Raw genomic sequence first — 57,671 nt, 5'->3', positions numbered from 1 at the left:
CTGGTCAAAACCAATTCTCCGGATCATAATGTTGTCCTCCCATTCACTGTTTTGAAACCGCCGCTTATCCGAAGCGGCCGGAGATGTAATCCTCGGTGCGGGAATCGGAAGGGGTCGAGAACAGAACCTCGGTCTGCTCCGCCTCTACAACCTCACCGGTCAGGAAAAACACGGTGCGGTCGGATATCCGGGCGGCTTGGTGCATGTTGTGCGTAACCATAACAATCGTATACTTATGCTTTAACTCCTGAACCAATTCTTCAATCTTCAGTGTAGAGATCGGGTCCAAGGCCGAAGTAGCCTCATCCATCAATAAAATGTCCGGCTGGACCGCCAATGCGCGCGCAATGCACAGCCGCTGCTGCTGTCCGCCGGAGAGGCTGAGCGCGGAGCGCTTTAGAAAATCCTTCACCTCGTCCCACAGGGCGGCCTGCTTCAGGCTCTGCTCTACGATGGAGTCGAGCTCGGATTTATCACGGACACCATGAAGGCGTGGACCGTATGCGACATTATCGTATATGGATTTCGGAAAAGGATTCGGCTGCTGAAACACCATGCCGACCTGCTTGCGAAGCTCCTCTACATACATGGCCTCTTGATAAATATCCGTGCCATTAATCTTGACGCTGCCTTCAATTCGAGTTCCGAGAACCATATCGTTCATCCGGTTCAGCGTCCGGAGCAGGGTTGACTTACCGCAGCCGGATGGACCGATAAAGGCCGTGACCGCCTTTTCCGGAATATCTAGATTGACTTGCTTTAGTGCGTGAAATGTATCGTAATACAGGTCTAATTGCTTGATTTCAATAATGGATTCCATGTAATGATCATGTCTCCTTATGTTGTATTCAGAAGAATAAAGATGTATGCATAATCCCTCAGACGTCCATTATATAAATCAATTGTCATTACAAAGTAAGAGCTTTGTAAACGCAATGTAAAAAACCAAGCTATATGCACCCTAATGCTTAACTCTGGGTTGATCGCTGGATCGAAGCTAGCTCCCGTTGAATCTGCTGCAGCACCCGCGACGTATCCTCCGTTAACGTAAATACCTGACTGCCCGCTGCAGAAACCTCACCGGCGGCCTGCTCCATCTGATGGAACGATTGGCTGCCTTCTGATATGTATGCTTCACAAGAACGAATTTCATTCAAAGCTGCGGCCGCAGCTCCTGCTGTATCGGCTACCATTTGGGAAATCTGATTCAGCATCCGGTTGATGCTGCCGGAAAGCTCATGCGTCTGCTTGGCCAGAGATTGAACCTCTGAAGCGACGACCTGAAAGCCCCGCCCATGCTCTCCAGCCCGGGCTGCCTCAATGGAGGCGTTGAGCGCCAGAAGGCTGCTTTGACCGGCTAAATCAGCGATCTGATCCGTTATCCGCGATACACCAGCCGTATTGTCCTGCAGGCGGGACATCAGCTCCGCTCTTTTCTCCATATCTGTCAGCAGATGATGGTAAGAGCTGTGAACAGACTGGAGCTTCTGCTTGCCGATGACAGACCACTCCGAGATCTGACGGCATTTCTGAAGCGTCACATCCGCAGCCGCCCTTACACCGGAGAGCGAGCTGCCAATATCCTGTGTATGGCGATGGCTGTCTTGTATCATTTCTTCCCGGCGGGTCTCCGTTTCATCCTGAAGCTCTGCGGAGAGCCGCAGCAAGTCACGTACAGTCAAGACGCCCAGCAATTGATTGTTCTGAGTGACGACAACACAATCATAGAAATCTGCTTCAGAGCGCATTAGTGCTTGCTGGAGAATCTCAGCTACAGGCTGAGACTGCTCAACAATCATAGGAACCTTGGCCGCAATCGCAATGACTGGCCGCTGATCATAAATTTCTCTCGCAAACCGTCCACTCATCAATCTGTAGAAGCTGTCCCGCATCACGATTCCTGTCGGCATCTGGTCCGCATCGCATACAATCATACAAGGCGCCTCCGGATTCTGCTTGAATAAACGGATCACCTGAAGACAGCTCTGATTGTAGCTGATAGAAGGCACGGCCCTCCAAGAGCCAAGGCTTGTCTCCTGGGCTTCTTGCTGATTCCCCTGCATCATTCCTGAGTTGTTACTTGTCATTGCAGACGCTCCGGCTTGTACCGGAACAGCAGCTTGAGCCTGAGGCTTTGTCATAAGAAGCGTCATGCGGGATCCACTCCTTTGGTATTGGTGCTATAGACGCAGTTTAGGTCCCGAATGTTAACGCTGTTGCGGTTTTGGATCAACAGATTGTAAAAAGGCCTGAATGACGCTACTTTGGCCTGACCACCAGCTTATATCCAACGCCTCGAATAGAGTCGATAAATACCGAATCCGGGTCCAGCTCCAGTTTTTTGCGAAGAGAGCTGACATGCACATCAACCGTGCGCTGACCTCCGATATAATCAAAGCCCCATACGACATTCATCAGATCATCCCGTGTTAATACGACTCCGGGCTTGCGGGCCAGATACAGCAGCACCTCAAATTCCTTGGGGCGCAGATTAATCTGGTGGCCTCCCAGCCGGACTTCGTATTTCTCCGGATAAATTTCCAGCTGCCCCAGCTTGATGACGTTTCCGTCCTCGTCCGTGTCTCCCGCCTCTTCTGCCGGCTGTCCCGACACCCGGCGAAGCACGGCCGACACTCTTGCGAGCAGCTCCGAAACGCCAAACGGCTTCGTGATATAATCATCGGCCCCCATTTTCAAGCCCTGGACGACTTCTTCTTCCGCATTCTTCGCAGTAAGTATAATGATCGGAGTCGTGATTCCCTGCTGTCTCAGCTTCTCCAGAATCGAGAAGCCATTCATACCCGGCAGCATCACGTCCAGCAGAATCAGATCGAAGGTTTCACGGCTGGCACGCTCATACCCTTCCGTCCCATGCTCCTCTACCGTGACCAGGAAGCCTTCCTGGGTCAAGTTGTACGATAATAATCGTGACAGTGTCGGTTCATCCTCGATGACAAGCAGTCTTTGAGCCATCTTAATCCCGCCCTTAATTGAAATGAATTCATTTTATATACGCCAATAATTGATCAATTTTCATAGCATCCTGTTTATTGTATCAACGGAATGTTATCCCCATGTTAAAATTCAATGTTATCCTTCCTGAAGCATCGGCAGCTCGATAACAAAAGAGCTTCCCAGCCCCGGCTCACTGTCGACTTTAATCGTGCCGGAATGCAGCTCGACCAGATGCTTCACAATCGACAGGCCAAGCCCTGTACCGCCTGACCCCCGGGATCGGGCTTTATCCACACGGTAAAAGCGTTCGAAAATGCGCGGCAGATCCTTCTTCGGAATGCCGATGCCTGAATCCTTGACCGTCAGAATGACCCTTTCCCCATGCTCCTCTGAAAGAACTTCATCCACCGAAAGCTGGACCCTGCCGCCTTCCTGTGTATAGTTCACCGCGTTGGAGAGCAGATTCGTAAAAATCTGGCGCAGCTTGTCCTCATCCCCTTCGATGAACAGCTCGTCCGGCACATCCATTTTCATCTGAATCTGTTTATCACGGGCATGCGGCAGCATAAATTCAAACAGTGATTCGAAGAAGGTAGATAGATGAATCGGCGAATATTCCATCACGCTTCGCTTGGATTCAATCTTGGACAGCTCCAGAATGTCCCGGATCAGGCGGTTTAACCGCTCGGATTCGTCGTAAATAATGCGAATGAAGGAACGGGAGGTTTTCTCGTCCTCCACCCCGCCGAGGAGTGTTTCAGCAAAGCCCTTTACGGCGGCAAGCGGGGTTTTGAGCTCATGGGATACATTCGCAACAAATTCGCTCCGCATCCGCTCCAGCCTCCGTATTTCAGTCACATCCTGCAAATGAAACAGCATGCCGCGATAGGTGCCGTCCTCATGCGTCATGACAACGCCGTCAAAGCGAATGACCGATTCGATGGGAAAATACAGGCTGCGCTCTTCCTGGAACCGCTCCCGCCGCTCCAGACCTTCTTCAATCACCTTGTTCAGCTCATAGTGCTGCCTAAGGTCCGTATAGCTCCGGCCGCGAATCTGGCCCGCCTTGATGCCGAGCATCCCCTCTGCCGCAGGATTAATAAGCACCACCGTTCCGTCCCCGCTCAGCATCAGAATACCGCCGGTCATATTGCTCAAGACGCTTCGCAGCAGCCCTTCATTGTCCCGGATAGTCTGCAGCTGTGTCTGCAGGCTGTCTGCCATTCCATTAATGGCGGATGCCAGCTGGCCAATCTCGTCCTTACGCTCCAGATGCACCCGTGCATCGTAATCCAGCCGGGATATGTTGCGTGCGACGGAGGTGATCTTCTCCAGTGGAGAGGTCAGCCCGGCGGCAATCCGGTAGCTGACAAGGGCCGCCACTACGAACAGAATGAGCAGCCCCGCTCCCATCACCATCCAGCCCTTACGCACACCTTCATCCACCGTCTCCAGACTCATTGATAGTCGAATATAGCCGTCAAATCCGCCCTGCGTAACCGGACGCGCGACATAAATCATATCCTGCCCCAGTGTCGAGCTATACCTTATGGAGCGACCGGTGCCTCTCTGCTCTGCCTGACGAATCTCTTCACGTTCCCCATGATTATCCATCAGCTCCGGACTCTTCTCGGAATCACCAATGACACTGCCATTCCTGGCTATGAACGTTACCCGCGCATCCGCCAGCTGCTGCAGCTGCATAGACTTCGCTGTATAATATTCGGCTTCTTTACCTGAAGAATTGTCCGGAAAATTCAAGGTTCCCTGAATCAGGTTAATTTCCCGGATCATATTGTCCTCCAGCAAATTAATATGATATTGCTTGAATACCGATGCCACAGCAAAGCCGGCACCCAGCATGGAAATGCCAATCAGCGTCATAATAATCAATGTCAATCGGTTACGAAAAGGTTTCATGATTCCCTTCCTTTACGGATGAAGTCTTGATTCTTTGAATGACTGCATGAACTACGGTCGCTACAGGCTGCTGAAATAGAATGGATAGTACAACAGGCACGGACACGGCCGGCGGAAAATAAGCGGTAGCCAGCACCATGCCAAGCGATATATTTCGCATACCGGAAGCATAGGTCAGCGAGATCCCGAGCTCTCTCGTTCTGCCCGGTGCAAGATAGGATCCGAAGTAGCCCAGCATGTAGCACAGGACAATCAAGAGCAATACGGCTGGAATGACGCTTAACAGGTCCTGCCGAATGCTTTGGGCCTGCGGCGCAATGACTGCGGCGTTAATCATGACGACACAGACGAAGAACAGCTTGGAGAGCGGCTGTGCCACCGGGGCCGACCACGCCTTCGCCTTGCCCTTGGACAGCTCATAGATGAGTACGCCCAACGCTGTAGGCAGCACGACCATTCTGAACAAATCCGTCACCAGCTGCCCCGTATCCCACTGCAGGCCGGTAGAGCCGGCAAGCAATTCCATTAGAAACGGAACCACAATCGGGCTGAGCATCGTATCAAGCACGACAACAGACAGAATAAACGGTACGTTGCCTCCCGAGGTTCCTACCCACAGCACTGCTGAAATACCAAGCGGGATCACGGAGAACAGCATCAGTCCCGTTGTATAATCTGACTGAGGTCCGAAGATGGAAGCACCTATTGCATAGGCCACAAGGGGTGCAGCAGCATGAGCCAGCAGCAATGTCAATACGATGGGAAATGGCTGTCTCATTACTGCCTTCAAATGCCCGATCCCGCAGCCAAGGGCCATGACGAGCGTGATATATCCGAATAGATAAGGTATGGTATACGCATAGGGGGACAGCTGTTCACTCAGGAACCAGCCGGCCACCAATGCCCCGGGAATCAATATAAATGTATATTTCTCAAACCATGCTGCAAAAGCTAACCCAAACTGTTTCACTTTTCTCCTCCAAACCTCGTCGCAAGCTGCTTGTATGTTGGTACCATCATAAACCTCTGTTTCCAAGTCCGCAACCGTGCTATGAAAGCAAAAGCCTTCGGCACAGAGCCGAAGGCCATATCATAATTCGTTATGAACTGCTGCTTTAAGCAAATACAGGCTCCTTGAACATTTCCAGCTTGGCTTTAGAGTCTCTGCTGACATCCGCATGCAGACTGTTTCCGTGAGAATCCATCGTAACAATTGCCGCAAAGCCGTCAACCTGCAAATGCCACATAGCCTCCGGAATACCGAATTCCATGAAATCAACACCATTCACCCGCTGGATGCATTCCGCATAATACTGCGCTGCACCGCCGATGGCGTTCAGATAGACCGCGCCATGCTCCTGAAGCGCCTGCAAGGTGTTCGCGCCCATTCCGCCTTTGCCGATCACAGCGCGAATGCCGAATTTTTTTAGAATATGCCCCTGGTACGGCTCTTCCCGGCTGCTGGTTGTCGGTCCTGCCGCCTTGACATGCCAGCCCTCATCGTCCTTCAGCATAACGGGACCACAGTGATAAATAACCGCTCCGTTCAGGTCAAGCGGCGCATCATGATCCATCAAGTGCTTATGAAGCGCGTCACGTCCGGTGTGCATTTCACCGCGGATGATGACGACATCACCCACACGCAGGCTGCGAACCTGCTCCTCGCTGATCGGCGTCTGGAGCACAACCTCCCGGCCTTTTTCCGGCGCTTCCGCCGGCGCTGCAGGAGCTGCCTCAGTGTCTGCGTTCATCGCCACATGGCTGCCGGACTCATACAGCCAGCTGCGAATGTCACCGGTGACCGGATCAATCAGCGCGCCCTGGCGGCGGAACGCCCAGCAGTTGTAAGCAACCGAAACGAAAAAGCTCGCCGGCAAACGGTTCATCGCCCCGATCTTGCAGCCGAGAAGTGTTACCTCACCGCCGAAGCCCATCGTGCCGATGCCCAGCTGATTCGCCGTTTCCATCACATACTCCTCCAGCTTCTGCAGGTCCGGATGAGGATTGATATCCTCTGCATGACGGAACAGCTGCTGCTTCGCCAGCTCGTAGCCCGTCGTGCGGTCGCCGCCGATGCCAACGCCGATAAACCCAGCGCTGCAGCCTTGTCCCTGTGCCTGATATACCGCATGCAGTATGCATTTACGGATTCCGTCCAGATCCCGTCCTGCTTTGCCAAGTCCCTCCAGCTCTGCGGGCAGGCTGTACTGAATGTTCTTGTTCTCGCAGCCGCCGCCCTTCAGAATGAGGCGAAGGTCAATATCGTCCTCCTCCCATTGCTCAAAATGGATGACCGGGGTTCCCGGGCCCAGATTATCCCCGCTGTTGCTGCCTGTCAGCGAATCCACAGAGTTCGGACGCAGCTTTCCATCCCGGGTTGCGCGGATGACGGCCTGATAGATGCTCTTCTTCATCTCAATCTGATTGGCGCCTACTGGCGTATGTACAACGAAGGTCGGCATGCCGGTATCCTGGCAGATCGGCGATACCTCCTGCTCCGCCATTTCGATATTCTGTGCAATGGTGGACAGCGCCAGCCCTGCACGCGTCGCTGCATCCTCTGCAGCCCGGCCGCGGTTGACTGCCCGCCTCACATCTGCCGGTAAATTCGTAGAGGTTTCAACGATTAAACGGTAAACACTTTCTTCAAACTGCTTCATTCTCCCATTCTCCTCTTCATCACAATGTGGCAGCAATCCTTGAAGCCGCCATTTCTATTAGAGCACCTGCACATAGCTTCTATTATAGCAAAAAGAGGGTTGTAAGGGTTTACTTAATTTTGAGGTCATCTGGTGCTTTTACCAAGCAAAAAGCGCTTTGGACGCAGCAGGCTGCTTCCAAAGCGCTAAGATTTATCCCATGCTTTCTTACCCGTTGATGACTTCGCCGCCGTTGATATGGATCATTTGACCGCTGACATAAGAAGAGTCCGAGCAGGCCAGATATACATACGCCGGTGCCAGCTCTTCCGGCTGACCAGGACGCTTCATCGGCTGAGTCGCTCCAAATTGTGCCACCTGATCCTCCGGGAAGGTCGATGGAATGAGCGGTGTCCAGATTGGACCCGGCGCTACCCCGTTGACCCGGATGCCTTGCTCTGCCAGGTTCATCGAAAGTGAGCGGGTAAAGGCTACGATCGCACCCTTGGTGGAGGAATAATCCAATAGCTGCGGGCTGCCCCGGTAAGCCGTAATGGATGCGGTATTAATAATCGCACTGCCCTTGCCCAAGTGCGGCATCGCCGCCTGAGTCATGTAGAACATACCGAATATGTTCGTACGGAACGTTTTTTCCAGCTGCTCTCTGGAAATGTCCTCGATCTTCTTCTGCGGGTGCTGCTCGGCAGCATTGTTGACCAGAACATCCAGCCCGCCCAGCTCGCTTACCGTCTGACCTACAGCATCACGGCAAAATGCATCATCGCCTACATCTCCGGCGATCAGCAGACATTTGCGGCCTTCCTGCTCAACCTGACGCTTCGTTTCTTCCGCGTCACTGTGCTCACTCAAATAGACGATGGCCACATCTGCGCCTTCTTTAGCATAAGCTACGGCCACCGCACGGCCAATCCCGCTGTCACCGCCCGTAATCAAAGCGACCTTGCCCTTCAGCTTGTCCGCGGCTTTATAATCACTTGCTTCATATTCCGGAAGAGGATTCATTTCGGATTCTTTACCCGGGCGATGATCCTGATGCTGAGGGGGTAAAGTTTGTTTTTGCTGCTGATCCTGTGACATTGTACATTCTCCTCTCAGGTAATGGTTTGCATTTTATGGTCACCATGCTGTGTTCCCTTGTAGGATGTCTAGGGGCGGGGCATCTTACTCTCCTCGTCTCCCGGTCATACATTACCACGCTCCCGGTGAAATCAAACCGCTGGCCGGAATTTTCTAAGGATACTTCAACACAAAAAAACTGTTCCTGTCACCAAATCGGCGGTGACAGGAACAGTCTCCATGTACATTACTTGTAAATCGGGTAAACCATGAAATAAATCATAACAAGTAGCAGAAGAGCAAGAATCAGGCTGAACGTGCGGAGCTTGGCAATGTCCGCGGTCACATCCCGCTTCTCACGGATTCCAGCCAGCGCGCCCTTCAGCGGCTTGCTCATGATGCCTGCGATTGCAAACATGGCCAGCAGAATGATGGTGACGATAATCATCCAGATGACGGCATATTCACCTTGAGACATCATATACCCGCCCGTAATCAGCTGGATGACCAGACCATACTGAGCCAGCCGGTTAGCGACGCGGATTGTGTTTACGGCACCCTCCTGGGCTCCGGCGGACAGCTTCTGCGTGCTTCCCACGATGAACGGAAGGATCAGATAGAAGCCGAGGGCTGCAGTTCCAATGATGTGCAGCAGATTAAAGATATCGAACATACTTTTGACCTCCAAATGTAGAATGTGTTGAAACGTGTACTGGGGTAAGATATGTACCGAACCTATTATACTTAACATTGCCATGAAAGAAAAGCAATCCCGCTCTCTATATAGAAAGCGGGATTGCTTTGTTCGTTCCGGAGCTCCTGAAATCCTGTCAGTTTGGCTTCAGAATCGAGGTTACACTGCGGACAGAGTCCGCGGACTGATCCAGTGCCGCCTTCTCTTCCGGCGTCAGCTCCAGCTCGAAAATCCGCTCAATGCCGTTACCGCCAAGAATGACAGGAACACCCATAAAGAGATTCTCATAGCCGTATTCTCCCTCCAGCAGCGCAATAACCGGCAGAATCCGCTTCTTGTCTTTGAGAATAGCTTCCGCCATCTGCACCAGTGAAGCGGCCGGCGCATAATAGGCACTGCCGTTTCCAAGCAGATTCACGATCTCGCCGCCGCCCACCCGGGTGCGCTGAACAATCGCTTCAATCCGCTCCGGAGAAATCAGCGTATCAATCGGAATGCCGCCGACGCTGGAGTAACGAACCAGAGGCACCATATCGTCCCCGTGTCCGCCGAGCACGAAGCCCCGCACATCCTCTACCGATACGTTTAGCTCCTGGGCAATAAAGGTACAGTAACGCGCTGTATCCAGAACACCGGACTGACCAATGACGCGATTCTTGGGAAAACCGAGCGCGTTATAAGCCACATAGGTCATGGCATCCACGGGATTACTCAGGATAATCACCGTAGAATCCGGAGCGTACTGCTTCACATTCTCACACACCGCGCTCACAATGCCGGCATTGATGTTCACCAGATCGTCCCGGCTCATCCCCGGCTTGCGGGCTACGCCCGCTGTAATGATGACAATGTCGGAGCCCGCAGCATCCTCATAGCTGGAAGTCCCTGTCATCCGGCTGTCAAAGCCCTGTACAGGGCTGGCTTCCAGAATATCCAGAGCCTTGCCCTTAGTAGGGTTCTCCAATTGTGGAATATCGAGCAGAACAACATCACCAAGTTCTTTTTGTCCCAGCATTAAAGCTGTTGTAGCACCGGTAAAGCCGGCGCCAATCACCGTGATTTTCTTACGCGTCATTGCCACAAGCGGGTCCCCCTTGCAAGGATAAGATGGTAGACATCAATTACATGTGATTGATGATTTCGTCCGCAAACTGGGAGCATTTCACTTCGGTAGCGCCATCCATCAGGCGAGCGAAGTCATAGGTTACAGTTTTGTTGTTGATGGCACTTTCCATGCCTTTGTAGATCAGGTCTGCTGCTTCATTCCAGCCCAGGTGCTCCAGAAGCATTACGCCGGACAGGATGACAGAACCCGGATTTACAACGTCTTTGTCAGCATATTTAGGTGCAGTACCGTGTGTTGCTTCGAAAATAGCATGTCCTGTTACATAGTTAATGTTCGCACCCGGAGCAATACCAATACCACCTACCTGAGCTGCAAGAGCATCAGACAGATAGTCACCGTTCAGGTTCAGGGTTGCAATGACGTCAAAGTCGGTCGGACGAGTCAGAACCTGCTGCAGCGCGATGTCAGCGATGGCATCCTTCACGATGATCTTGCCAGCTTCTTCAGCCGCTTTCTGGGCAGCGTTCGCTGCGTCAGTGCCGTCCTTCTCCTTGATGACGTCGTATTGAGCCCAAGTGAACACCTTGTCGCCAAACTCCGCCTCAGCGACCTCGTAGCCCCAGTTCTTGAACGCGCCTTCGGTGAACTTCATGATGTTGCCCTTGTGAACCAGAGTTACGCTCTTACGGCCATGCTGGATCGCATATTCAACCGCTGCACGAACGAGACGCTTGGAGCCCTCGGAGGATACCGGCTTGATTCCGATTCCGGACGTTTCAGGGAAACGGATCTTGTTAACACCCATTTCTTCCTGGAAGAATTTAATGACCTTCTTCACTTCCTCGGAGCCTTCCTTGTACTCGATCCCTGCATAAATATCTTCCGTGTTCTCGCGGAAGATTACCATGTCTACCAGCTCAGGACGCTTGACCGGAGAAGGCACGCCATCGAAGTAACGAACAGGACGCAGGCAAGTGTACAGGTCAAGCTCTTGGCGCAGTGCAACGTTCAGGGAACGAATGCCGCCGCCGATTGGCGTCGTCAAAGGTCCCTTGATCGCTACGATATATTCGCGGATTGCTTCGAGCGTATCGTTCGGAAGCCATTCGCCGTATGTATTAAATGCTTTCTCACCGGCGAATACTTCATACCACGCAATGCTTTTGGAGCCGTTATAGGCTTTCTCTACAGCTGCATCCAGAACGCGCTTGGAAGCTTTCCAGATGTCACGGCCCGTGCCGTCGCCTTCGATGAAAGGAATAACAGGCTGATTGGGCACCTGAAGCTTGCCGTTATCAATCGTGATTTTTTCGCCTTCTGTTGGCATTGCAAATTTCTCGAGTTTCATAAGATTGGTTTCCTCCTTGAGTTAAATTACAGATTGATTGCTTGAGCCAAGAACGCCGCAAAGGGCACAAAGAATGCCGCATTGCACCGGCAGCCCGGCCAAAGCGTTTCCTCTGCCCTTATTGTACAGCATTCAGCTGAAATTAGCGAAGAGAGAGCGGAACATACTTCTGATCCGTCAGGCCGGTGTATTCTGCCCGCGGACGAATGATCCGGTTGCCGTCATACTGCTCCAGAATATGTGCTGTCCAGCCGGATACGCGGCTGATGGCGAAGATCGGTGTAAACAGCTCATGCTCAATGCCCAGCTGGGTGTATACCGATGCCGAGTAGAAATCAACGTTTGGCTTCAGGCCCTTTTGTCCAGTAACAGTGTCTTCCACCAATACCGAAATATCATACAAGGATGTATCGCCCTTCATATCGCCAAGCTCCTTGGACATCTTCTGAAGATGCTTCGCGCGCGGATCGCCATTCTTGTATACACGGTGGCCAAAGCCCATAATCTTATCTTTATTCTGAAGCTTCTGCTGAATGTAACCCTCAGCCTGATCGATCGTACCGATCTCATTGAGCATCTTCATTACAGCTTCATTAGCTCCGCCGTGCAATGGTCCCTTCAGGGCACCAATCGCCGAAGTTACGCCGGAATAAATGTCCGAAAGCGTCGCTACGGTGACGCGGGAAGCGAAGGTCGAAGCGTTAAGCTCATGGTCTGCGTGCAGCACGAGCGCTTGGTCAAGCGCCTTGATGGAGGTTTCCTCCGGCTGCTCTCCTCTGAGCATATACAGGAAATTCTCCGCAACAGAAACTCCGGCTTTCGGAGCAACCGGCTCCTTACCCTGGCGGACTCTAGCAATCGCTGCGACAATCGTCGGCAGCTGCGCCTGCAGCTTAACCGCTTTCTTCTCGTTCGCTTCCTGGCTCATGTCCTCTGCATCTGCATCATATAATGCCAGCGAGGATACTGCGGAGCGAAGAGCTGCCATCGTATTCGTATCTTTGGGATAAAGCTTGATCTGCTCAATCAGGGCATCCGGAATCGCCGCATAATCGCTGAGATCCTTCTGCAGCTTCTGCAGCTCCTGCTCGTTAGGAAGCTTCCCAAACCAGAGTAAATAAGCTACTTCCTCAAAACTCGCATGCTCTGCAAGATCATCAATATTGTATCCACGGTACGTTAATACACCGTCGACAATGGAGCTGATCGAAGAAGTTGTAGCTACAATGCCTTCCAATCCTTTGGTAGCTGTCATGCGTCATCTCTCCTTTTTAATCGGGCTGTCCCGATACTGGATTGCTGTGAAAACTCTTTCATGATCCTGGATGAAGACACCAACCATACGGTTGTGTGACGTAAAATATTGCAAACTCTCTTTTATCATACCGGATAACGTCCAATAAGTGAACACACCGCGCCATATCATAGCATCAAAATGTTTTATCACGACCATAACAATTTTTTGGGGGTCTTGGCTCTCTTCACATTAAATACAGAAGAAGGACCTTGATCTCTCAAGGTCCTGAGGAGGCTTACCCAAAGCGTCCGGATATGTAATCCTGCGTCAGCTTGTGATGCGGATTTGTGAAAATCTTGTCGGTCTTGCCCTGCTCGATGAGCTTGCCCAGGTAGAAATAGGCGGTGTAATCCGACACCCGTGCTGCCTGCTGCATATTATGGGTCACAATTACGATTCGGAGCTCTTGCTTGAGGGAAGCAATAAGCTCCTCAATCTTCCCGGTAGAAACCGGATCCAGCGCAGAGGCCGGCTCATCCAGAAGAACAATTTGCGGCTGAACGGAGAGTGCTCTTGCAATACAGAGACGCTGCTGCTGTCCTCCGGAGAGAGACAGGGCAGACTCCTGCAGCCGATCCTTTACCTCGTCCCACAGCGCCGCCTTTCTCAGACTGGCTTCAACAATCTCATCCAGCTGCTTTTTCTTCCTGATGCCTCTGTACTTTGGACCAAAGGCAATATTGTTATAAACCGACTTATAGAACGGATTCGGCTTCTGCCACACCATTCCAATCTGCTGCCGCAGCTTGATCACATCTGTGTCCGGATGATTCAAGTCACTTCCATTCATCCAGATATGCCCCGTTGTCCGTGCCTGGGCTATGGCATCGTTCATCCGGTTCAGGGAGCGCAGAAAGGTCGATTTCCCGCAGCCGGAGGGTCCAATCAGTGCGGTGACGCTCTTCTCGGGAAACTGCAGGCTGATTTCTTTCACCGCTTGAAACGACCCATAGAACACACTTAAGCCTTCGGTTCCAAATGCTAGTGACATGTCCACTCACCCTTTCTAGTCCATGCGCTTCGCTGCTGTGAATTTACGGTAAGCGGCCCTGCCCAGCCACCGCGCCGCCAGATTAAAGCCCAGGATCAGAATGACAAGCACCGCCGATGCACCTGCAGCAATTTCCTTCGCGTCAGGCGCGAGCCCTTCGCTATTGACCTTCCAGATATGGACAGCCAGCGTCTCGGCTGGCCGCAGCGGATTGATCGGCGATCTGGCGCTCAGCGGATTCCAGTCCGTGAAGTCCAGCGGCGGACTGCTCATGCCTGCCGTGAACATGAGGGCAGCGGCTTCACCGAAGATGCGCCCGGAGGCGAGAATGGTGCCTGTAATCAAGCTTGGCAGCGCCACGGGAAGCAGAATAGACGTAATGATTTTCCATTTGGATAAACCGAGGGCATATCCCGCCTCCTTCTGTTCCTTGGGTACGGCGCGGAACGCCTGCTCCGTGGTCCGTACCATCAACGGCAGGTTGAATACCGCAAGCGCCATCGAGCCTGCCAGCAGGGAGAAGCCCAGACCTAACGTATTGACAAGCACCAGCAGACCGAATAACCCGATGACGATCGACGGGAAGGAGGACAGCACCTCCACAACGAGACGAATGAGATGAGTCAGCCTTCCCCCTTTCGCGTATTCAGCCATATAAATACCCCCACCCCATCCCAGCGGCACTGTAATAATCAGCGTCAGGATCAGGAGAAAGACCGAATTAAACAGCTGCGGCCCGATTCCCCCGCCGCCCCGTATCATCTGTGGTGTGCTCGTCAGGAAATGCCAGTTGATATGGCCAAGCCCTCGAACAAGGATATATCCCAGCAGGCCGACCAGCAGGGCTACAATCAGCATCGCGAAGAAGCAGATTACGACGGTCGCAATCCTGTCCGCTCTTTTGGCTCTTTTAATCATATCCGGTTTCTCCTTTCCAGCAGTCTCACCAGAATGACAAACACAAACGTCATCGCGAGAAGAACCAGCGCCATACTCCATAAGGCGTTATTGTGCACCGACCCCATAGCTGTGTTCCCCATGCTCAAGGTAATGGTACTGGTGAGGGTGGCCGCCGATTCAGTCAGAGAGCTCGGAATATGCGGAGCATTACCAATGACCATCTGGACAGCCAGCGCCTCTCCGAATGCACGGGCCATCCCCAGCACAATGCCTGTCAGCAGGGCCGGGAGAACTGTAGGGATCACCACGCGGTAAATGGTTTGCCACCGGGTTGCCCCCAGCGCCAAGGAGGACTCGCGAAGCCCGCCCCGCAGGGATGCCAGCGCATCCGCCATAATGCTCGTAATCGTCGGCAGAATCATGACCGAGAGCACCAGACAGCCTGCAAGAATGCCAAAGCCTTGTCCGCCGATATAGTCCCGAATGAGAGGGACGATTACTGTCAGACCGATGAACCCGTACACGACGGAAGGAATACCCGAGAGAAGCTCCACCGCCGGCTGTAGGATTCTTTTGCCGCGTCCAGGCAGTATTTCTGTCATAAACAAAGCCGCACACAGGCTGAGCGGTCCGGCAATGAGTGCAGCCAGCAGTGTCACAGCAAAGGAACCTGTAATAAAGGGCAGCGCACCGAAGGACTCATCCGGGCTCCATCTGGTGCCGGTAAAAAATTCTCTCAGGCTGACACCATTCTCCAAGAATGTAGCCAAGCCTTTTGAAGATACAAAAAACACGATCGAAACGATAACGACAAGCAGCAAAACAACACAGATGGAGGTATAGATACGTCCGATCCAGTCCTCCCAGTAGTGCTTTTCTCTGCGTTTTCTGTTCTTGACGCCTTGATTCAAGGCTGCATCCTTACCCATCTGTCCCATGGCTGACCTTCTTTCTAGCTGGAAAATAGAGACGGGGGATTCGCCTCTATTCCATGATCATTCTCTTTTCTATCGCAACTCTAATTCTTGGACACGTTGCCTGCGGCATCCCGGGTTACCTGCATACCGGAAACCGGAATGTAGCCCAGCTCCACGACATCCCCTTCCTGAACCTCAGGAGACACCATATAGTCCAGAAATGCTTGGACAGCCTCGCTCGGCTCTCCCTTGGTATACATGTGCTGATACGCCCATACCGGATAGCTGCCGTTCTGCACATTTTCCACAGTCGCTTGAACACCGTCATAGTTCACCGGCTTGATGCTGTCATCTCCAAGGTAAGACAGTGCAAGGTAACCAATCGCGCCCGGTGTTTCAGCAACAAGCTTCTTGACCGTACCGCTTGAATCTTCTTGAATTGAGCCTTGCAGATCAGGCAGCTTGGATTGTCCCAAGGCGAAGGTCTCGAACGTAGCACGGGTACCGGAGCTTGCCGGACGGTTTACAATGACAATTTCCTGATCCTCGCCGCCAAGCTCCTTCCAGTTCTTCACCGCACCCGTAAAAATATCAACCATCTGCTCCTTTGACAGATCGTCTATCGTGACAGCCGGGTTCACGACGGCCGTGATCGCCACGACGGCCACCTGATGGTCAACAAGCTTTGCCGCTTGAGCAGCCTCCAGCTTCTCTTCACCGAAGACGTCGGAGTTTCCGATGTCTGCTTGACCCTCAGACACTTGAGTAAGCCCTGTTCCGCTGCCTCCGCCTTGAACCTGAACCGTAAGCTCTTGATATGGAGCCTGCGTCATAAATGTCTGCCCTGCTTGATCCACCAGCGGCTGCATAGCGGTAGAGCCAACAGCGAGAATAGAGCCGCTCAGCTTACGCTCTCCCGCTTCACTTCCCGCACCTCCCGGATCATTGGCAGCCTCATCGCTGCCTCCGCATGCGGCGAGACTGAGCAGAAGAGACCCTAGCATCAGGGTCCATGGCAGTTTCTTTTTCATGTGAATGTATCCTTCCTGTTGTGGAGTCATGATCTGACTATAGTGTTAACCATCCACATTTCTTCATACCAATCTGCAGCTTTCTTTTCAAAAACCTGAAAAACACAAAAAAGCCGGTCCTGGTGGACCGGCTGTCACAAGTAAAGCTAACGCTTAAAGATTGTAATTTTACCGTTCTTGATATTTCGTTTCATCCACTTGATCAGCAAGAATCGATATAATGGCCTTGTCAGCGGGAAGAGCATGGTAAAGCCAATGAGATCCGTCACAAAGCCCGGGATGATCAAAAGAATGCCGCCGATAAAAATGCACAGTCCCACCGCCATCGATTCTCCCGGCATCATGCCAGCATTCGCCTTCAGCTTGGCATCTTCCATCGCCTTTCGTCCCTCAAAACGCATCATGGCTACCCCGATGGCCGAGGTCAGCAGTGTCAGCAGGAAGGTATTCATGCCTCCAACCTGATCCGCAACGTATGAAAAGCCGAATATTTCAATAGCAGGCATAAAAATAATCGCTGCCAGTATCCATTTCCACATAGCCAAGCTCCTTTCCCTCAATCCAGAGAGTTCCTTAATGCAGCATACAGCTCCGGCAGAGATTTATCCAATCGGGCTGGCTTCCACTCCCGGTTCACCCAGACGTGCCGGGTCGAGCCGGTTACGAGCAATTCCCCGGGAAGCTCCTCTCCGTCTTTCCATTGTACCTCTTTTGAAGGTGCCGGGTCCAATTTACGCATTCTTCGGACCTCATAGCGGTATTGAATACGAAGTGGAGAGAAGGCGGTTATAGAAGTAAATACTACGATTTCATCATCATACCTCGCCGGCTGCTTGTACTGAATGTCCAGATCCACCACCGGCAGAAGCAGTCCGGCCGCTTCGATTTCGGAATAAGAATAGCCCATCGCCCGGATCATCTCGGTACGGCCAATCTCCATCCATTGCAAGTAATTAGCGTGGTAGACCACCCCCATCTGATCCGTTTCCTGATACCGCACCCGCAGGGCTGCCGTGAACCAGCGTATGGGCCCTTCCTCATTCACCTTTGCCATTCAAAAAGCCTCCCTCTATGAAGGAAGAAGCAATGGTCGATTAGCTCGCCCATTGCTTCTTCGTCATGGATATATCGTTATAGCCTGGATCGTCTTATTGCTGTGCCGGAATCTGACTCACCTTCACCAGGTTCGTGGAGCCGGATTTACCCAGCGGAATACCCGCTGTGATCACAACGAGATCATCTTCTTTGACCAGACCGGATTTGACGCCGCCTTGCAGCGCGTAATCAAACATTTCGTCTGTCGAGGTCGCAGTTTCGCCCTTCACCGGGAATACGCCCCATGTCAATGCCAGGCGTCTCAGTGTCCGCTCCTCTGGAGTAACCGCAATGATCGGGGACTTCGGACGGTACTTGGATACCATACGAGCTGTGGTTCCCGATTGAGTCGAAGAAATAATCGCTTTCGCGTTCAGATCCAGTGCAGAGATTGCGACGGATTGGCTGATCGCTTCCGTTACTGTTGTTTCCTGCGCGATGCGCTGCTTCAGGAACAGATCCCGGTGGTTCAGTGCAGATTCTGCCTTTTCCGCAATGCGGGACATGGTCAGCACAGATTCAACCGGATACTTGCCGGCAGCCGTTTCGCCGGAGAGCATGATAGCATCTGTTCCGTCAAAAATAGCATTCGCCACGTCACTCGCTTCAGCGCGGGTCGGACGCGGGTTACGCTGCATGGAATCGAGCATTTGTGTCGCTGTAATGACCGGCTTGCCGGCAATATTACACTTCTCGATCATACGCTTCTGTACAAGAGGAACCTCTTCAGCAGGGATTTCGACGCCGAGGTCACCACGCGCAACCATCAAGCCGTCGGACACCTCAAGAATTTCATCCAGGTTGTCCACACCCTGCTGGTTCTCAATCTTGGAAATAATCTGAATATGCTCAGCGTTATGACGCTTCAGCAGTTCACGGATTTCGAGAACATCACTAGCTTTACGAACGAAGGATGCAGCAATAAAATCGATGCCCTGCTCGATTCCGAATACGATGTCACTGGCGTCCTTCTCGGTAATGCCCGGCAGGGAAATTGAAACGCCCGGTACATTCACGCCCTTCTTGCTCTTGATCGTTCCGCCGTTGACGATGCGGCATCTGATTTCAGTGCCCTGCACCTCAACCACTGTCAAGCCGATCAATCCATCATCGATCAAAATGGTTGACCCCGGCTGTACGTCCTCCGGAAGGTTCTTGTAGGTTACTGTCAAACGGTTCTTGTCGCCGAGAATTTCATCGGTAGTCAAGGTAACATACTCGTCCTGAACCAATTCAATCGGCTCTACTTCCAGCTTGCCGGTACGGATCTCAGGGCCTTTCGTGTCGAGCAGGATCGCTACGGTCTTGTTCAGCTCCTCGCAGGCTTGGCGGATGTTCTTGATTCTGCCGCCATGCTCGTCGAAATCACCATGAGAGAAGTTCAGGCGGGCTACATTCATTCCAGCCATAATCAGCTTCTTGGTGTTTTCGAGCGATTCGCTGGAAGGACCGATCGTACATACAATTTTTGTTTTGCGCATTTAGGTTTCCTCCGTTTTTCAAGGGTTCTCTATATTCTCTATATCTCTTCCAACAATTAAATTTACTACAGTTTATGACGTTTGTATAGAAATTTTGTCACATCCTGTCACGCTGTCGGATTCGCCTCTGGCTCCGGACTTGGTGAAGGTGCAAAATCAAAGCTTCCGATCTTTCTGAACTTCTGGTAACGGTCCTCCACAAGCTCGCACGCATCCATTTCGGAAAGCTCCTTCAGATGCCGCAGCAGCGCTGCCTTAATGTAATCTGCGCTTTCCTCATAGCCCTTATGGGCTCCGCCCATAGGCTCTGGAACGATCTCTTCAATAACCTCCATCTCCAGAAGGTCCTGTGCGGTAATCTTCATCGCTTCTGCCGCTTGGTCCGCCTTAGAGGCATCCTTCCACAGAATGGAAGCAGCTCCGTTCGGGGAAATGACCGAGTAGATGGCATTCTCCAGCATCAGGATCCGGTTGCCCACAGCCATCGCAAGAGCACCGCCGCTTCCTCCCTCGCCGATGACTACACATACTACTGGAACCCCTAGTGAAGACATTTCCCGCAGATTGCGGGCAATCGCCTCAGACTGGCCTCTTTCTTCCGCAGTATTCCCCGGGTATGCACCCTTCGTATCAATAAAGGTAATGATCGGACGCTTGAATTTCTCCGCCTGCTGCATAAGACGCAGCGCCTTGCGGAAGCCTTCCGGGTGGGCGCTTCCGAAGAAGCGGGCGATGTTATCCTTCGTATCCTTACCGCGCTGCTGGCCAATAACCGTCACCGGAACGCCATTCAGCTTCGCCAGACCTCCGACGACAGCAAGATCATCTCCATATAGCCTGTCCCCATGCAGCTCGATAAAATCCGTAAAAATAAGCTGGATTAAATCCAGCGATGTCGGACGCTGCTGGTGCCTGGCCAGATGCATTTTCTGGGAAGGGGAAATGGAGGAGTAAATCTCCTCCTCCAGCTGTTTATATCGTTCTTCAAGACGGGCAATTTCATCCGTGAAATCGATGCCCTTCTCCTGTCCAAACTGTCTCAATTCCTCAATCTTCTTGCGCATCTCCGCAAGAGGCTTTTCGAAAGGTAATTCGCCTGACATTAAAATTCCCCTTTCACAGCATGCATTTCGAGCAGCTTGCCCAGCATGGAGCGCAAATCCTTGCGGTGGACGACCATGTCAAGCTGTCCATGATTCAGGTTGAATTCCGCGGTCTGGAAATCCTCCGGAAGCTTCTGGCGGATGGTCTGCTCAATGACGATTCTTCCGGCGAAGCCGAATACGGCTCCCGGCTCAGCGATGTTAATATCGCCAAGTGTTGCAAAGCTGGCGGATACTCCGCCCGTCGTCGGATCTGTAATAACTGAAATATACAAGCCGCCCTGTTCGCCGAAGCGGGAGAGTGCTGCACTCGTCTTCGCCATCTGCATCAAGCTGAGAATGCTCTCCTGCATCCGTGCGCCGCCGGAGGTCGAGAAAATAATAAGCGGCAGCCCATGCTTTCCGGCATGCTCGATCGCCCGGGTAATCTTCTCGCCTACAACGGAGCCCATACTGCCGGTGAAAAAGTCAAAGCTCATCACAGCAACCACAACGGGCTGTCCGCAAATAAAGCCCTTGCCTGTAACAACGGCATCATGAAGACCCGATTTCATCTTCTGCTGCTCCAGCTTGCCGGCGTATCCCGGAAACTGCAGCGGATCTACCGAAATCATATCCGCATCAAATTCCTCAAAGCTTGTCTCATCGAGCGTGATCCCAATACGTTCCAAGGCATTCAGCCTCATATGGTGCCCGCACTCCGGACATACCTTAAGGTTCTTCTCAAGCTCCTTGCTGTACTGAATCACGCCGCATTTGACGCATTTGTTCATAAGCCCTTCCGGGATTTCGCGCTTCGGGCGTTCTCCCTCTTCTCTTTGCCCGGACTTCACCGCTTGATCAGAGGGAATGGTGGCGTATCTTCTCTTCTTCTGAAACAGATCTTTAAACACAACTACACCTCTCCAGCCGTATATTTGAATGGCCGCAAACTAAGCGATATTCATCATTTGTATCTGGCAAGCTTCGCTATGTAACCCTTGTGCTAGGGGTGCAATATCGAATTCAACACTTCCTGTACCTCGTCCAGCTCCCCCGAAGGTACCCGTATCTCGTATTGTTGCTTTGAAAGATTCACAGGACGGCTTTGAACCAAAAACCCTTCTTCTGTCAGCCTGGTTGTAATCATTTCTGCCACCTTGGAGGTGGGAGCGATATATATTACCGTCCACATGCCTTTCAGATCCCCCTAATTTCATGCTATAGGCATATCCTGAGCCGATATAATGGATAATGATAACACACTTCTATTTTTACCTCAACAAAAGAGAAGAGGGGCTGAGCAGGCATGATTCCGGCAATGGTCCTAAAAAATCACTGATTTTGTCGTTCGCGGTCAGTCGGTGGAGGAGGTGTAGGAAGCCGCTCCAGGATTATTGTGCGCAATTCTCGAGGATGCCGCTGCGGCGATGCCGGCAACTAGATCATCCAGAAACACATGAACGGATTTCCTGTCTTCATTTAAAGTGTGAATGACCCCGATCTTTTCCTTATCTAAATATCCGAAGCTGGTCAGCCCAATCATACCGTAAATGCTCGTCACGCCCAGCGCCAGAGTCTCATCTACTCCGTACAATGGCTCATCTTGATCCATAATCGATTGCAGCGGCTCGGGCAGCAGCCGTGACTCAGCCAGCTTGTCTAATGCAATGCCTGTAAAGAGAGTATACTGCACCTCCCGTTTGCCCAGCACAGCCCTCACGCTGTTCTCACACGCTGCTAATGTCAGATCCGGATGATATTTCTGCTGCAGCTGAAACACAATGTCTGCAATTGCAGACACGCTGACGCCCCGTTCTAGAAGCATGCTTTCTGCCAGTTCCATTGACATACAAAATCCCTCCCGCACAATACCGTTAGCACGCTGGTGCTCGCTTGCGACGTCACCGGCGCGCCGGGCAGCAGCCACGAAATGTATCCATTCCGTGGTGTCCTTAAGTGTATGCAGGAGGGATATGAAATGTTCATTATAAATGAACCGCTATTTGATTTTTACGCTGCCTTTACCCAGCATTTCCTCGATCGAGGCTACCAATACGTCCCTGGGATCAATCCGGTAGGCCTCGCTGAGGGCCAGCGCCTTCTGATTGCTTTCATAAAATAGCACTGTCGCCGCTGGCCCCCGGTGCTGCTGCAGCAGCTTCTTGAGCCTCGACAGAATTTGAGGGTCCTCGCAGTCCGGAGATATTTTGATAAATACCCGCTGACCTGCGCTCTGCTCCTTGAAGCCGTTCCCGGGTGATTGCTTCATTTCTTCCCCAGGCGGCATCCCCTGCTGCTTCCGAGTGGATTCCGGCGGCCTGACAGCCGGTCTCACAGCGGACCGCTCCTTGCGCCCGATTCGGGATCGCCTTACAAGCTGCTGCAGCCGGTCCCGTTCAAGCGGCGCTGCCTCCTCGGCAAGCAGCTTGAAGCCCTCGTCCTGCTGCTGGACCTTGGCTCGCAGGGCCAGCAGCGCACCTTTCTCAATGAAGGGGCTGCTCTTTCTCCAGACCTCCGGAAAGAGCACCACCTCGCAGCGGTCAATCTGGTCCTCAAATTCTACAAAGGCCATCGCCTTGCCCTGCTTGGTGGTAATCGTCTTGACCGCGACCACCATACCCGCCACCGTAACCTGGGACTCATCGGCAGCCTCGTCCAAGTCCATCAGCCGCTCGGTTCCGGCCTCTTGCAGCAGCTCGTCATAATCATCCAGAGGATGGCCGGAGAGATACATGCCGAGCAGCTCCCGCTCCAGCTCCAGCTGCTGGCTGGCGGAATACGGCGGAATATCCGGATATTCAATATCCCAATTCGCCGTTTCAATCACATCAAAGTCGAAGAGCTGAATTTGCAGATCCTCTCGCTCCTTCCGCCATTTCAGCGCGGCCTCCACGGTTTCATCCACCATGGCGGTCTGCTGCGAGCGGTGCCCTGGCAGAGAGTCAAAGGCACCAGCCTGAATAAGTGACTCGATCACCCGCTTATTGCAGACCCGCAGGTCAATCCGGCGGCAGAAATCCAGCAGGCTTTCAAAGGGCTTGTCTTCACGAAGACGGACCATGCTGTCCACAGCCTGGGTCCCGACATTCTTGATTGCGGCAAGCCCGAAGCGAATAAACCCGGGAGACCCGCCATTCTCTGCATCATCAGCCTCCGCTACCGGGGTGAACAGGCTCCCGCTTTCATTCACGTCAGGGGGAAGCACCTTGATGCCCATCCGCTGGCATTCCAGCACATATTCCGCCACCTTCCGGTGGCTGCCCATGACCGCGGTGAGCATGGATGCCATAAAATGAACAGGATAGTGGGCCTTTAGATACGCCGTCTGGAAGGCAAGGACACCATATGCCGCGGCATGCGCCCGCGGGAAACCGTAATCCGCAAAGCGAACGATCATATCGTACACCCGATTCGCTTCATCCCCGGAATAGCCCTGGTTCAAGCTGCCGGTCACGAAATGATCCCGTTCCAGATCCAGCACCTCACGCTTCTTCTTGGAGACCGCTCGTCTCAGTAGATCTGCTTCTCCCAGCGAGAACCCTGCCATCCGGGACGCGATCTGCATAATCTGCTCTTGATAGACAATAATGCCGTAGGTGTCGCCTAATATTTCGGCCAGGTCCGGATGCGGGTACTCCGGCTCGATGACGCCGTGCTTGGCCTGAATGTACTTCGGAATAAAATCCATCGGCCCCGGACGGTACAGCGCCAGCACGGAAATAATATCTTCAAATCCACTTGGCTTCAGATCCTTCAGCACTCTTCGCATCCCTGCCGACTCCAGCTGGAATACTCCCGTCGTATCGCCTCGGCCCAGCATGGCATAGGTAGCGGGATCGTCATCAGCAATTCTGCTCCAGTCCGGCGGCGTCAGCCCCGTTTCCTGAATCCATCTCATACTTCGCTCGATAATGGACAGGGTTCGAAGCCCCAGAAAGTCCATCTTCAGCAAGCCGATGCTTTCCAGATTCTCCATCGAATATTGCGTCAAAGCCGTCTTCTCGCTGCCTTCCTGAAGCGGGACCGTCTCGGTCAGCGGTTCCTTGGAAATGACCACGCCTGCGGCATGCGTCGACGCGTGCCGGGGCATGCCCTCCACCTTCATCGCCATATCCAGCAGCTGCTTCACCTTCGGCTTGCTGTCGTACTGCTCCTTCAGGCCGGGACTGTCCTCGACAGCCCGGGCAATGCGGATGCCAAGCTGATTCGGAATCAGCTTGGCCGTGCGGTCTACATCTCCAAAGGGCACGTTCAATGCGCGGCCGACATCACGCACGGCGGCCTTAGCTGCAAGCGTACCGAAGGTAATAATCTGAGCCACGTGCTGACGTCCGTATTTATCAACCACATAGTCAATGACTTCATCGCGCCGCTCGTCACTAAAGTCAATGTCGATATCCGGCATACTCACCCGCTCCGGATTCAGAAAGCGCTCGAAGAGCAAATGATATTTCATCGGGTCCACATTCGTAATCTGCAAGGTGTACGCTACCAGGCTTCCTGCAGAAGAGCCCCTGCCCGGTCCAACAGCAATGCCCTGCCGATGGGCATATGCAATGAAATCCCACACAATCAAGAAATAATGGCTAAAGCCCATGTTCTCAATGACGCCCAGCTCATAATGAAGCCGACGATGAAGCTCCTCCCGCATGGCCTCATCCTGCCACCGTTCACTGCCGCGATAACGCAGCTCAAGCCCTTCAAGGCACAGCTGGCCTAGATAAGCGGCAGCGTCCATGCCTTCCGGGAGCGGCCGGTACTCCGGGAGAATGGACTGCCCGAAGGTCAACTCCAGAGAGCACTGCTCCGCAATGGCGACGGTATTAGCCGCCGCTTCCATGGCATGGGGAAACAGACGACCCATCTCCTCAGCACTCTTCAAGTACAGCTGCCGGGTCGGAATTCTCAGCCGGCTGTCATCCTCCACGTTCGTGCCTGTGCCGATGCAGATCAATACATCCTGGACCTCGGCATCCTCCGGCGCCAAATAGTGAACATCATTCGTTAACACGAGCGGAATGTCCAGCTCCTGCGATAACTGAATCAGCTGAGGATTGACACGCTTCTGCTCCGGCAGGCCATGGTCCTGCAGCTCCAGATAATAGTCAGGTCCAAAGATCTCCTTGTACCTTAAAGCCGCCTCCCGCGCGGCATCGGTACGGCCATGCAGCAGCTGCTGCGGCACTTCGCCGCCCAGGCACGCACTCAGGCATATAATGCCTTCATGAAATTCCGCCAGAGCCTCCATATCAATCCGGGGCTTATAATGAAAGCCCTCTAAATGGCCGATGGAGCACAGCTTCATCAGATTGCGATAGCCGGTCTCGTTCTTCGCCAGCAGTATTAAATGGTAGATCGGCTGATCCTTGCGGCTTCCCCGGTCCTTCCGGGAGCCTTCCGTAATATAAGCCTCACAGCCGATAATCGGCTTGATTCCGTGCTGCTTGCATAATTTATAAAATGGCACAGCGCCATACATCACGCCATGATCGGTAAGGGCGAGTGATTTCATGCCCAGCTCAGCTGCCTGCTGAACGAGCTCTGTCAGCTTTGCAGCCCCGTCGAGCAGACTGTATTCACTGTGCACGTGTAGATGCACGAAAGAGCTCATGGCACGCCTCCTTAGGAATAACCTTCTATGCCTTGCCGCTCCCTCTGCAAGGTGCGGAAATCAAGGATGTCAGTATGAATTTTCTCTTCTATTTTATCATAATGTGCCTTCAGACGCCCATACAATGGAACAGGAGACTTATGGACAGGCGGTCACGGTCCTGCCCGCAGAAAGGGGCTGCAAATGAGATGAATGTATTTCTATCCAAGGCCATACTGGATTTCTTCATTGCGTTCGGGATTGTGCTTGGGGGTGCCATGGTGGGCGGGATCGGTGCCGTGTTCTCCATGCAGCCGCCGACGCAGACGATGCTGGACGTCGCCGACCGGATTAAAATCTGGGCTCTCGCTGCAGCGGTTGGCGGTACGATTGATCCCATGCGCGTCATTGAAAGCAATATGCTGGGAGGCAATCTTTCTCCCGCCATCAAGCAGGTGCTGTATCTCGTCTTTGCCTTTCTTGGCGCCCATATGGGCAGCGAGCTGGTGAAATGGGTCTGCCAGGACCGGAGCTGAAGGATACATTATGAGAGTGCCGCAGTTTCGTCGATACCGCCACCTTTATCATGGAGCCTCCCTGCTGGTCCTGGGCATGGTCATCGGAAGCATTGTGTATAACTCGCTGTATCATGCCAGCTACAACAAGCTATGGATGAACAATCGTGACATGCAGATTCAGATTTCCCAGTATGAGGAGGATATTCAGAACCTGAAGAAATACAACAAGCAGCCCACCGTCATCCGGGAAATCAAGCTGCGCGCGGAGCAGAAGAACAATGAGCTGGACAGCCTTGTGATCAAGGAAATTTTGCAGCTGCTCGGCAAAGATCTCGCTGCTCTCCGGGGGAGAAGCGTCTTTGATATTGATACAGACAGCAAGCTGGCCCGTTCACTGCTGGAGGATAAATTATACAAGATTAGAGATAAGAGCTTTACGGTCAAGATTCGGACCATGCTCGTGATGGAGGGTGTGCTGCAAATCTGGGTGGAGATTGACATGAAGATTCAAACGGGAGGGGATTCATGATACAATACGAAAGGCTATTGACGGAGTAATCTAAAGGTTCATAAATATTTTATGATGTAGAAGGAGTGCCCCTCTAATGATGGATATGCTCAAATATGCACTTATTTTTGTACTTGCTGCAGCCTGTGTGCTGGCTGCCCTGAACAGTGTCCGCGCCCGCCGCAAGCGAGATCCCCTGGAACGGGGCAGACATCAGGCGCTGACCAACGTGTGGATGGGCGTGATGCTTATCGTGCTGTCTGTGCTGGCCATGCTCATGTTCAGCGGCTCCACGGTGGCTGTCATTGTCGAAGCCATATTTATGGTGCTTGGCGCGTTTAATATATTCGCTGGGCTGCGCAGCCGCTCCTATTACAGCCGCCAGCAGAAGGCGAACAGCTAAGCCTGCTTATTCCGCTGTCACCGCTATCCCTGGTCAATCGACTGCAGCGTCATGACCGACTTTGCAACCAGGCTGGAATCATGCACAATCTCGACTTCCAGCCTGCAGGTCCGGCGGCTCAGCTCCAGCAGGCTTGGATGAATTACAATGGGATCCTCAATCTGCACCGGACGGATGAAGAAGGTGGAAAGCTGATCCAATACATAATCCCCGCCCGTCCAATCCTTGGCCGCGCGAAATGCAGCCTGACTCATGACCGTGGTCAGAATGCCTTGAGAAATGGTCCCGAGGTCAGTCGCCATCTGCGGTGTAATTAATCCGTGAAAGAACAGCTTCCCCTGCTCGTCCCGATCCTCCGCCATTCCGTTCCAGATTAACTGATCAAAGGTTTCTCCCATCTGGGGCTGATTCCGCGCATTGCGTAGCGCCTCCAGCACCTCTTTGCGGGTCACAGTCGCTACCAGCTTCCGGTTCCGGTCCACAATCGGCAGGAAGTCAATGCCTTCCCACATCATAATCTGGGCCGCGGACGCCAGTGAAGTCTTCAGCGTAGCGGTAATAGGATTGCGCGTAATCGCCTTGTCGATCGCCTGATGATCCGCCAGCACCGCCGTATCCTTCGCTCCTACGATCCCGATGACACGGTTCCACTCATCGGTTACCGGGAAGCGCTCCTCGCCGCTGCGCAGGACCATCTCCCGGAATTCCAGCGCAGTGACTGAGTTTTTGAGCGGCGGGATCTTGGGACGTTCACCTGCAATATCCTCCACCAGCATAATTTTCTTCTTGATCAGCCTGTCAAAAATCGCCCGGTTAATCATCGACGCCACGGTAAATGTGTCATGACGCGAGGACATCACCGGCAGCCCCAGCCGATCCGCCAGCTGCTTAACTTCCCGGCTAGTCCCGAACCCGCCGGTAATCAGCACGCCTGCTCCCTGCTCCAGCGCCAGAATATGAGCATCCTCCCGGTTCCCTACGATCATAAGGCTGCCAGCATCAATATAACGGATCATCGCCTCCACCTTCATCGCACCGATTACATATTTATAGAGGCTTTTATCGAGGCCCTCTGACCCGCCAAGCACATGGCCCTCCACGATGTTAACGACATCAGAAAAGGTGAGCTGCTCTGATATATTTCTCGGCTTACGCTCGATGCGCACGGTACCGATTCTTTCCTTGGTCATGACAATGCCTAAGGATTCTGCCTCTTTTACTGCCCGGTATGCCGTCCCTTCGCTGACCGCCAGCTCCTTCGCCAGCCTTCGGACCGATATTTTCTCTCCAATCTTCAAGCCTTCAATATATTGCACCAGCTGTTCATGCTTGGTTACCGTCTCGTCCTTGATGTCCAACTGTTACACCCCCTGGGTTACATCTGTACTACTCTGTTACTATTATATCATGCCAGCCCAGCTTATCCATGTTAGCTCGTGAAACCTCATGTCGTCTGTAATTCCAGCACACAGCATAACAAAGACGCCGTCAGCAGCACATCTCTGACAGCGCCTTGCCTGGCATTTCACCTCTATACCCTCATGAGTATCGTTGTATTATTCGCCGGCAGACATGCTGCGGGCTTCCCGCTCCTCCGGCCATTTCAGCTGCCATTGCTTCAGCTTCTCGCGGCGGATTTCATCCAGTGCCTTCTGCTTCGCCTCGTCCACGCCGATGAGAATGTGCAGATGCGAGCCAATGACGAGCAGCGCAAAGCCGGCCCATACGGCTCCGAATAGCGCCGCCCACGAGAAGCCTCCAGCGAACGAGATGCTTGGCAAGGCGTACAGCAGCATCGCCAGGGCGATGACCAGGTAAATCAGATGCTTGACTTTGCTTTTTTTCCGATTCATGATATCCAGCTCCTCTATGATTCAATCTCTATAGTTCTACTCTATGAGAGACGGAGCGAAATTATGAGACAAGTTAGGGAATCCCGGCAAAAAAAGAGCATTACCCTGCCCAAGGGCAGTGCCCTGGCAAAGTAATGCTTCTCTATAGGCAGACTCACCTCTCAAGTGAGCAAAAAATACAGCTCCATTATGGCTGCGCCGGTCCGTACAGATCCTGCAGGCTATCTGAAATAATCTTGTTTACATCCTCAATGATGACGCTCAGACGGCGCTCGGCATCGAACAAACGACGGATGCTGAGGTTCATGCTAAGCACCTCGAACAGCTTCTCCACCTGCTCCATTTCTTCCTGGGACGGCATATCCCCAGTCATGATGCGCTGCTGAATTTCCATCTGCCGCTCGCGGAAGCTGTTCAGCATCTGCTTGCTTTCGGCGTCGCCTTCAATCAGCTTCATCGCCGACGTAATTTCCTGCACTTCCTCGCTTTCTCTCATCGCTTTTGCCAGATCGTTCGCCTTATCATAAATATTGCTCATCGTTGGTGCCTCCTTGGTAGTAAACGGCGCTGCCGTATGAAATGAAAACCATAATTACTTCAGCCACAAAATGGTAATCGAAGACTGAACCAGGCCAATGAGGGCCCCAAGCGCCACTCCCAGCCAGGTAATCGCCCGAAATTCCTTGCCCGACACGCTTAAAATAACCTGCTCCAGACGCTCTACCGGAAATCTTTCCACCTGCTCCTGCACCAGCTCCGGCAGCCGGATCGACTTTACCAGTGCCGGAACCGCCGAGCTCGCCATACCGAGCCCCTTGTCCACCCACTGCGGCAGAGCCTCCTGCAAGGCAGCGAGACGGGGCCGAACGATCTCCGCGATGGTGACCTGCTCGCCCCGCGCCATCCATTCTTCCCACGGCAGGACCTGCTCCAGCTTCTGAAGCAGCAGCTCCAGCGCAGGCTCTCCCGCCAGGGACTGCACTAGCGCGCCCAGCGGCATCTCTCCATACTGCTCCAGCTTGGCTGCAATGATGTCTGCCACCGTGCGGTGGACACGACCCCCTTCCAGCTGGCCGATCAGAGTCGGCGTGAGCTTCTGGACGAGCTTGTCCTCATCTACGAACAGAGCCGCCATCGTGCCCAAAAATCCCCCTGCCTTGTCCACCATGGAGTGGGTCATTTTCCGGAGCATCCGCTGTCCCTCTGCCGACAGCAGCGTATCGCCAAGCTCCTTCAGCACCATTTCGGCCGCCTGCTCGCTCCATTGGCGGCGCTTGTCCTCCGACCAGCCCGGAACAAGCTCCTTCACCGGCTTCTCCTCCAGGCCATAAGCCGCCCACATAGATACAGCAGACCGATTTACCGCAGAGCGGGCCGACTGCAGGGCCTTGCCCTTCAAAGCCTCCCACTCCTCTTCACTCCAGATCCCCAGCAGCACATCCTTAACGGAGTCTTCACTTTCTGCCAGGCTGTTCAGCTTCGCGGACAATGTATCCACCGCCTTCTGGCGGAAGGCCGGCTTCTGCAGCATCTCCTGCAGCCCTTCGCTGGTAACAAGATATTGCGAGACGACCTCACCCAGCGATTTCGCAATATCCTGCTTGCGCTTTGGAATCAGTCCGGGCGTAAAGGGAAGGCGGCGCCCGAATATTTTGACCTCATTTCGGGGGTGAAACAGCATCTTGATCGCAAAATGATTCGTAATTCCGCCGACAAATGCGGCAACACACATATTGATTAGAATAAACAGCCCGCTCTGCATGGCTTCAAAAGCCCTCCTTTTTCCAGACCTGTACAATCACCAAGGGATATATGTCTCCATATGATAAATCACATGCAAATGTTCAGACAGAGCCTGTCGTCTGCGCATCAGACATCAAGTTGTTGTCGGAAGGAGATCCATGATGTCCAAAACCAAGCTGCCGGTACAGCTCATTACCACCAGCACCCTGCCGGAGAACCATATCCGGCTTGGCGAGAGGCTGATCAAGTCACTTCGAATTCCCACAGATCAGTCCCTCACGCTTGAGTTCGGCTCCTTCAGACAGGAGATCCGTATTGTACCCGGCAAAAAACTATACGCCATTCGCATCAGCCCCTCCTTGTCCCAAGCCGCCGGCCTGCTGCCTGGAACGGTAGTGAGCGCAGCGTATCGCGCCGCCGATCATGTGTTAAAGCTTGGACCTGTCCTTGGCGTGATGATCGGCCGCTATGACCCCAAGGACCGGGAGAAGCCGTTCGGGTCCATTTCATCCTTTTGCATGGAAATGATACATGCCAGCCGCAAGCTGGGCGCATTCGTTTACTTTTTCACACCGGACATGATCGGCACCGGCTCCCAGTCGCTTCAAGGCATCTGGTATGACCGGGGCTGGAAAAAGGGTCCCGTTCCGCTGCCTGACGTCATCAACAACCGGCTCGCTACGCGGAAACTGGAGAATAGTCCTAGCGTACAGCATTTCATGAAAGAAGTAAAATCACGCTATCGCACGCCGGTATTCAATGAAAAATTCCTGGATAAGTCCGAGGTGTTTGAGGCGCTGGCCGCCGATGAACGCTTGAAAAGGTATTTGCCTGAGTCCTATTTGCTGAAGAGCTATCCCACGCTGAAAAAAATGTGCAGCTCCTATCCGGTCGTGTTCCTGAAGCCGGTTCGCGGCAGCTTGGGCAAGGGCATCATCCGCATCACGCTGGAGCCAGACGGCAGCTGCCACACGCTGACCACCTCCCTTGAAGGCACCATACGCCGTCAATACAGCTCTTTGAAGAAGCTGTACAGCGGGTTGTCAGGGAAGCTCGCGAAAGAGCGGTATCAGATCCAGCAGGGATTAAATCTGATTCGTAATCAGAAGAAAAACGTCGATTTCCGGGCCCTCGTTCACAAAAATATGAAGGGCAAATGGAGCGTAACCTCCATCGTCGGGCGGATTGCAGGCGGAAATCATTTCGTGTCCAATCTGGCCCGCGGCGGAACACTGTCCACGGTCAAGGAGGCTTTGGCCGGCAGCAGCCTGTCAGCAGCCTTCAAGAATCAGCTGCCTGCCAAGATGGAGCAAGCCGCGCTGGAGATCGCCAAGGGCGTCGAGACGTATATTCCCTATCATTTCGGGGAGCTTGGCATTGATCTCGCTGTCGATACGTCCGGCCGGATCTGGCTGCTGGAGGTGAACTCCAAGCCGTCCAAGAGCGATGATGCGCCGCTGAACAATGAAGACAAGGTGCGGCCTTCCGCTATGAGACTTCTGCAGTACTCCCAGTATTTAAGCGGCTTTCAATAAGGAGGTGGCGGGATTGACAACAAGCATCGGAACGCTCGGTATTATGGTTAGCCGAAAGAAGGGCTCTCCCCCCTTCTCGGATCGGGAATTTCTGAAGCAGCTTTGCCTGTCTGCCCGCCGCTTAGAGCTTCAAGCGTACGTCTTCTGCGCAGACAGCTATGAATTGTCAGACTCTCTAAAGCGCGATCGCTTCAAATCCATCAAGGGGTATGCTGTGCAGGACCAGGAATGGATAGAGGGCTTTTTTCCAGTGCCGGAGCTGATCTTTGACCGCTGTCTGTCCGGCAATGCCCGGGAAGCACAGCACGCAGCGGCCGTTGTACAGGAGGCGGAGCAGACCCAGCGTATACTGTGGTCGCGCAGGCTGCCTGGCAAATGGAGGGTATACGAACGGCTGAAGCAGTGCCCTCACCTCTCCGCGGCTCTCCCGCTGACGCTGAGATACACGGGACCCGCCTCGCTCCGGAATGCCTTGCACCGCTTTCAGGGAGACGTATTTATGAAGCCCAGCGCCGGATCTCACGGCAGCCATACGCTCTATATCCATCAAGAAGGCGCACACGCCGTACTAAAGGGGCGCACCCGAGATAATGTGCCGTTCAGACACCGTACTCATGCTGCCTCGCTGCCTGGCTGGATCTTCCAATTTACCGGGCACCGGAGCTTTGTGATGCAGCCGTTTCTGCAGCTGACCAGTGCCGATGGAAGACCGTTCGATATTCGCGTGCTTGTACAAAAGAACGGCCAGGGCCGCTGGTGCCTGACCGGCTCTGCACTGCGGGAAGGCAGCTGTGAAGGCCTCACCTCCAATCTCCACGGAGGAGGCAGAGCAGCACAGGTGCTGCCTGGCCTGATATCTCGATTCGGCTCGGCGGCTTCAGCCGGGATCATGGACACCATCCATCACCTTAGCGAGCTGATCCCTCCCGATCTGGAAGAGGGATTTGGACGCCTGGGCGAGCTCGGGATCGATTTCGGCGTAGACGCTAAGGGCACAGTCTGGCTGCTGGAGGTTAACTCCAAGCCGGGACGGCGCGTGTTTACCCAGACAGGTGATACCGGGGCAGCGGAGCAGTCTGTCATGAACCCTCTCCGGTATGCCCGTTATTTACTGCTTCGACAACTTAGGAGGGTTAATCCATGAGTTTGACTTTCAGTAACGTTCATTTCTCACAGCAGCCCGAGAAAGCAGTATTCATGTCCGGCTCGCTCCTGAGAAGCATGGGACTTACAGGAAAAAAACAGATACAGCTTCATGTCGGCACGGACTATATCTCCGTTCCGCTGAAATCCATTGAACGATCCGGGAAGCATCTGTATTTAAGCTCCGGTCTGCGGAGCCAGGTCCGCGTGCCCCGCTCCGGGGGAGCCTATGTTCACACACCGCGGGAAGGCCAGCTTCATCTGGGTCCGGTGGTAGGCGTGCTCTCTGACGGCTCTTCGGCGCCCGGCAGCCCTTTTGGCTCCAGAACCGGCTATATCAAGCAGCTGCTGCGCGAAGGCGGCAAGAAAATGTATGTGTATGCCTTCTCTCCCAAGGACATTAACTGGCAGAAGGAAACCGTGTATGCCTATGTGCTCAGCGCCGGAGGTCAATTCGTGCGCAAGACGGTGCCGCTGCCAGACGTAGTGTACAACCGGCTGCCCAGCCGGAAAACGGACTTTTCCAATGCGACCAATCAGCTTCGGGAGCGCTTCTTGAAGAGAAATATCGTCTTTTTTAACTGGGCGTTCTTCAATAAATCCGATATTTACAACCTGCTGGAGAACGATCCCCAGGCCGGGAGATATGTGCCCGAAACGTACAACAGCCCGGGCACCGAACGGATCCGGGATATGATGGACCGTCACCGCTTTGTGTACTACAAGCCTTCGGCCGGAAGTCTGGGCAACGGTATTTACCGGCTTACGCATCAGCCGAAGAAGGGGTATTTTGCACGGTACAGCAGCTCTGGAGGAAACACCCTGCTGAAATTCCCGAGCTTCTCCAGCCTGATGAAGATGCTCCAAAGCAAGCATGGTCCGGCGCTCAAGCACTATGTCATTCAGCAGGGCATCCGGCTGATCGAGATTGACGACTGTCCGATCGACTTTCGCTTTCACATGCACAAGAATGCCAAGAACCGCTGGAGCGTCGTCGGCATCGGGGCGAAAAAGGCCGGCCGCGGCAGCGTAACTACCCACATCAAGAACGGAGGCTCCCTCATGACGCCGGAGCAGGCTCTCTCCCGTGTATTCGGCTCCCGTTCCCGGGACGTGCTGGAGCGCGCCAAGCAGGCCGCCATCGCGCTCGCCGAGGCGATCGAGAATCATCATGCCCATGTGCTCGGGGAGATCGGCTTTGATATCGGCATCGACGAGGATGAGAAGATCTGGATGTTCGAGGCGAACTCCAAGCCGGGCCGCTCGATCTTTGCGCATCCGCTGCTGAAATCGGAGGGTAAGGCATCGGTGGAGCATATTTTTGAGCACAGTCTGTATCTCAGCGGCTTCCTGCGGGGGAATGACTCATGATCAGCCGCAGTCCGGAAGCCGCCAAGCCTGTCGTTGCCATTCTGACCATGTCCGATCCTTACCGGATGTTTCGAGGCAACCGTCATAATTTTCAGGACATTATCAGGACCGGAAGAGACATGGGATTTGAGGTTTATGTGCTGACCGTCAAGGATCTGGATCTTGATTCGCCGGTCCTTCGGGGCTTTATCCCTGCCGGGGACCAGACCTGGGAACAGAAGCTGTTCCCTTTCCCCCGGGTGATCTACAACCGGATTCCGGCGCGGGAGGATGAGGCGAAGCCGAAGGTGACCCGCAAGATCAAGGCCTGTCTCCGTCACCCCCGGCTGGAGCTGTATAACCCTTATTTTTTCAACAAAAGAGAGCTGTTTGACTGGCTCAATCAATCCCGCCAGACTCGCCAATGGGCACCTGCCACCAAGAAGCTGAAGGGGTTCTCCTCTCTCTGCGACATGATCAAGAGCCATCCCTACCTGTACTTAAAGCCGGAAGAGGGGAAGGCGGGACACGGCATCATGAGATTGAAGCATCAGAGCAGCAAGGCGCTGCCGTATCGTCTGCAAATCCAGAACAACCGGGGCAGCACCACGTATAAAGCCGCTACACTGGAACGACTCTGGCAAAGAGTCTATAAGGAGACAACCGGAGAGCCGTACCTGATCCAGCAGGGCATCGAGCTAGCTGCACTTCACGGCCGGCCCTTTGACCTGCGGCTCCTGGTCCAGAAGGCGGAGCACGGCTCCTTCAGCGTCACCGGCATCGGCGCCAGAATGGCCGGCGCAGATAGCATCACAACCCACGTGCCGCGCGGCGGCTCGATTGAGGATCCCGAGAAGCTGCTGACTGCGGTGTTCGGACCGGAGCGAAGCCAGGACATTCTGGGGCGAGTGCGCAATGCCGCTGTGCAGATCGCGAAGCAGATCGAGAAGGGCTCGGAGTATCAGCTTGGCGAAATGTCGATGGATCTCGGGATTGATACCTCCGGAAGCTTATGGTTTTTTGAAGCGAACGCCAGGCCGATGAAATTCGATGAGCCGAACATTCGGAAGCGGTCGCTGGAACGTATTTTTAAATATTGTCATTATCTGATAGGACATCGTTCCTGATTTTTTGCACCTGGAAGGAGCCTTCATCTGTGGAATTAATCTCTCTTGCACCGCACCGGAAGGCGGATTGGCCTTCTATCCGTCGTCACTGCTGTCAGTTTATGCTCCGCTATGCAGGCCAAAGAACCTGGACCAAGGAAATCCGGGTTCTGGAGCAATTGAAATATGAGGAACTGCAAGAGCCCGGGACCTCTCTGCTGGGGGTCACAGTGAGAGGGGAGGAAGGCCTCACCGTGGTCGGTGTGCTGTTCACCGCCCGCTGCGGGGAGCAGGCGGTTCTCCTGGCCGTCCATCCGTTATATCGCAGGCGCAGGCTGGGCACTGCCCTCCTCCAAGCCCAGCAGAAGCTCCATGGCAGGATCACTTGCCAAGTGCCGCTCCTGCATGCTGCCGCCCTGAGGCTGTGCTTTCAGGCCGGCATGACCGCCATCGGGATGACCCGGGATGCCGAGACGTCGCGTTCCTGCCTCTTGTTCCGCTGGCCCGAGGCACCTCTGGCTCCGGGGAAAGAACCACAATCCACGCAAGTAGGTGATTGGCTGTGTCTAAGCCCGTCTTAGGTATTCTTACCTTATATTTAAATGAGCGAAAGAAGCTGGAAGAAGCTGCAGTCTATGAGAAGATGATTATCGCAGGCCGGGAGCTGGGGCTGGATGTGTTCGTCTTTACGCCTGCGGATGTGCAGGGAGGTGTGGTAAACGCGCTGGTATATCACCCTTCACATGGCCGATGGATCCGGCAGCGCCGCCCTTTTCCAGCAATGATCTATGACCGGTCCCGGATTCAAAAAAGTGCGCGGTTTCAGCAGCTGCTCCGCTTCCGCTCCAAATACGGGCATCTGCTGTACCTCAATCGTCCGCTGCGGAACAAATGGACGGTACACCAGGACCTTTATACGCTGAAGCGATTCCGGCCGCATCTGCCAGACACTCGTCTGGTCCAGGGGCACGGGGATGTAAAGCGGATGCTGCAGCGCCACCCTGCCGTCTACCTCAAGCCGATTAACGGCACAGGAGGACGAGGGATTTTGCGCATAGCCCGCTCCAGCACAGCCAGCACAGCCTATGATGTCCGGGGACGTAATACGAAACGGGCCATTATCTCTCCGCGCAAGGTGCCTGCTGCCACACTGGGCACGTTTCTCTCCGGATGGGGCGTTTCCGGTCATTATTTGGTGCAGGAGGCTATTGCACTGGAGCTGCCTAACGGCAGAGTCCATGATTACCGCATGCTTGTGCAGAAGAACGGCTACGGGGAGTGGCAGGTCACCGGCTGTGTTGGCCGGGTCGGCGCCTTAAACAGCATTACCTCCAATCTGCATGGCGGCGGACGTGCAATGCCCATGAACGAGCTGCTGGACGAATGGATTGCAGACCCTTCCAAGCGGAACCATATTCATGCGGAGGCCAGCCGCCTCGGCATAGATGTGTCACGCTTTCTGGAGGAGCGCTACGGAGCGCTGTGTGAGCTGGCTCTGGACCTTGCAATCGACCGCGAAGGCCGAATCCTCCTGCTGGAGGTCAATCCGAAGCCGGCCAGAGAGGTGTTCTCCCAGATCGGTGATAAGGAGGCCTACCGAACGGCTCTCACCCGGCCGCTGGAATATGCGCTCTGGCTGCACGATCGGCGAAAAGCCAAGTCAGCAGGCCTGATCTAGCTGAGAAACCAGCAAGGCCGCCCGGCAGGATCTTCTCTGATCCTGCCGGACGGCCTTGCTTATTGCAGCTTAGGATGGATCTTCTGCCTGGTCATACAGCCTGATCAGATCCGGGAAAGCTGTAATCATCGCATCGGAGCCTTTCAGCTCCTGCTCTCCACCGAAGCCGGCATATTGACAGCCGATTACCGTTTGTCCATTCTCCTTGCCTGCTTCTACGTCCGACGAGCGGTCTCCCACCATCCAGGCACGCTCAATGCCGTGATTGCTCAGCAGCAGCGCAACCAGATCCACCTTGCTGGACGTTTCATGCTCCCCGGCGCTGTACAGGCCCTCGAATAACGGAGCCAGCTGGCGTGCTTTGACAATGCCCTTGACGTAGTCCTCCAAGCCATTGCTTGCCACGAACAGCCGGACTCCGCGCTGCTTGAGCTCTGCTAACGTCTCCGTGACCCCCGGATACAGGGCCGCCTCTTCGTTCTCCAGGCCTTCCAGCTCCAGCTGAAGCAGCAGCTCGTCCGCCCGGCGGTGAGCCTCCGGTGTTCCATTCGGGATCACCCGTTTCCAAATATCCTCCAGCAGCATGCCCAGGCTGCCCAGCATAAGCTGCTCATCCGGCGTCTCTCCCTGGTGATGCCCTTCTGCTCTCAGTGTATCAAACAGCTTGTGATACGCCGGCCGCAGCAAGGTCTCCGTCTGAAATAACGTGCCATCCATATCAAAAATCATAGCTTCCGGCTTAACAAGCCTCTCCGTAGTACTCACATTCATCCATCCCTTCGTCATCACCGCTCTACCAGCAGCTGCTCCCTGAATTCCTCTGCTTCCCATCATAAAGGAAGGATGGAAAGGTAGCAAACAGAAAAGGCTTGCTATTGAAGTCCTTTAATCTTCTTTAAATTGGAATGAAACCAATGATATACATTATTTATTTAATTTTGTTTACGTTAACATTTTAGTTGATTCTTTCTTCCAGTTAACACTATAATTATAAGATTGTAAAATTAATCCAATACAAGGAGGTCCCTCTGTTGTTTACTTCTATTCGTTTCGACGAAGACTCTATTTATAAGTCCTCTCCTTCTAGCGTTGCTTTAGTCTGGAACCAGCTTCGGCCAAAGCAATGGAGTAAAAACCTGCTCCTATTTGCGGCCTTAATCTTTTCAATTAATAAAGTAGATTTTATGCAGATCGCCTACTCTATTATAGGATTTTTAATTTTCAGTGTAATTTCCAGTACAGTGTATATCATTAATGATTTCGTAGATCGCAATGCCGATCGCGCTCATCCAGTCAAGCGACATCGTCCTATGGCTTCTGGCAGACTGAATCCGGTGGTCGCTTTGTCGGTAGGGACGGTCCTGTTTTTATTGTCCTTGCTCATTTCATTTCTGCTGAACCCCTTATTTATGGTCATTGCGATAACATACTTTGTTATTAATGTTTCGTACTCGCTCTATTTGAAGCATATTGTCATTTTAGATTTGATGCTTATCGCATCCGGATTTGTGCTGAGAGCCATAGCTGGAGGTGTCATTATCTCAGTATCGTTAACCCCTTGGTTTCTTCTCTGCACGCTCTTGCTATCTCTCTTTCTGGCTATTGGCAAAAGAAGACATGAGCTCGTTTTACTTCAAGAAGGGGTCGGTGCTCACCGAAAGGTACTAGAAAGCTATTCGGTATCCCTGCTGGATCAATTTTCTAACATTGTTACGGCTGCAACTGTCCTTAGTTACTCCTTATTTACGTTTACCTCTAGCCATACCGTTTACTTGATGCTAACGATTCCTTTTGTCATCTACGGCATGTTTCGATATTTGTATCTGATTCAAATAAGGAATCTGGGAGGATCTCCTGAGCACATCCTTTTAGAGGACAAGCCGATTTTAATTACCGTCGTTATGTATTCACTGTGTGTCGTCATCATTCTATTGCTGAAAGATTCAGGGTACATACAATGACTAAGACTAAGTTTGCCTTCTGGGATGTGGATCATACTTTTTTACGTGGTGACTCAATGCTGCTTTTTTTACAGTATGGACTCTGGAAGAGGCCTTGGACTTTTTATCGCATGTTGCCTATATTCTGGAAAGCCCTTCAGTTCAAATTAGGGTTTATTACCGCGGAGGAGGCCAAGCCGTCCTTTTTCTATGCCATGTCCGCGTTGTCTGAGGAAGACTTAGAGCACTTCTTTGACACAAAACTGTATCCGCGGATTTGTCAGGACGCCTATCAGGAAATTCGCCGTTTGAAATCAGAAGATTACATCGTTGTGCTTGTCTCTGCTTCACCGCATGTCTATCTGAAATACTTTAAGAAGCTCCCTGAAATTGATGAGGTCCTTGCTACAAAGCTAACGCTTACGGAGAACTCCTATATACCATGCATCGAAGGCAGAAACTGTTACGGTGAGGAGAAGGTCGCCCAGATTCATCGCTTTCTTGAACGCCGCGGACAAACCATTGATTATGAGCATTCATGCGCCTATTCCGATTCTATATCCGATATGCCTATGTTCACACTAGTGCATCACCGATATTTGGTGCGGGGACAGCACCCTGAATTGGAGCCTGTGAAGTGGAAGAAGGAAAGTCGATTACATCCTCATATAGGCAAAATATGGATGGTGATTTCAGCGTTAATGACAGCCACAGGCCAGTTATTCTGGACGTGGGGAGCAGAGAGTGTTTTTTACTTAGGATTAGGCTTCCTTTGTTATGGAGGGGGAGCGATTTTTATGATTCGAGGCCTATCGTTAGAAAAGCTTTCCGTAGCTTATCCAATGATGTGTCTTAGTTACGTATTTGCCATCGGCTACGGATACTGGATTTTACATGAACCTATAACGTTGAACAAGCTGATCGCGTTAATATTAATCGTTAGCGGGGTGTTTCTACTCTCACATGAGCGTTAATCTGAACATAACTATGCTCCTCATGCTATGTCTTATGACTTTGCTGGGTTCCTCTGGTGCGGCTTTGTTTAAGGTCTTCTCCATCCATAAAAAAAGTAGGTTTTTACTGTTCGGCATCCTGGTTTACGGATTTGGAGCATGGATCAATATTTATTTGCTGCAGATTTTACCTTATACGATTGTTGTGCCCGCCAACGCCCTGACTTTTTTATGGACACTGATTATTGCTAAATATGTGTTTGGAGAACGCATTGCAGTTGTGAACGTAGCAGGCGTTATCTGCATTGGTGCCGGGATCTGGTTCTTGGTACAGTGACACAAGATCTAACACTACCATTTTCTAAAGAATGAGGTTGATTTATAGCATGATGTCTTATTGGTTTCAGGACAAAACGGACAACAAAACGGCTTTTGCTCTTTTCCTTCTCTTTGCAGCTGCATACATCACCATAAATGTTCCTTACTTGCTGTTTATGGATCGTTATGCGGAGTTAGTATCTGCTTCCAATCCATTCTATGGTGCAAAATTCGGACTGAACCTGTTTAACTTTGATCCTGCCATGTATTACGGGTATGATAACATTTCTGTCATCCATCCTTACATCAATATCATTGCGGGTCCACTTAGTGAACTGGCAAACAGCGGCTTAGGAAATCGTTTTTTTCTGATCCTTCAATCTATATTAAATGCAGCAAGCACAGCTCTTTTATTCTACATCCTGCGTCGCAGTGGCGGCAGCCGGCGGATTTCATTTCTCATTGCATGTCTGTTCGGGATCAGCTCCTATTCCTTGTTTTCCTCATTCATTCCGGATTCGTATGCGTATGCTCAGTTTGGACTTCTAATTTCTGTATTTTTCCTGCAATACTACCAAGAACGCAAGCTTTATCCGATATGGCCATTAGCCGCACTGGGAGCTTTAAACTTCGGGATCACAGCTACTAATGTAATTCCTTATGCTGGCGCAGTCATCCTGGAGCAAATCGAACGCAAATCTCGAACCGTTATCAAAACTCTGTCTTTTATTCTTGGTGCTTTTATGATTATTTGCCTGGCTCTCGCACTGGTTCAGCTTCTGATGCCAAGAGGTGTTACGTGGGTCTCCTCGTTCTGGGGCGGCTTAGTCAACGGCGGATTCAATTATATTGCCTTTTTCTCTGTTACCGAACATTGGAAAGCAATCTATCTGCTAGGCGTGAACCCTCTCCTGACCCCGGAGATCGCATTAATTAATGCCAAATCTGCTGCGATTGCTACTGACTTATCACAGCCCTATCCAATATACGTATCTATCTTCGGATTCAGCTTTCTAATCTTGACTTTGTTCGGGTGGATTCGAGGCTTCCGAGAAAAGAGAGCCTGGGCCATCGTACCTGGTCTGTTTATAGGTTTTTCCATATTTCTTCATCTTGTTGTAGGATACGGATTAGCCAACTTTGAATATGACTTATACCTGTATGCAGGTCATTACTGGTTCGCATGTTTCCTGCTGCTGTCCATGGGCATTCAATCCGTCCGCCAGCCCTGGATTCGCAAGGGTATCGTAGGTTTCTTAGTGATCATGCTGCTGGTAAGCACTCTGCATAACCTCATCCATCACCGTGAAACTTTAAGAAATATTGAAGAAATTTATGTTCATGAAATGAAGTAGCACGAGAAGGGTAATAATCCTCAACCGCCAATGTCAGACTCTAACGGAAGGAGGATTCTATGTTTTTTAGCTCATGGAATGATCTGCTGCGAATTGTAATCATCGGGGTGCTGTCTTATCTCTCGCTGATCCTCATGGTTCGGATATCCGGCAAGCGTACGCTTTCCAAAATGAACGCCTTTGATTTTACTGTATCTGTCGCTGTCGGCTCCAGCTTCTCGACGGTCATCCTGAATAAGGACATTACGCTCGCAGAAGGGCTTACCGCTTTTCTCGTGTTGATCGGGATGCAGTATCTGCTCGCCTGGTGCGCTTCAAGAAGCCGCAGGTTTCGCAGGGTGCTGCAATCCTCCCCGGAGCTGGTGTATTACCAGGGACAGTATGTCAACCGAATCATGATAAAAAACCGTATCGACGAGCACGACATCTATCAGTCTGTACGCTCGGAGGGCGTAACCAACATGAATGAGGTGTATGCGGTCGTGCTGGAGCCGAACGGAAAGCTCTCGGTGCTCCAAAACGCCGAAGCCGAGGATAATTCTATCCTGGAGGAGGCCAAGCCGGGCCATTCCTTCTCTGAATAAAGTGCTTGATACAGCCATAAGCCCAGCTCCGGTGCAGTCATGCCGGAGCTGGGCGGGGCTGTGGATATATGGACTCAAAAAATTTTGCGCGTTGCCCGGTCCTCCTTGATGATCTCCACGGCTTCCCGAAAGCGGATGGCGTGAATTACCTCTCGTTCTCTCAAAAATTTCAGTCCATCCTGAAGATCCACATCGTCGGTCATGTCAATGAGCCATTGGTAAGTGGCGCGAGCCTTCTCCTCGGCTGCAATATCCTCATACAAATCCGCGATGGGATCTCCTTTTGCATTGATATAGCTTGCCGTCCAGGGTACACCTGCTGCATTTTCATAATAGAGCGCCTTGTCGTGGCCCGCATAATGTGCCCCGAGTCCGGCAGCCTTCATCTGCTCCACCGTGGCGTCCTTGGTCAGCTTATATACCATAGTGGCGATCATCTCAAGATGAGCAAACTCCTCCGTACCAATATCATTGAGCACACCTATGACGCGATCAGGAATCGTATACCGCTGATTCAAATAGCGCAGGGCTGCCGCCAGTTCCCCATCTGCCCCTCCATACTGTTCAATCAGAAATTTGGCCATCATGGGGTCACACTTGCTGACTCTGACCGGATACTGAAGCTTCTTCTCATAAATCCACATGGAATGAATACCTCCTTGTCATGAGGGAACTGGTTCACACACAGCGGTACCGCCTAAACCTGCCAGGGCCAGGGCGCTTGTGGCCATTGAAACGGATATCTGGAAAAAGAGTGCCCGTAATGGGTGAGCGGACCGTACAGCTCCTCAAACCTTCGAGCCAAAATCATGCGCTCCTGCGCCATTTTGTTGTACTGCTCAATGCTTTTTAAATCTCCAGGGTGGGTATCCAGATACAGATTGAGCTCCAGCAGCACGAAATCGACTGCCTGAAGCTGCTCCAGCATCTCGTAATAACAGGCGTCACCCGGCTGCGTCTGGGGCCCTGCTTGTGTCTGGGCTTGCTTTAGGGGAACATCCCCGCGCGAGCTTGCGTCCGTCATGACCTATTCTCCTTTCCGCTGGCGGGATTCGTAGGGACTGTATAACGCGGGCCATAGTGTGCCATGCTTCAGCGCTTCGGCCGGACTAAACTGAGGCAGATCTGCGGGCTGAAACACCACGTACTGATTAACCGGTACGACATAAGTGCGGCACGGCAGCGGAGGGCAAGGATCAAACGGGCTGCGGTAGGTGATATATTGCCGCTCTTCTCGATTCTTGTGCACGGCTCATTCCTCCTTGAGCTAATGTTAAGGGGAGTCATCATTGATACTTAACATATGAGGAAGGCCCGTAAACTAAAACTAAATAAAATAACCCCGCCGCAGCATGGCACATCCATGCAGCAGCGAGGCACTGGGTACAAATGATCGATGTATTGCCGGCTAAGCCAGACTAGAGCGTTACCGCTTTACGGGATTTAAAGTCTACACCCTTGTAATACATATCCGCCACCAGCAGGTTTGGACCGCAGCAGCTGACTGCATCACAATGGCAGTTAACACTCTGGTTCAGCGGATGCCCGGTGCTCCAGGCTATGAATATATCGTCCAGTCGATCCTGCTTCATATTTCCGAAGGCCGGGATGTCTGAAAAATCCGTCACATACACATCGCCGGTAAACAGGTTCACATTGACCCGGTTGCGCCCGTCAGGATCGTTACGCACCGTGACATTGTCCTCGGCCGCCAGGCGGCGGATCAGCTTCCAGTCACTCTCGTCCTGACTGCAAGAGAAGAACGGCAGCGTACCAAAGAGCATCCAGATGTTGTGATCTCTTGCATCCAGCAGCCGGTGAATGGCTGATTTCATATCGTCGAGCGACAATACGGGCAGTGAAGCTGCGAAATTGGAGGCGTACATCGGATGCACCTCATGGCGGACACATCCCATCTCCGCAATCTGACGGTGGATCTGATCCAGCTTCTGATGCGTCCGGTAATTGATCATGGACTCTGCCGAGATCATCATCCCGGCCTTACTAAGCTCCTGTGCATTGGAAATCATCGTTTCATACATCCGGTAGGCCGCTTCCCGCGGTACCGGACGGGCACTGTTCGCAAATCCCACCTCATAGAAATCATCACCATTCAAATAATTGAAGGAGATATGCATAACATCAAGGTATGGGAGCATTTTCTCATATCGGCTAATGTCGAGAGTCAGGTTCGAGTTGATCTGAGTACGAATGCCGCGCTCGTGCGCATAACGAAGCAAGGGGAGGAGAACATCATCCACCGTTTTTCCGGAAAAAGCAGGCTCACCGCCCGTCAGGCTGATCGTCTCCAAATGCTCCACCTCGTCCAGGCGCTTCAGCATTATATCCAAGGGAAGCATCGGGGCTTCCTTCATCACGAGCATATCACCTACCGCACAATGCTCGCAGCGCATATTACATAAATGGGTTACGGTCATCTCCACACTGGTGAGGACGTGCCGTCCGTGTTTCCGCAAAGAAACAATCGGGTCCCAGGGATCAAAATCCGGGGATAGCGGTGTCCGTACGGACGGCCCTTCTATCAAACGGTTATTCATGATTTTCCACCTTTATATCTTTTATTTCTAATCAGACGCTCCATTATAACACAAGCTTCCCTCAATCATAGGTTCTGGCGGGATTTCCGCGAAGCCTTGGGGAGCAGCCACCGGGGTGCCCACCAGTTCGCCCGGCCCATGAGCTTCATAAAAGCTGGGACGAGCAGCATCCGGATAATGCTTGCGTCTAGCAGAATGCACACGGTCAAGCCAAGACCGATCGCCTTCATCATCTCATTATCCGTAAACACAAAAGCACCTGCCACTGCTGCCAGAATGAGCGCCGCACTCGTAATCAGGCCTCCGGTTGAGGATAGTCCTTCCATCGTGCTCCTCTCATTGTCTCCTGTTGCCTCGTATCTTTCCTTGATTCTGGACAGCAGAATGACTTCGTAATCCATCGAAATGCCGAACACGACACAGAAAATGAGGATCGGCAGCAGGATAAACACCGAGCCCGTGGAGCTGATCCCGAGCAGGCTCGCCCCCGTGCCTTCCTGAACAACCTGGACCACGATGCCAAGACCGGCGCCCAGGCTGAGCACGTTCATCAGGACCGCCTTCAGCGGCAGCAGCAGGGATCGAAAGGCAATCATCAGCACGGCATACGTGGCAGCAAACACAAAGAGCAGGACATAGGGAATTCCATCTTGAATGGCCTGCATAATATCCAGCTTATACGGAGGAATCCCGGTAATATACACGGTTAATGCCTCCGGCGTCAAGCTCCGGAGCCTTTCGATCAGCTCCACCGTCTGCTCCTGTATATCTCCATACCGGGGCACGATCGCTACGGCAGCCCATTGCCCGGACGCTACCCGGTAGCCCTGAAGCTCTTGATTGAAGTCTTCACTCTGCAAAAAAACAGCAATCTCTTCCGCATCGCCCCGGGGTGCAAGGCTGAGATAGCTTTCCACCCGCTGCACATCAGGCAGGGCCCGAATTTCATCACTATAGGATTTCAAGGCTTCAATGCTCTCTATCTCCTGATACGATGCCGGAAGCTTCACGGCTGCAACGATCGGATACAGCTCCCGCTCATCATAAGCCTGCTTCAGCAGGTCATCGCCGGTCCTGGATTCGTAGCTGGGCGGCAGCACTTCAGCCGAAGGTATCCCTGCCTGCATGCGCGACAGCGGCAGCATGGCGAGCAGGAGCAGCAATGTCGCAAGGACGGCAACCGTACCGGGCCTGGACATGACAAAGTCAGACAGACGGTGCCATACCGTCTGCTGCGGAGCAGGCGAAATAGCCGGGCGACGGCGAAGCCGGGTGCCCGTCATGCCGAGCAGGGAAGGCAGCAGCGTATTGGCCGCCGCCACCGAGATGATGACGACTGCAATTCCGCCCAGGCTGAACGAAGTGAAGATTGGCAGGTCGATGAAGGCCATAGCCACAAAGCCGATGCACACCGCCGCCCCGGAATAGATCACCGCTCTCCCTGATGAATGGCAAGCCGCGGCTACGGCTGCTTCGGGATCACCCCGATCCAGCTCCTCCCGGAACCGGCTTACGAGAAACAGCGCGTAATCCATGCCAACCGCTAGGCCCAGCATCGTGACGGCATTGGGCAGGAAGTTGCTGAGGCTGTGATTCCATAATGCTGCACCGTACAACAGGCCCATCGTCACAGCGACACTACAGACTCCGACAATGACCGGAAGCGCCGCTGCAGCGAACGAGCCGAAAGCGAGCCTCAGAATAAGCAGCGCCAGCGGAATACCGATTAGCTCGGCTGTCACGATGTCCTTTTTGACAGCTTCATTCATATCAGCCAGCACAGCGGTATTGCCCGAAATATACAGCTCATATCCAGGTATCGCCGGCAGAGCCTCGCGGATTTCATCAAAGTACCGCAGCACATCCTCAGGCTTGTCCCTCAGCTGGACCGTGACAGACTGGATATGCTCCTGTCCCGGCTTGCGCGCAGCCAGCTGAAAAGAGGCAGCTTGTACATATGGCTTGGAGAGCATGGGGTCCAGCGCTGACATCATGGCGTTTTTTGCCGCAGCGGTCGTTAAATTATCTCCCGGTTTGCCGGCAATGACGATGTCTAAGGTGGTTGAAGAGATGCCCAGCTGTTTCTCCAGGATCTCCGCACTTTGCAGAGCCGGGCTGTTATGCGGGGTAAAGCCGTTCTGCTGCAGCAGGGAAGGCAGCCGAAACGCAAAGGGAAGCATCAAAAGAAACAATATGAACCAGGCAGCGGCAACGGCCCGGCGAAAGCGGTACATCCCCCGCCCCCACCTGTGCATTCGTGACTGCGGGCCATTCCGTTCCACTACAGTTCCTCCTCATCTTGTTGGAATATTAAGCGTACACTGCCTCTCCAATGCCGCAGATCATTACAGACAGACACTGTGACAGATCCATCTCATAGGGGGTGCGCAGCGGCTCTCCCTTGGGATTGTTCAGCACTCTCACGACCGGACGATGCGGAATCCGCGCATGAATCCTGGATACAACGCCGCTCTCTCCGGTAGACAGCATAACGCTGATGCCTGGCGGATAGATTGCGACCCGGTCGCGGAAAATCGCGAGAAAGCTCTGCTCATACAACGTCCCACTTCCGGTGTACATCAGCTCTACGGCCTCATGCGGGAGCTTGGCCGGCTGATACACCCGCTGGGTGGTCATGGCATCATAGGAATCGGTAATGGCAATCCATTTTGCAAATTCGTGAATATCCTGGCCCTGAATACCTCGCGGATATCCCGATCCATCCAGGCGTTCATGATGCTGAAAAGCGCAGTGTGCGGATAGCAGCGGAATGTTAGGCTCATTTTTCAAAATGTCGTAACCGATCTCGGTATGCTTTCGCATCTCGGCAAATTCAGCATCGGTCAGTCGGCCCGGCTTCTGGACTATGGATGCTGCCACTCTTGTTTTCCCGATATCATGGAGCAGCGCGCCCAGGCTCAGCATGTACAGCTGATTCCGGCTATATCCATAGGATAAGCCCAGCACCATCGTGTACAGACAGACGTTCAGGGAATGCTGGTACAGATTGTAATCCGATGCATTGATATCTGTCAGCAGCACCATGGACACCTCCATGGAGGACACCTCGTCCAGGACAGAATCAACGACACCTGAAAAGGTTTTCCCCAGATGCAGGAAGCTTCCTTTCAAAGAGCTTTGGTTCTCCAAATTCTTGAAGCTGGCCTGGATCGAGCGGACCGCCGAAAGGCGTGATTCCTCGCTAATCAGCTGGGGAATGACAATGTCCTCTGTTGCAGCGTCTTCAATATAGACATAGCTAAGCTTCAGATCCGTCAGCCGGTTAATCAGGCTGCTGGTCAGCTTCACGCCATCCGAGAGCAGAATCAAGCCGTCTGCGTTATATATTTTTTTGCCAAGCACCATGCCCGGCTGCAGCAAATGTACAGGTACCAGACGCAACAGGCCACTTCCTCTGCTATGTATGTTGAATGTCAATGTAATGCGGCCTCTCACTGCATGATAAACGTCCAGAACAGTGCGGCCAGAATGAACCGATAGATGGCGAAATGAGTAAGTCTGACTCGTTGAATATATTTCATAAATGCCAGGATGACCAAATAGGCCACGACAAAAGATACGATGAAGCCAGCCGCAAATACGCCCATCACATCTGCCGTAAAATAGCGGTAGGAATCCAGCAGCTCATAGCCGGCTGCCGCGCACATGATCGGGATGGCGATCAGAAAGGAGAAATCCGCTGACGCCTTGTAGCTGACTCCGCTAAGCATCCCTCCTGAAATGGTGGCTCCGGATCTTGAGAAGCCGGGCCACAGCACGGAAATCACCTGATACAGACCGATCAGAAAGGCCTGCTTCAGCGTAATTCCGTCCAGCTCCTGGGCCGTGATCACCGCCTTGCTGCGGTTAAACCGCTCCGCGAGGATCATGAATATGCCCCCGGCTACCAAGGAGAACAGTACAATATCTGCGCTGAACAGGCTCTTGATATGATCCTTGGCCACATAAGCGACCAGCAGTGCCGGGGCGATTCCGAGCAGCACATGCATAAGCGTCAGCCGTGAGGCCTTTGTATCCTGCTTGCCCAACGGCTTGCTGTCGATAAATCCGAGCAGGCTCAGTATTCGCTGCCAATATACGATTGCCATGGCCAGGATCGCTCCCAGCTGAATCACGACCTCGAACGTTTTCATGAGCGGGGTTTGGTCATCGTAGCCCATCATTTTCGCGGTTAAAATCATATGTCCTGTAGACGACACCGGGATGAACTCCGTGAGTCCTTCCACAATGCCCAGAATGATTGCTGCCAGTATATCCATGATTATCCCTCCTGCTTAGTGGCGTTGTCCATACATATGTATGCTTGGCCCAAGCAGGTTAGTCGAATGTCATGTGATCCAGCGGGAATAGAAGCTTTCTTCCAGGGCACCGGGACGGGATAGCTCCAGACGCAGCAGGTCTCTTAGAAATTCGGGCAACAGGTATTCAACCTGCTCACCGTGGGATAGCGATTCATAGCCCACCTTGAAGGTAAACATATCAAGCGTGCCTACCCGGTACTCCTTCTCCCGCTCCAGCGGCTCTCCTTGTACAGAAGCCTCCATAATACGCGATCCGGCCGGATGCCTCATATCACAGGTGACCACCATGCCTGACAGTGCAAGCACGCCGAGTACATTGCCTCGGAAGCCGTAGCCCTTAATTCCCCGCTCCTGAAACTCTGGCAGCAGACTCTGCTCCAGCGCCTCCAGAATATGCTGTCCCTTCAACGTGACCACGCATGGGTTGATCGGCGAAGGACAAAGGGCATGAAGCATCCCGGTCGTAATTTCTCCCTCTGGCAGAGGGCCCAGCAGCTGCCCGGCATTTACAATAGCCAGCTCCGTGTGGGTGTAATGAGCTACAGCCTGAGCCAGGAGATTGGCAAAGGGAGACTCCGCCCCATAATCCAATGGAAGAGCTTGATCGGTAACTGCCGCAGCCTCGCTCAATTTCACGGCGGCGGAGTCCCGATGCTGCAGGATGGCGCCCTCGACCTCCGCATGCAGCTCCCGGTCCGGAACGGCAATGACTTCTCCATGGTCAAATTGAAGGCAACTGTCCGGACCTCGGCTGAATACAACCTTGCCGACATAATCTCCGAACTTTCCTGCGCCGCAAACGACGGTATCCGCAATGACAAGCGGCTGCTCCAGCAAATGATGGGTATGTCCTCCCAGGATGAGATCAATGCCAGAAATCTTCTCGGCCAGCAAGGAATCGGCTGTAATGCCTAAATGCGACATGACGATCACCACATCCACCTGGCTGCGCAGCAGCTGTACCTGATGCTTCAACGCTTCCTCCGGATCCTCCGCAATCCAGCCCAGCAGCTTGTAGAAGCTGTCATAAGCCGCTGTTGCCGCTGTAATCCCGATGGAGATTCCGGCACGTTCCAATATAACCTGCTCCCTCATCCACGCTGGCGGCCGGCCGGTGACAGCCTCCTTAATGTTGCAGCATACGACCGGACAATGCAGTCCTGCATAGGCCGCCTCCAGCGCTTCGAGGGGGACCGTCAGGCCTTCGTTGTTCCCGATCGTAATGGCATCATAGCCGGTCAGATTCAGAACATCTACATTGGCCTGGCCCATCGTGCCTTCCGTCTCTATGGCAGCCCGGTCCATATGATCACCGATATCAAGCACCAGTACCGCTGACTGGGATCCGGCAGCTTTTCTTTCCCGGGAAATAACGGCCGCGTTCCCGCTCATTCTCTCAAAATGGCTGTGAATATCATTCGTATGCAATATGATCAATTTCTCAGCTGACATCTCACCCAATCCGCGGCCCTCCCTTGTCTGTTTCGTTACACTTTCCGGTCTTTTAAGCATAACATTTTAGGCGGGATTATGGTATATTGAAGCCCATAACAATTCGAGGTGAAATTCTATGGATACCATTCAAATATTGCTATTTGCCGGGCTGGCCGAATCCATTGGCCAATCCTCGGTCCACTTCCCGCAAGACCAGCTGCCTCTCGCCACCAAGGCACTGAAAGAACAGCTTATGAAAAGCTATCCGGAAGCGGCTTCCTTGATCTCCGTTTCGCTGGCCGCGGTAAACCAGGAGTATGCAGGCGATGAGCACCTGATTCTGCCGGGCGATGAGGTTGCACTTATTCCTCCGGTTTCCGGAGGTGACGGGCTGGGCGGCGATTCTGGGGCTCAAGCTACACAAGCAGTGTCTGCAGATGGACTTTGCATGATCAGCGGCCAGACTCTTCAGCCTGATGAGACCTTGGCTAAAGTACAGCACCGGAATCATGGTGCCTCCCTGTCTTTTGTCGGGACCACCCGCGAAATGACCGGAGAGATGAAGACCGTGACGCTGGAGTATGAAGCCTATGTGCCGATGGCACTTGCCGAAATGCAGAAGATTGTCCAACAGATTCAAGAACAGTGGCCGGGAGCCCGCTGCGCCATCTCCCACCGAATTGGCACGGTTGATATCGGGGAGATCAGTGTGGTCATCGCCGTTTCAGCCCCCCACCGGGATTCTTGCTATGATGCCAGCCGCTATGCCATTGAAGAGCTGAAACGGACCGTTCCCATCTGGAAAAAAGAGATCTGGGAAGACGGCTCGGAGTGGAAAGGCGTTCAAACCGGTCCATGGGCTCCAACATTCGACAAAAACTAGCGTTTCGGCATTGATAATCCAATATTTTCTTGCTAAGATATAACTTAGGTCTTACATATCCATATCTTAACAGTAAGAAGGTGCGGCGCTTTGAGAATACATGTTACCGACCTGCAGCCCGGTGATACAATAACAAAGGATGCGTTCAATCCACATGGCGTTCATGTTATGCAAAAGGGTACGGTCCTTCAGCTTGAGGAAATTTCCAAACTGCTGCAGCATAGTATTGATTACATTGAAATTCAAGCTCGGGAGCTTCATTTGCACGCCAGCACTCCGGAAGAGATGCCGGATAGCCTATACCGGATCAAGCCTCAATTCGATCAAGCAATCGAAGCCATTTCTTCTATTTTTATGAATGCCTTGAAGCACGGTAAATTCGATGAAGATGTCGTCGATGATGCATTTCAGCCGGTGGTTGATTCCTTGATGAAGCAGAAGGACGTGGTATCTCTGCTGCTGATGCTGAATCAAGAGGATGATTATACGACCCGGCATTCGATGCAGGTGGGCGTGCTCTCCTACTATTTATCAACCTGGATGGGCTATTCCAAAGATGAAGCGTACGAGATTGGCAAAGCCGGTTACCTGCACGATGTCGGGAAGTGCCGCATTCCTAAAGAGATTCTGAACAAGCCTGGAAAGCTCACTGCTGAGGAATTCGATGAGGTCAAACGTCATACTACATACGGCTACGAAATTATCCGTGAATCCATGGATGATGAGCTGACAGCCCTGGTTGCCCTGCAGCATCATGAACGAGATGATGGCCGGGGCTATCCGCAGGCGCTCCAGTCTCATCAAATCCATCCGTATTCTCACATTGCGGCTGTAGCTGACGTATACAGCGCCATGTCCAGTACCCGTGTGTATCAATCCAAGCGGCAGCTGCTGCACGTGCTGCAGGAGCTGTATCGGATGAGCTTTGGACAGCTGAACGGCAAGCCGGTTCACGCATTCATCAAGCATATGCTGCCGAATTTCATCGGCAAGAAGGTCACCTTGGCATCAGGCCAATCGGGCACGATTATCATGACCAATCCGTCTGATTATTTCCGACCACTGGTCCAAACCTCGGCTGGATTTATCGATCTGTCCAAAAGCTCCGAGGATGCCATTAAAGATATTAAACTATGACTCGTATAGGGGAGAAGCCTCCCCTATACGCACGAACCCCCTTTGATCCTGGATCAAAGGGGGTTCCTTATATGTTAGAGGTAGCTTTATTATAACGCCGAAATCTTAAAGAACCCTTAAAGACAGATTAGGAGAGGCTAAAATCAATGGGATGTATGAATATAGGGATGTCTGTGTGGTATGAGAAAAAAACGACTACCCACATAATTCCAAACGCTTGGGATTATCTAAATAACAACCCTACTAAAGTTAAAGTCAGTAGGGTTGTTATTAAATTGATATGTCCAGTAATGAGATTTTTGCTGTTTTGTACCGGCGGCTGAGGCTATTCGTCCTCTTCCTCACACAGTACAAATATTTTTGGCAGCATGATGAAGCGGTTTGGTTACATGTAATGTTCAAAGTGCGGACAGGTTAATCCGTATAAGATCAAAAAATGACCCTACCAGCACTTAGCTGGTAAGGTCATATTTTACAACTAGGATTGGATTATAATATCATCCAAGTACAATTCTGCTCCATCATTAGTTCCAAAATACCTAAGATAGTATCCATTTTTGTAACGATCACGAATATAGTCAATTATACTATCATTCTCAAATTGAATATGGCCGGTTAGGTACAGCATGATTAGGTATTCTTCAAATCGTTTATTTCCTAAAAACATCTCCTCTTCGTCCATCCCCCAGAAAATTTCCAACTCTAAAGCCAGTAAGTTTGATATTCCTTGAAGAGTGGATCCAGTTATATACGTTTTATCTGTTGAGTTAATGATTAGATTGATATCACCACCAGATAATTCCAAGTCTCTATTAAGTTGTATAAGTTCCTTGATAGCATTATCATCCCTGAATGTATACGCAGTAATAGCACTATCATAACAAGCATAAGGGTCCATTCGCAAGGCAGAAAAGTTACTAACATCAACTTGTGTTGCGTTGTATCTGGTCGTCAATCGTTTATGAATATTAGAGAGAGTGAATCGGTGTGGAATGTTGAGTGTCAAATATTCTTGATAGATTTTTTCAATGTCGAATAGCAAAAAAATACCTTCTTTCATTTCATTCGAATATAAGAGTTGGTTTCGATCCTATTACACATAATAATACAATATGACGGATTGTAATATGAAGTGAGACACCTAGAAAAACAAAAGGCCCATGTTGGTTTTCTGTAAAATGGAAGTCACCACAACACCATTTACAGGAGGACCCAACATGAGCTACTCCCATCTTAGCATAATTGAACGAGGGCAACTAGAGGCATTACAGCGGTTGGGGTGGTCAGCCCGAGCCATTGTCCGTCAACTCGGCCGACACCATTCAACCATCTCCCGAGAGATCAAGCGGAGTCCCCAGGAGCAGAAGTATACCTCCACAATATCGCACCAGGCTTCCGAACAACGAAGATTGGCAAGTAAGCCGCAAGGGAAATTCTCGACGTCATTAGCGGAAGAGCTTCAGGTAGATTTGAATCAAACCTGGTCACCTGAGCAGATTGCGGAGAAACGTCGAATCGATGGGAAGGCGTTTGTGTGCTTCAAAACGATCTATCGATGGATTTATGCGGGCAGGCTTGCAGCCGGGAACGTGCAGGTGCTCCGCCACAAAGGAAAGCGTCGTAAACCAGTAGAAACGCGCGGGCGCTTCATGGTTGGTACTCCGATCATCCAGCGACCTAAGGAGATACCTAAACGCAGCGGCTTTGGCCATTGGAGCTGGATACCGTCGTCTCCAGCCGAGGGGGAAGCAAAGCTTGTGTAGCAACATTCATTGAGCGTAAAACACGGCTGTACGTAGCTTTAAATATACCCTATCGGACAGCGCATTCCATGGAGGTGGCAATGTGGTGTCGTAGCCAGCCAATACCCGCAGGCCGATTTTAGAAGCGCTACAGTAGATCGCGGCAAGGAGTTTGCGTGCTACAGGGCTTTAGAGCAGCACATGCAGCTGAAGGTCTATTTCGCTGACCCCTATTCCTCTTGGCAACGAGGCTCCAACGAAAATGCTAACGGCCTTCTTCGTGAATTCTTTCCGAAAGGCTGCGACTTCGCTAAGGTGACAGACGAGGAACTGGCGCAGGCTGTCCACCTCATTAATCGCCGCCCTCGTAAATGCCTCGGCTGGAAGTCAGCTCACGAAGCTTTCATGGACGAGGTGTCGCACTTAGCTTGACAATCCGTCATCGGAGAAGCATTAGCACTTACTCGGGCTGATATTGATTTGGAGAAGAACCAGTTGTTTGTCGATAAGACGTTTGATGTGACAGCAAGGATTACTACTACTCCCAAAACAGCAGGAAATGTTGGTTTTGTGCCCTTCCCACCATTTCGAACTTGATTATTTTAGCGTCATGAAATTCACCTCTCATATGTAGGTGGCAGGTGTACGACAAAAAGTCTCCCATTTATTGGGCGACTATTGATGAATCATTTTTATTTTAATTTTCATTTCTAAAATTAATTTTGTCGTGGTATTCCCACAACCAAAACTCAGATCCCTGACATAGAATTAATCTTTCGAACCAAGTTTTAAAATCACAATGAATTGGAATAGCTTCGCTGATTTCTTTCATCGCATCAAGAAAAAAAATATAAGGGAAGATATTGTTTCTACACCTCTCAGAATCAATACATATCGCACCTGCTATATAATCAGTCCAAGCTATAGGGTACCAGTGAGAAGGGATTTGTTCCATTTCATCATGGATATTTATAATTCTCTGTAGATTAAGTAAATCAATCCCTCCGCCATAATGAGGATGTGTAAACATTAAACATCCATCTGATACGCGCAGAAAACTTTGATAGTCATCAGGAAAATACCAACCATGTTCTGCTTGAATGCCCAAAAGATAACTTTCGTTTGTACCCTGATTCCAAACACAAACAGCCCATGGTTCGTTATCACCTGGAATTAAAAGCTTTAGGGTACCCTTTTTAGAATTTGCTTGCTCTTTTTTTAATGATGCGATTAGTTTTTCAATGTTTGCATCCTCCAATCCCTTTACACCCCAATCAATAATTAATCCACCAAAAACACCGTTTGAATCAAAAAGAAGTAATTCTGCGTTATGCAAACTACAAGGCTGCCGAAAATAATATAGTGTTTCACCAGCATGACGGCAGATGACTCAGAACGAATGTGGTTCATTTGCTTAAAGATGGTGCAAATATAAAATACGTGTCCGAGCGACTTGGGCACGCAAGCGTGAAAGTCACGGCGGACACGTATTTACATGTTACAGATAAAATTGAAGATCATGAACCTACATTTAGGAGTATGGAACCCTTAGTGAATAAGGCTTAACCGATAGAACCTTCCATCTCGAACTTGATCAGTCGATTCATCTCCACCGCATACTCCATCGGCAGCTCTTTCGTGAACGGCTCGATGAAGCCCATAACGATCATCTGTGTCGCTTCCGCTTCACTCAAGCCGCGGCTCATCAGATAAAACAGCTGATCCTCAGATACCTTGGAAACGGTCGCTTCATGCTCCAGCGTCACGTTATCGTTCTTGATCTCATTATAAGGAATTGTATCCGATGTGGATTCGTTATCCAGAATCAGAGTATCGCATTTGATGTTCGCCTTAGCACCTTCAGCATTACGTCCGAAGGAAGCGAGACCGCGGTAGGTTACTTTACCGCCATGCTTACTGATGGACTTGGATACAATTGTGGACGTCGTATCCGGAGCCAGATGGATCATCTTCGCGCCGGCATCCTGGTGCTGGCCTTTACCCGCTACAGCGATGGACAGAACCATGCCTTTAGCGCCGCGGCCCTTCAGAACAACGGCAGGGTATTTCATCGTCAGCTTGGAGCCGATGTTGCCATCCACCCATTCCATCGTTGCATTTTCTTCTGCCACCGCGCGCTTGGTCACCAGATTATAAATGTTCGGTGCCCAATTCTGGATGGTAGTGTAGCGAACGCGAGCGTTCTTTTTGCAAATAATTTCAACGACTGCGCTGTGCAGGGAATTCGTGCTGTAGATCGGAGCCGTACAGCCCTCGACATAGTGCACAAAGCTGTCTTCGTCTGCAATGATGAGCGTCCGCTCGAACTGACCCATGTTCTCAGAGTTGATGCGGAAATATGCCTGCAGCGGAATTTCACACTTCACGCCTTTAGGAACGTAGATGAAGCTTCCGCCGGACCATACAGCACTGTTCAGTGCCGCAAATTTGTTGTCTGCAGGAGGAACCACTGTAGAGAAGTATTCCTTGAAAATTTCAGGATGCTCTCTCAGCGCCGTATC

General features: G+C 52.1%; 56 protein-coding genes and 3 pseudogenes (2 of these 59 cut by a window edge). 19 read left to right on the top strand and 40 right to left on the bottom strand.

Annotated features, from left to right (window positions below):
* From phoU to JJQ72_RS00590, 24 genes are all read right to left on the bottom strand, one after another.
* Positions 1-27, bottom strand: partial view of a phosphate signaling complex protein PhoU gene (gene phoU, locus JJQ72_RS00705; protein ID WP_138226406.1) — the 5' end (the start) only. The gene continues 633 nt to the left of window position 1, outside the view; 27 of the gene's 660 nt are visible here — the first part of the coding sequence; its start codon is at positions 25-27; the stop codon falls past the left edge of the window.
* Between the two features lie 37 nt (positions 28-64).
* Positions 65-820 (bottom strand): phosphate ABC transporter ATP-binding protein PstB, encoded by a 756-nt coding sequence (pstB, locus tag JJQ72_RS00700; protein ID WP_138226407.1) that lies wholly within the window; start codon positions 818-820, stop codon positions 65-67.
* Between the two features lie 148 nt (positions 821-968).
* Positions 969-2,153: a methyl-accepting chemotaxis protein gene (locus JJQ72_RS00695; RefSeq protein ID WP_138226408.1), complete on the bottom strand. Its 1,185-nt coding sequence runs from the start codon at positions 2,151-2,153 to the stop codon at positions 969-971.
* A 106-nt stretch (positions 2,154-2,259) separates the two neighbouring features.
* A complete protein-coding gene (locus JJQ72_RS00690) occupies positions 2,260-2,973 on the bottom strand; it encodes a response regulator transcription factor (RefSeq protein WP_138226409.1) in 714 nt (237 codons plus the stop codon).
* A 117-nt stretch (positions 2,974-3,090) separates the two neighbouring features.
* A complete protein-coding gene (gene pnpS, locus JJQ72_RS00685; protein WP_208202411.1) occupies positions 3,091-4,875 on the bottom strand; it encodes a two-component system histidine kinase PnpS in 1,785 nt (594 codons plus the stop codon).
* On the bottom strand, positions 4,859-5,845 hold the full coding sequence (locus tag JJQ72_RS00680; protein WP_208202410.1) for a bile acid:sodium symporter family protein: 987 nt from the start codon (positions 5,843-5,845) through the stop codon (positions 4,859-4,861). The genes pnpS and JJQ72_RS00680 overlap by 17 nt, the downstream gene beginning before the upstream one ends.
* Positions 5,846-5,990: 145 nt before the next feature.
* Positions 5,991-7,535 carry a fumarate hydratase gene (locus JJQ72_RS00675; protein WP_208202409.1) on the bottom strand — a complete coding sequence of 515 codons (1,545 nt, stop codon included), beginning with the start codon at positions 7,533-7,535 and terminating at the stop codon, positions 5,991-5,993.
* 207 nt (positions 7,536-7,742) lie between these two features.
* Positions 7,743-8,612 carry an SDR family oxidoreductase gene (locus JJQ72_RS00670; protein ID WP_138226413.1) on the bottom strand — a complete coding sequence of 290 codons (870 nt, stop codon included), beginning with the start codon at positions 8,610-8,612 and terminating at the stop codon, positions 7,743-7,745.
* Between the two features lie 226 nt (positions 8,613-8,838).
* Positions 8,839-9,264, bottom strand: a complete 426-nt coding sequence (locus JJQ72_RS00665) for a hypothetical protein (protein WP_208202408.1) — start codon at positions 9,262-9,264, stop codon at positions 8,839-8,841.
* Positions 9,265-9,421: 157 nt separating this feature from the next.
* A complete protein-coding gene (gene mdh / locus JJQ72_RS00660; protein ID WP_138226415.1) occupies positions 9,422-10,366 on the bottom strand; it encodes a malate dehydrogenase in 945 nt (314 codons plus the stop codon).
* Positions 10,367-10,406: 40 nt separating this feature from the next.
* Complete coding sequence (gene icd / locus JJQ72_RS00655; protein ID WP_138226416.1) at positions 10,407-11,699, bottom strand: NADP-dependent isocitrate dehydrogenase; 1,293 nt, start codon at positions 11,697-11,699, stop codon at positions 10,407-10,409.
* A gap of 142 nt (positions 11,700-11,841) precedes the next feature.
* On the bottom strand, positions 11,842-12,954 hold the full coding sequence (gene citZ / locus JJQ72_RS00650) for a citrate synthase (RefSeq protein ID WP_208202407.1): 1,113 nt from the start codon (positions 12,952-12,954) through the stop codon (positions 11,842-11,844).
* A gap of 277 nt (positions 12,955-13,231) precedes the next feature.
* Complete coding sequence (gene pstB / locus JJQ72_RS00645) at positions 13,232-13,987, bottom strand: phosphate ABC transporter ATP-binding protein PstB (RefSeq protein ID WP_138226418.1); 756 nt, start codon at positions 13,985-13,987, stop codon at positions 13,232-13,234.
* Positions 13,988-14,002: 15 nt separating this feature from the next.
* Positions 14,003-14,905: a phosphate ABC transporter permease PstA gene (pstA, locus tag JJQ72_RS00640; protein ID WP_208202406.1), complete on the bottom strand. Its 903-nt coding sequence runs from the start codon at positions 14,903-14,905 to the stop codon at positions 14,003-14,005.
* A complete protein-coding gene (gene pstC / locus JJQ72_RS00635) occupies positions 14,902-15,825 on the bottom strand; it encodes a phosphate ABC transporter permease subunit PstC (protein WP_208202405.1) in 924 nt (307 codons plus the stop codon). The genes pstA and pstC overlap by 4 nt, the downstream gene beginning before the upstream one ends.
* Before the next feature lie 80 nt (positions 15,826-15,905).
* On the bottom strand, positions 15,906-16,835 hold the full coding sequence (locus tag JJQ72_RS00630) for a phosphate ABC transporter substrate-binding protein (protein ID WP_208202404.1): 930 nt from the start codon (positions 16,833-16,835) through the stop codon (positions 15,906-15,908).
* 146 nt (positions 16,836-16,981) lie between these two features.
* On the bottom strand, positions 16,982-17,374 hold the full coding sequence (locus JJQ72_RS00625) for an FxsA family protein (RefSeq protein WP_138226422.1): 393 nt from the start codon (positions 17,372-17,374) through the stop codon (positions 16,982-16,984).
* 17 nt (positions 17,375-17,391) lie between these two features.
* On the bottom strand, positions 17,392-17,889 hold the full coding sequence (locus JJQ72_RS00620; protein ID WP_138226423.1) for an acyl-CoA thioesterase: 498 nt from the start codon (positions 17,887-17,889) through the stop codon (positions 17,392-17,394).
* A 94-nt stretch (positions 17,890-17,983) separates the two neighbouring features.
* Complete coding sequence (pyk, locus tag JJQ72_RS00615; RefSeq protein WP_138226424.1) at positions 17,984-19,411, bottom strand: pyruvate kinase; 1,428 nt, start codon at positions 19,409-19,411, stop codon at positions 17,984-17,986.
* A gap of 107 nt (positions 19,412-19,518) precedes the next feature.
* Complete coding sequence (locus tag JJQ72_RS00610; protein ID WP_138226425.1) at positions 19,519-20,514, bottom strand: acetyl-CoA carboxylase carboxyltransferase subunit alpha; 996 nt, start codon at positions 20,512-20,514, stop codon at positions 19,519-19,521.
* On the bottom strand, positions 20,514-21,407 hold the full coding sequence (gene accD, locus JJQ72_RS00605) for an acetyl-CoA carboxylase, carboxyltransferase subunit beta (protein WP_138226426.1): 894 nt from the start codon (positions 21,405-21,407) through the stop codon (positions 20,514-20,516). Before accD ends, JJQ72_RS00610 begins: the two co-directional genes overlap by 1 nt.
* Before the next feature lie 92 nt (positions 21,408-21,499).
* Positions 21,500-21,688, bottom strand: coding sequence for a glutamate decarboxylase (locus tag JJQ72_RS00600; RefSeq protein WP_138226427.1), 189 nt, complete (start codon positions 21,686-21,688; stop codon positions 21,500-21,502).
* A gap of 162 nt (positions 21,689-21,850) precedes the next feature.
* Positions 21,851-22,345, bottom strand: a complete 495-nt coding sequence (locus tag JJQ72_RS00595; protein WP_208202403.1) for a phosphatidylglycerophosphatase A family protein — start codon at positions 22,343-22,345, stop codon at positions 21,851-21,853.
* 150 nt (positions 22,346-22,495) lie between these two features.
* Positions 22,496-26,107, bottom strand: a complete 3,612-nt coding sequence (locus JJQ72_RS00590; protein ID WP_208202402.1) for a DNA polymerase III subunit alpha — start codon at positions 26,105-26,107, stop codon at positions 22,496-22,498.
* A 188-nt stretch (positions 26,108-26,295) separates the two neighbouring features.
* Between JJQ72_RS00590 and JJQ72_RS00585 the strand changes: the two genes are divergently transcribed.
* The 3 genes from JJQ72_RS00585 to JJQ72_RS00575 all read left to right on the top strand — a co-directional run bounded on the left by JJQ72_RS00585 (position 26,296) and on the right by JJQ72_RS00575 (position 27,515).
* Positions 26,296-26,622: a YtrH family sporulation protein gene (locus JJQ72_RS00585; RefSeq protein WP_138226430.1), complete on the top strand. Its 327-nt coding sequence runs from the start codon at positions 26,296-26,298 to the stop codon at positions 26,620-26,622.
* A 10-nt stretch (positions 26,623-26,632) separates the two neighbouring features.
* Entirely contained in the window at positions 26,633-27,133 is a 501-nt protein-coding gene (locus tag JJQ72_RS00580; RefSeq protein WP_138226431.1) for a sporulation membrane protein YtrI, read from the top strand.
* Between the two features lie 76 nt (positions 27,134-27,209).
* Complete coding sequence (locus JJQ72_RS00575; protein ID WP_138226432.1) at positions 27,210-27,515, top strand: YtpI family protein; 306 nt, start codon at positions 27,210-27,212, stop codon at positions 27,513-27,515.
* Between the two features lie 23 nt (positions 27,516-27,538).
* Here JJQ72_RS00575 and JJQ72_RS00570 read toward each other — a convergent pair whose 3' ends face one another.
* From JJQ72_RS00570 to JJQ72_RS00555, 4 genes are all read right to left on the bottom strand, one after another.
* Positions 27,539-28,873, bottom strand: a complete 1,335-nt coding sequence (locus JJQ72_RS00570) for a DRTGG domain-containing protein (RefSeq protein WP_138226433.1) — start codon at positions 28,871-28,873, stop codon at positions 27,539-27,541.
* A gap of 198 nt (positions 28,874-29,071) precedes the next feature.
* Positions 29,072-29,368, bottom strand: coding sequence for a hypothetical protein (locus tag JJQ72_RS00565; protein ID WP_138226434.1), 297 nt, complete (start codon positions 29,366-29,368; stop codon positions 29,072-29,074).
* Positions 29,369-29,555: 187 nt separating this feature from the next.
* Positions 29,556-29,906, bottom strand: a complete 351-nt coding sequence (locus tag JJQ72_RS00560; RefSeq protein WP_138226435.1) for a YlbF/YmcA family competence regulator — start codon at positions 29,904-29,906, stop codon at positions 29,556-29,558.
* Between the two features lie 54 nt (positions 29,907-29,960).
* Positions 29,961-31,130: a DUF445 domain-containing protein gene (locus tag JJQ72_RS00555; RefSeq protein ID WP_208202401.1), complete on the bottom strand. Its 1,170-nt coding sequence runs from the start codon at positions 31,128-31,130 to the stop codon at positions 29,961-29,963.
* Positions 31,131-31,272: 142 nt separating this feature from the next.
* On the opposite strand from JJQ72_RS00555, the gene JJQ72_RS00550 reads away from it, so the two are divergent.
* The 6 genes from JJQ72_RS00550 to JJQ72_RS00525 are packed head-to-tail and all read left to right on the top strand — an operon-like array spanning position 31,273 to position 37,923.
* On the top strand, positions 31,273-32,646 hold the full coding sequence (locus JJQ72_RS00550; protein WP_208202630.1) for a YheC/YheD family endospore coat-associated protein: 1,374 nt from the start codon (positions 31,273-31,275) through the stop codon (positions 32,644-32,646).
* A 13-nt stretch (positions 32,647-32,659) separates the two neighbouring features.
* The gene (locus tag JJQ72_RS00545; RefSeq protein ID WP_243895785.1) at positions 32,660-33,790 is read left to right on the top strand and encodes a YheC/YheD family endospore coat-associated protein; all 1,131 of its coding nucleotides are present in this window, start codon (positions 32,660-32,662) and stop codon (positions 33,788-33,790) included.
* Positions 33,787-35,160, top strand: coding sequence for a YheC/YheD family endospore coat-associated protein (locus tag JJQ72_RS00540; protein WP_138226437.1), 1,374 nt, complete (start codon positions 33,787-33,789; stop codon positions 35,158-35,160). Before JJQ72_RS00545 ends, JJQ72_RS00540 begins: the two co-directional genes overlap by 4 nt.
* Positions 35,157-36,266, top strand: a complete 1,110-nt coding sequence (locus tag JJQ72_RS00535; RefSeq protein ID WP_208202400.1) for a YheC/YheD family endospore coat-associated protein — start codon at positions 35,157-35,159, stop codon at positions 36,264-36,266. The genes JJQ72_RS00540 and JJQ72_RS00535 overlap by 4 nt, the downstream gene beginning before the upstream one ends.
* A gap of 29 nt (positions 36,267-36,295) precedes the next feature.
* Positions 36,296-36,826: a GNAT family N-acetyltransferase gene (locus JJQ72_RS00530; protein WP_208202399.1), complete on the top strand. Its 531-nt coding sequence runs from the start codon at positions 36,296-36,298 to the stop codon at positions 36,824-36,826.
* The gene (locus JJQ72_RS00525; RefSeq protein WP_208202398.1) at positions 36,808-37,923 is read left to right on the top strand and encodes a YheC/YheD family endospore coat-associated protein; all 1,116 of its coding nucleotides are present in this window, start codon (positions 36,808-36,810) and stop codon (positions 37,921-37,923) included. Before JJQ72_RS00530 ends, JJQ72_RS00525 begins: the two co-directional genes overlap by 19 nt.
* 69 nt (positions 37,924-37,992) lie before the next feature.
* On the opposite strand, the gene JJQ72_RS00520 is transcribed toward JJQ72_RS00525, so the two are convergent.
* On the bottom strand, positions 37,993-38,709 hold the full coding sequence (locus tag JJQ72_RS00520) for an HAD family hydrolase (RefSeq protein ID WP_481856807.1): 717 nt from the start codon (positions 38,707-38,709) through the stop codon (positions 37,993-37,995).
* 242 nt (positions 38,710-38,951) lie between these two features.
* Between JJQ72_RS00520 and JJQ72_RS00515 the strand changes: the two genes are divergently transcribed.
* Genes JJQ72_RS00515 through JJQ72_RS00495 form a run of 5 tightly spaced genes read left to right on the top strand, consistent with a single transcriptional unit; the run spans position 38,952 to position 43,073 of the window.
* Complete coding sequence (locus JJQ72_RS00515; RefSeq protein ID WP_481856810.1) at positions 38,952-39,884, top strand: decaprenyl-phosphate phosphoribosyltransferase; 933 nt, start codon at positions 38,952-38,954, stop codon at positions 39,882-39,884.
* Entirely contained in the window at positions 39,881-40,837 is a 957-nt protein-coding gene (locus JJQ72_RS00510; RefSeq protein WP_208202397.1) for an HAD-IB family hydrolase, read from the top strand. The genes JJQ72_RS00515 and JJQ72_RS00510 overlap by 4 nt, the downstream gene beginning before the upstream one ends.
* Positions 40,827-41,153 (top strand): EamA family transporter, encoded by a 327-nt coding sequence (locus tag JJQ72_RS00505; RefSeq protein ID WP_243895782.1) that lies wholly within the window; start codon positions 40,827-40,829, stop codon positions 41,151-41,153. The genes JJQ72_RS00510 and JJQ72_RS00505 overlap by 11 nt, the downstream gene beginning before the upstream one ends.
* A 49-nt stretch (positions 41,154-41,202) precedes the next feature.
* Positions 41,203-42,489: a glycosyltransferase family protein gene (locus JJQ72_RS00500; RefSeq protein ID WP_208202396.1), complete on the top strand. Its 1,287-nt coding sequence runs from the start codon at positions 41,203-41,205 to the stop codon at positions 42,487-42,489.
* 59 nt (positions 42,490-42,548) lie between these two features.
* Positions 42,549-43,073 carry a DUF421 domain-containing protein gene (locus JJQ72_RS00495; protein WP_208202395.1) on the top strand — a complete coding sequence of 175 codons (525 nt, stop codon included), beginning with the start codon at positions 42,549-42,551 and terminating at the stop codon, positions 43,071-43,073.
* 74 nt (positions 43,074-43,147) lie between these two features.
* On the opposite strand, the gene JJQ72_RS00490 is transcribed toward JJQ72_RS00495, so the two are convergent.
* The 8 genes from JJQ72_RS00490 to JJQ72_RS00455 form a co-directional block, all read right to left on the bottom strand.
* Complete coding sequence (locus tag JJQ72_RS00490; protein WP_138226444.1) at positions 43,148-43,717, bottom strand: manganese catalase family protein; 570 nt, start codon at positions 43,715-43,717, stop codon at positions 43,148-43,150.
* A gap of 53 nt (positions 43,718-43,770) precedes the next feature.
* A complete protein-coding gene (locus JJQ72_RS00485) occupies positions 43,771-44,097 on the bottom strand; it encodes a spore coat protein CotJB (protein ID WP_138226445.1) in 327 nt (108 codons plus the stop codon).
* A gap of 3 nt (positions 44,098-44,100) precedes the next feature.
* Entirely contained in the window at positions 44,101-44,322 is a 222-nt protein-coding gene (locus JJQ72_RS00480) for a spore coat associated protein CotJA (RefSeq protein ID WP_208202394.1), read from the bottom strand.
* A gap of 169 nt (positions 44,323-44,491) precedes the next feature.
* Positions 44,492-45,631, bottom strand: coding sequence for a radical SAM/CxCxxxxC motif protein YfkAB (yfkAB, locus tag JJQ72_RS00475; RefSeq protein WP_208202393.1), 1,140 nt, complete (start codon positions 45,629-45,631; stop codon positions 44,492-44,494).
* Between the two features lie 65 nt (positions 45,632-45,696).
* Positions 45,697-47,913, bottom strand: a complete 2,217-nt coding sequence (locus JJQ72_RS00470) for an MMPL family transporter (RefSeq protein ID WP_208202392.1) — start codon at positions 47,911-47,913, stop codon at positions 45,697-45,699.
* A gap of 28 nt (positions 47,914-47,941) precedes the next feature.
* Positions 47,942-49,033 (bottom strand): HD-GYP domain-containing protein, encoded by a 1,092-nt coding sequence (locus JJQ72_RS00465; RefSeq protein ID WP_243895781.1) that lies wholly within the window; start codon positions 49,031-49,033, stop codon positions 47,942-47,944.
* Between the two features lie 50 nt (positions 49,034-49,083).
* Positions 49,084-49,911, bottom strand: coding sequence for an undecaprenyl-diphosphate phosphatase (locus JJQ72_RS00460; RefSeq protein ID WP_208202391.1), 828 nt, complete (start codon positions 49,909-49,911; stop codon positions 49,084-49,086).
* A gap of 69 nt (positions 49,912-49,980) precedes the next feature.
* Complete coding sequence (locus JJQ72_RS00455) at positions 49,981-51,414, bottom strand: bifunctional metallophosphatase/5'-nucleotidase (RefSeq protein WP_208202390.1); 1,434 nt, start codon at positions 51,412-51,414, stop codon at positions 49,981-49,983.
* A gap of 109 nt (positions 51,415-51,523) precedes the next feature.
* Between JJQ72_RS00455 and JJQ72_RS00450 the strand changes: the two genes are divergently transcribed.
* Complete coding sequence (locus JJQ72_RS00450) at positions 51,524-52,270, top strand: molybdenum cofactor biosynthesis protein MoaE (RefSeq protein WP_208202389.1); 747 nt, start codon at positions 51,524-51,526, stop codon at positions 52,268-52,270.
* Positions 52,271-52,360: 90 nt separating this feature from the next.
* Complete coding sequence (locus JJQ72_RS00445; protein ID WP_138226453.1) at positions 52,361-53,407, top strand: HD-GYP domain-containing protein; 1,047 nt, start codon at positions 52,361-52,363, stop codon at positions 53,405-53,407.
* A gap of 478 nt (positions 53,408-53,885) precedes the next feature.
* On the opposite strand, the gene JJQ72_RS20350 is transcribed toward JJQ72_RS00445, so the two are convergent.
* Positions 53,886-54,449 (bottom strand): pyruvate kinase, encoded by a 564-nt coding sequence (locus JJQ72_RS20350; RefSeq protein WP_243895780.1) that lies wholly within the window; start codon positions 54,447-54,449, stop codon positions 53,886-53,888.
* 175 nt (positions 54,450-54,624) lie between these two features.
* Between JJQ72_RS20350 and JJQ72_RS20775 the strand changes: the two are divergent.
* A pseudogene (locus JJQ72_RS20775) lies at positions 54,625-54,757 on the top strand (helix-turn-helix domain-containing protein); the annotation flags it as partial.
* A pseudogene (locus JJQ72_RS00435) lies at positions 54,736-55,581 on the top strand (IS30 family transposase). The pseudogenes JJQ72_RS20775 and JJQ72_RS00435, both read left to right, overlap by 22 nt.
* Before the next feature lie 265 nt (positions 55,582-55,846).
* Here JJQ72_RS00435 and JJQ72_RS00430 read toward each other — a convergent pair.
* Entirely contained in the window at positions 55,847-56,407 is a 561-nt protein-coding gene (locus JJQ72_RS00430) for an SMI1/KNR4 family protein (protein ID WP_481856809.1), read from the bottom strand.
* 32 nt (positions 56,408-56,439) lie between these two features.
* Here JJQ72_RS00430 and JJQ72_RS20770 point away from each other — a divergent pair.
* A pseudogene (locus tag JJQ72_RS20770) lies at positions 56,440-56,715 on the top strand (tyrosine-type recombinase/integrase); the annotation flags it as partial.
* On the opposite strand, the gene sufB reads toward JJQ72_RS20770, so the two are convergent.
* Positions 56,712-57,671 carry the 3' portion of a Fe-S cluster assembly protein SufB gene (gene sufB / locus JJQ72_RS00425; RefSeq protein WP_208202387.1) on the bottom strand. It continues 438 nt past the right edge of the window, so only the last 960 of its 1,398 coding nucleotides appear in the window; its start codon lies beyond the right edge, outside the window; it ends in the stop codon at positions 56,712-56,714. The pseudogene JJQ72_RS20770 and the gene sufB overlap by 4 nt on opposite strands.

Source organism: Paenibacillus sp. F411, assembly GCF_017582705.1.
Classification (GTDB): Bacteria; Bacillota; Bacilli; order Paenibacillales; family Paenibacillaceae; genus Paenibacillus_AQ; species Paenibacillus_AQ algicola.
This window is presented reverse-complemented; position numbering and strand designations above follow the sequence as displayed.

Coding starts and splice junctions, on each gene's coding strand:
- pstB (WP_138226407.1), bottom strand. CDS start 820: ATGGAATCCATTATTGAAATCAAGCAATTAGACCTGTATTACGATACA.
- JJQ72_RS00695 (WP_138226408.1), bottom strand. CDS start 2,153: ATGACGCTTCTTATGACAAAGCCTCAGGCTCAAGCTGCTGTTCCGGTA.
- JJQ72_RS00690 (WP_138226409.1), bottom strand. CDS start 2,973: ATGGCTCAAAGACTGCTTGTCATCGAGGATGAACCGACACTGTCACGA.
- pnpS (WP_208202411.1), bottom strand. CDS start 4,875: ATGAAACCTTTTCGTAACCGATTGACATTGATTATTATGACGCTGATT.
- JJQ72_RS00675 (WP_208202409.1), bottom strand. CDS start 7,535: ATGAAGCAGTTTGAAGAAAGTGTTTACCGTTTAATCGTTGAAACCTCT.
- JJQ72_RS00670 (WP_138226413.1), bottom strand. CDS start 8,612: ATGTCACAGGATCAGCAGCAAAAACAAACTTTACCCCCTCAGCATCAG.
- JJQ72_RS00665 (WP_208202408.1), bottom strand. CDS start 9,264: ATGTTCGATATCTTTAATCTGCTGCACATCATTGGAACTGCAGCCCTC.
- icd (WP_138226416.1), bottom strand. CDS start 11,699: ATGAAACTCGAGAAATTTGCAATGCCAACAGAAGGCGAAAAAATCACG.
- citZ (WP_208202407.1), bottom strand. CDS start 12,954: ATGACAGCTACCAAAGGATTGGAAGGCATTGTAGCTACAACTTCTTCG.
- pstB (WP_138226418.1), bottom strand. CDS start 13,987: ATGTCACTAGCATTTGGAACCGAAGGCTTAAGTGTGTTCTATGGGTCG.
- pstA (WP_208202406.1), bottom strand. CDS start 14,905: ATGATTAAAAGAGCCAAAAGAGCGGACAGGATTGCGACCGTCGTAATC.
- pstC (WP_208202405.1), bottom strand. CDS start 15,825: ATGGGACAGATGGGTAAGGATGCAGCCTTGAATCAAGGCGTCAAGAAC.
- JJQ72_RS00630 (WP_208202404.1), bottom strand. CDS start 16,835: ATGAAAAAGAAACTGCCATGGACCCTGATGCTAGGGTCTCTTCTGCTC.
- JJQ72_RS00625 (WP_138226422.1), bottom strand. CDS start 17,374: ATGTGGAAATGGATACTGGCAGCGATTATTTTTATGCCTGCTATTGAA.
- JJQ72_RS00620 (WP_138226423.1), bottom strand. CDS start 17,889: ATGGCAAAGGTGAATGAGGAAGGGCCCATACGCTGGTTCACGGCAGCC.
- pyk (WP_138226424.1), bottom strand. CDS start 19,411: ATGCGCAAAACAAAAATTGTATGTACGATCGGTCCTTCCAGCGAATCG.
- JJQ72_RS00610 (WP_138226425.1), bottom strand. CDS start 20,514: ATGTCAGGCGAATTACCTTTCGAAAAGCCTCTTGCGGAGATGCGCAAG.
- JJQ72_RS00600 (WP_138226427.1), bottom strand. CDS start 21,688: ATGTGGACGGTAATATATATCGCTCCCACCTCCAAGGTGGCAGAAATG.
- JJQ72_RS00595 (WP_208202403.1), bottom strand. CDS start 22,345: ATGTCAATGGAACTGGCAGAAAGCATGCTTCTAGAACGGGGCGTCAGC.
- JJQ72_RS00590 (WP_208202402.1), bottom strand. CDS start 26,107: ATGAGCTCTTTCGTGCATCTACACGTGCACAGTGAATACAGTCTGCTC.
- JJQ72_RS00585 (WP_138226430.1), top strand. CDS start 26,296: ATGAATGTATTTCTATCCAAGGCCATACTGGATTTCTTCATTGCGTTC.
- JJQ72_RS00580 (WP_138226431.1), top strand. CDS start 26,633: ATGAGAGTGCCGCAGTTTCGTCGATACCGCCACCTTTATCATGGAGCC.
- JJQ72_RS00575 (WP_138226432.1), top strand. CDS start 27,210: ATGATGGATATGCTCAAATATGCACTTATTTTTGTACTTGCTGCAGCC.
- JJQ72_RS00565 (WP_138226434.1), bottom strand. CDS start 29,368: ATGAATCGGAAAAAAAGCAAAGTCAAGCATCTGATTTACCTGGTCATC.
- JJQ72_RS00560 (WP_138226435.1), bottom strand. CDS start 29,906: ATGAGCAATATTTATGATAAGGCGAACGATCTGGCAAAAGCGATGAGA.
- JJQ72_RS00555 (WP_208202401.1), bottom strand. CDS start 31,130: ATGCAGAGCGGGCTGTTTATTCTAATCAATATGTGTGTTGCCGCATTT.
- JJQ72_RS00550 (WP_208202630.1), top strand. CDS start 31,273: ATGTCCAAAACCAAGCTGCCGGTACAGCTCATTACCACCAGCACCCTG.
- JJQ72_RS00540 (WP_138226437.1), top strand. CDS start 33,787: ATGAGTTTGACTTTCAGTAACGTTCATTTCTCACAGCAGCCCGAGAAA.
- JJQ72_RS00535 (WP_208202400.1), top strand. CDS start 35,157: ATGATCAGCCGCAGTCCGGAAGCCGCCAAGCCTGTCGTTGCCATTCTG.
- JJQ72_RS00520 (WP_481856807.1), bottom strand. CDS start 38,709: ATGACGAAGGGATGGATGAATGTGAGTACTACGGAGAGGCTTGTTAAG.
- JJQ72_RS00510 (WP_208202397.1), top strand. CDS start 39,881: ATGACTAAGACTAAGTTTGCCTTCTGGGATGTGGATCATACTTTTTTA.
- JJQ72_RS00505 (WP_243895782.1), top strand. CDS start 40,827: ATGAGCGTTAATCTGAACATAACTATGCTCCTCATGCTATGTCTTATG.
- JJQ72_RS00500 (WP_208202396.1), top strand. CDS start 41,203: ATGATGTCTTATTGGTTTCAGGACAAAACGGACAACAAAACGGCTTTT.
- JJQ72_RS00495 (WP_208202395.1), top strand. CDS start 42,549: ATGTTTTTTAGCTCATGGAATGATCTGCTGCGAATTGTAATCATCGGG.
- JJQ72_RS00490 (WP_138226444.1), bottom strand. CDS start 43,717: ATGTGGATTTATGAGAAGAAGCTTCAGTATCCGGTCAGAGTCAGCAAG.
- JJQ72_RS00485 (WP_138226445.1), bottom strand. CDS start 44,097: ATGACGGACGCAAGCTCGCGCGGGGATGTTCCCCTAAAGCAAGCCCAG.
- yfkAB (WP_208202393.1), bottom strand. CDS start 45,631: ATGAATAACCGTTTGATAGAAGGGCCGTCCGTACGGACACCGCTATCC.
- JJQ72_RS00460 (WP_208202391.1), bottom strand. CDS start 49,911: ATGGATATACTGGCAGCAATCATTCTGGGCATTGTGGAAGGACTCACG.
- JJQ72_RS00450 (WP_208202389.1), top strand. CDS start 51,524: ATGGATACCATTCAAATATTGCTATTTGCCGGGCTGGCCGAATCCATT.